This is a genomic window from Streptomyces sp. NPDC059897, from assembly GCF_042730865.1.
In the GTDB taxonomy this organism is placed as follows: domain Bacteria; phylum Actinomycetota; class Actinomycetes; order Streptomycetales; family Streptomycetaceae; genus Streptomyces.
Map to the genome: position 1 here is coordinate 1 of NZ_JBHWKQ010000027.1, position 55966 is coordinate 55966.

The window sequence follows — 55966 nt, forward strand, 5'->3', positions numbered from 1 at the left end:
TCATGGAGGTCTTGGGCGCCGCGGCTTTGGTGATCGCCTGGGGCTTCGCGATCTGATCGGGCCGCCGCTTAGGTGTGATGCGCGGCCGAGGTCAGGTGTGTACGGCGGGCCTTCACCCGTGTCACGCGTGTCGTGCGAGGAGGCTCAGTCCTCCGGCGGAGGCGGCGGGGTCGGGGCGCCCGCCGGCGGCTGGATCTTCGCGTACGTGCGGGAGACCGGCGTCTCGCCGCCCGCGGCCTCGTCGTGCTGCTCCGGGCGGTCCTCCGGCGGCAGCAGGGCCGCACGCTTGGCGCCCGGGTCCCAGCCGGTGTCCACGACCCGCTTCTGCCACGTGATGGCCGCGGCCAGGATCAGCAGGCCGACCACGAGCATGAGGATCACGCCCGCGACGTCACCGGCCTTGGCGACGTTGCCGAGGATCAGCCCGAGCCAGCCGAAGTCGGCGTCGCCGAACGTGGTGTTGGCCGAGCCGAACGAGCCGAGGACGCCCAGCAGGAACGCGGGGAGGAACGTGATCAGCACACCGTTGAGGAACGAGCCGAGGGCCGCGCCGCGGCGCCCGCCCGTCGCGTTGCCGAAGACACCCGCCGCGCCACCGGTGAAGAAGTGCGGGACGAGGCCCGGCAGCACGAGGGCCGTGCCGAACGCGGGCTTGAAGACACCGACGAGCAGCCCGAGGCTCACCAGGCCGCCCACGAAGGAGCAGATGAAGCCGACGAGCACGGCGTTCTGGGCGTAGGGGAAGACGATCGGGGCGTCCAGGGCGGGGATGGCGCCGGGCACCACCTTCTGCGCGATGCCCTGGAAGGCGGGCACCAGCTCGCCGAGGATCGTGCGGACACCGAAGAGGATGACGGCGACGGCGATGCCGAACTGGAGGCCCTGGTTGACCGATGACATCAGGTAGTTGCCGACACCGGTGGAGGGCGACCCGCCGCCCGTCGCAAACGCCTTGAAGGCCTCCGTCCTGCCGACCTTCGCGAGGAAGACGATGGCCATGATCATGTAGATGAGCAGCATCGACAGGGCGGTCGCCACCATCGAGTCGCGCAGGAAGCGCAGGCCCTCGGGCAGGTTCATCTCTTCCGTCGAGCGGCTCTTCTTGCCGACGGCCTGACCGGTGGCGCCGGAGACGATGTACCCGGCCGTTCCGAAGTGTCCGACGGCGACGGTGTTGTTGCCGGTGACGCGCTTGGTCCAGGGATGCGCGAAGGCGGGCATCGCGACGAGCATGATGCCGAGCAGTACCGCGCCGGCGACGACCACGACCCATGAGGTGACGCCCGCGGTCGCCATCACCATCGTCAACAGCGTTGCCATGAACAGCATGTGATGGCCGGTCAGAAAGACGTAGGAGAGTGGTGTGAAGCGGGCGAGCAGGAGGCTGACGAGGAAGCCGAGGATCATCAGCCACGCCACGCGCGAGCCGTACTCGGCCTGCGCGATGCCGACGATCGCCTCATTGGTGGGGATCACACCGTGCGAACCGGTGGCACCCGTGATCATGGTGCCCAGCGGGGCGAGCGAGTTGGTGACAAGGGTCGCGCCCGCGCCGATCAGCAGGAAGCCGAGGGTCGCCTTGATGGCGCCGCCGATGACCTGACCTGCGGACTTCTTCAGGGCGATGAGGCCGACGGCCGTGATGATGCCGATGAGATAGGCGGGGACGCTGAGGATCTCGTTGACGATGAATTTCGCGATGTCGACGAGGGTGTTCATGCGGACTCCTGGGGAGGGGAGCGGTGGGGGCGGGGGATCAGACGTCGTAGAGGTCGCGCATGGCCGCGTCGACCTCCTTGGTGCTGGTGAAGTCCTCGATCACCCGCACCGGCACACCCACGTCCCCGAGCGTCCGCGCGATCTCCCGCGAGGTCATGATGGCCACCGCCTCGGACGCCTTGCCCTTCGCGGAGATGGTGTCGGTCGCCTCGGTGGTGATGTACCGGCCCCACTTCCAGCGGTCGAGCACCTTGTCCAGCGTCGACTTGAGGAAGAGGCTCGTGCCGACACCGTTGCCGCACACCGTCAGGATCTTGTGCATGCCGTGCCCCGAGCCCTTGGGCGCGGGCTGTGCGGGAACACTGTCGGACGGTTCCGGCTCCGCGTCCCCCATGAGGATGCGCCGCAGCGCCTCAGGTGTCGGGGCACGGTCGAGGGCCGCGGAGGTGTCGGCGTCGGCGAGCAGCCGGGCGAGGGCGCCCATCGCCTGGGTGTGTGCCCCGGCGTCCTCGGCGGCGAGGGCGACGACGAGGTGGACCGGGTCGTTCGTCTCGTGCCCGAAGCTCACCGGCGTCGACAGCCTCACCCATGACATGCCGGTACGCCGGACGGCGGGGGAGGGCCGGGCGTGCGCGAAGGCGAAGCCGGGCGCGATGACGATGTAGGGGCCGTTCTCCCGGACGTTGCGGAGCATCTCCTCGGTGTACGTGTCCGTGCTGACGTCTGTGGAGACGAGCAGGTCACCGGCGGCACGCACGGCTGCCTGCCAGTCGGGGGCGGCCACGTCGAGGCGGATGGCCTCGACGGGAATCAGATCGCTGAGTTCACTCATACGAGCAGTGGCTACGAAGGACGGCCCCGTGTCAGTGCGACACGCCGGACGCGGACACCTTCGTTATGAGGATCCTCCGGGTGCCGCCCCGGGCACGCCGAGGCGGCCCCGCCGAAGCGGGGCCGCCTGCGTCATGCGTCACGCGAAGGGACCGAACCCAAGGGGCTCAGTGGTTGTTGAACCAGGCGCCGAAGTGGGCCTCGGCCTCCGCCTCGTTGGCGACGGTGACGCCGTTGTGCCCGCCCACGTTGACGAAGTCCTGGGTCTCGGCTTCGACGTGGGTTTCGGCCTGACCGGCGCTGTTCGCGCCACTGTCGGCGACGGCGGGACCGGCTGCGATGAAACCGGCCACCGCGGCAACGGCGGCAGCGGCTGCGATGCGACGCACCATGAACTGCTCCTTCAGGGAGGGGGTCAAGTGATCACTTAAAACATCACCAGACCGCACGGAGGCTCGCATCTTGAGCGCTCGCACGACACTCGCGTGCAGCAACGCGCTCCGCCATCTCAGCGTCGTGCCAGCAGTCCCCGCCCCCGCAGCACCCGCCGCTCCAGCGGGCTGAAGATCAGCAGGTCGATGGCGATGCCCACCACGAGGATGAGGAGGATGGCCAGGAACACCTGCGACATGCTGCTGTTGTTGCGGCCGTTCTCCAGCAACTGGCCGAGGCCCACACCGAGATCGGGCGACGAGGCGATGATCTCGGCGGCCATCAGCGAGCGCCACGAGAAGGCCCAGCCCTGCTTCAGCCCGGCGAGATAACCGGGGAGCGCGCCCGGCATCACGATGTGCCACGCCCCGCGCAGCCCGGTCGCGCCGAGGGTCCGCCCGGCGCGCAGGTACAGCGGCGGGATCTGGTCGACGCCGGCGACGAGGCCGTTGGCGACGGACGGGACCGCGCCGAGCAGGATCACGGCGTACATCATCGAGTCGTTGAGGCCGAGCCAGATCACGGCGGGCGGCACCCACGCCACCGACGGCAGTGACTGCAGACCCGACAGGATCGGCCCGATGGCCGAGCGCACGAACCGTACGCGGGCCACCAGCAGGCCGAGTGGTGTGCCGATGGCGAGGGCGAGCAGGAAGCCGAAGAGGCCGCGTGACACGGATGTCCAGATGGAGTCGAGGAGCGTGCCCTGGAGCCAGGCCGTGCGCACCTCGCCCCACACATCGGCGGGCGAGGGCAGCTTGTAGTCCGGGACGACCCCCGCCCACACCAGCGCCTGCCAGACCACCAGCACCACGGCGACCGCGGTGACCGGCGGCAGCACCTTGCGGCGCAGTGTCTCGCGCAGCGGCGTACGGGGGGACCGCACCGAGTCCAGTGCGTCGAGCCCCGCCTCCAGGCCCGCGAGATCGTTCGGACGTCCGGGCTCGCGGGGCGCCGCGGTGGCGTCCTTGGCGGCCTCCGCGTCGAGGGTGGCGGTGTGGTCAGTGGCGGCCATGGCGGCGGATCTCCCCACGCAGTTCTTCGGTGATCTCGGCGGACAGTTCGGCGACCGCGGTGTCCTCCAGGCGCCGCGGCCGGGGCAGGCCGACCGTCCACTCCCGGGCGATGCGGCCGGGGCGGGACGACAGCAGGACGACGCGCTCGGCCAGGCGCACCGCCTCGCGCACGTTGTGCGTCACGAACAGCACCGACACACCCGTCTCCTGCCAGATGCGGGTCAGCTCGTCGTGCAGCACGTCGCGGGTGATGGCGTCGAGCGCGGCGAACGGCTCGTCCATCAGGAGCAGCCGGCTGTCCTGGGCGAGCGCGCGGGCGAGCGCCACGCGCTGGCGCATCCCGCCCGACAGCTCGTGCACCCGTTTGCCGTGCGCGCCGGTCAGCCGGACGAGGTCGAGCAGCCGCTCCGCCTCGGCGCGCCGCTCCTGGGCGGCGACCCCGCGCAGCTTGAGGGCCAGCTCGATGTTCTTGCCCGCGGTCAGCCACGGGAACAGCGCGTGCTCCTGGAACATCAGGGCGGGCCTGCCGTCCGTGGCGATGGAGCCCGCGGACGGCAGATCGAGGCCCGCGGCCAGGTTGAGCAGAGTGGACTTGCCGCAGCCCGAGGCCCCCAGGAGGGTGACGAACTCGCCCGGCGCGACATCGAGGGTGATGTCGTCCAGGACGAGCTGTTGTCCGCCGGGCGTGCCCGGCGCGGGGAAGGACTTCGAGACGTGCTCGATACGCGCCGCGTGTGTCACCGTCTCGACGGCCTCGGCCGACCCGGGTGTCGTGGTGGCCATGGGTGTCACCTCCTGAGGGCTCGTCAATTCCTTGACGCGCCACGTCCGATGGGTTGCTACTTCGCGCCGAGACCGGCGTCGTCGACCTCGTCCGCGCCCTCGGCCTTGAGGACCTTGTTGAGCGGCTCGAGGTCGTAGATGCCGTTGAGGTCGGGCTGCTCGAGGAGACCGGACTTGACCGCGTGCTTCGCCTCGGTGTCGAGGGTCGAGGCCAGCGGGTCGTCGAGGAAGTCGATGGACTTCCAGGCCGGGTCGAGGACCTTGGCCGGCAGCGCCTTGCCCGACAGCTTCTTCAGTGCCTCGTTGGCGGAGGCCTTGGCCTTGTCCGGGTTGGCGTTGATCCACTTGTTGGTCTTCACCGAGCCGCGGAGCACGGCCTCGACGACGTCCGGGTGCTCCTTGAGGAACTTCTGCGACACGATGATGTTCGTGATCACGAACTTCTTGTCCGGCCACAGGTCGGCCTCGTCGAGGATCGCCTTGCCGCCCTCGGACACGAGCTTGGAGGCGGTCGGCTCGGGGACCCAGGCGCCGTCGATGGAGCCGGACTTGTAGGCGTCCGGCGTGATCTTGTTGTCGGTGCGGACGACGGAGACATCGCCCTTGCCGCTCTGGGCGTCGACCTTCCAGCCCTGCTCCGCGATCCAGTTGAGGAACGCGACGTCCTGCGTGTTGCCGAACTGGGGCGTGGCGATCTTCTTGCCCTTGAGGTCGTCCAGGGACTTGATCTTCTTCGGGTTCACGACCAGCTTGACGCCGCCGGAGGCCGAACCGCCGATGATCCGCAGGGACTTGCCCTGGGACTTGGTGTAGCCGTTGATGGCGGGGGAGGGGCCGATCCAGCCGATGTCGATGGAACCGGCGTTCAGCGCCTCGATCTCGGAGGGCCCCGCGTTGAAGGTCGACGGCTTGATCTGGGTGCCGCCGAGCTCCTTCTGCAGGAGTCCCTGCTGTACGCCCACCAGGGCGGTGCCGTGCGTCAGGTTGGGGAAGTAGCCGATCTTCACCGAGTCGGCGGAGAGCTTCTTGCCGCTCGACGCGGCCTTGGCCTGGTCGCCGCCGTCGGTCGACTGGGACCCGTAGCCGCACGCGGTCAGCAGGAGGGGGAGTGCTGCCGTGGCGGCGAGGATGCGCAGGGTGGAGCGGGAGCGTGCGGGAGACACGGAGGTGTCCTCTCGGGAAATGGGTGGTTCGGGGGAGGCGCGCGGGGCGCCGTGGGACCGGGGCCGGTGGCTCAGGCGGCGCGACAGATGGCGCTGGAGGTGCGGCCGAGGTCGATGTGGCGGCGCGAGGTCAGCAGAAGGCGCGACAGCTCGGCGCGGCTCAGCGTACGCATGGCCACCCCCTGCCTTCCCGAGTTTTCCTACCTGACAGATAGGGATCGTGGCAGAAGGTGGCTCTCACCCCAAGAGGGTGTTCATCATATGGACGTACGTGTCTCGTATTCCGAGAAGACCGTGAGAATCCTCAGGCGGGAAGGGCGAACGGGGGCTGCGCGCCGTTGAGGAAGTAGTCGCCGATGTCGCGCAGTTGGTGCCCGATCGGCTCGTGCAGTGTGTGGGTGCGGGCGTTGCGCCAGAAGCGGTCGAAGCCGAGCGTCGCGGAGGCGGCGCGCGGGCCGACGATGTCCAGGGCCCGGGTGGTGGACTCCTGTGCGGCCCTGGAGGCGGCGGTCTCCGCCATGGTCACGAGCGCGGCGACCTCCGCGTACGCGTCGTAGGCGAGCTCGTCGCCGAGTGCCAGAGCCGTCTGTACGGCCCCCAGCGCCTGGTCGGCGAGCGCCGACGCGGAGCGGACGAGGACGGTGAGCTCCCCAAAGGTGGTCAGCACCTGCGGGTCGTGCGGGCTGCCGACCGGCCAGGCCGGATGCAGGGGTGTCCGGCCCGTCCTGCTGTACTCGCGGGCCTCCGCGAGGGTTCCCTCGGCCGTTCCGAGCAGGACCTGGGTGGAGACGAGGTGGGCGACCGGCGAGGCGAGGGCCGTGCGGGGCGGCAGGAAGTCCTCGTCCGCGGAGAGCGGGCCGAGCACCTCGTCGGCGGCGACCGGCACGTCGTCGAACTCGACGGTGCCGCCGGCCGCGAGCCGCCGCCCGAAGGTGTCGGCCGCGGCGTCGACCACGACACCGGGCCGGTCGGCGTCCAGTACGACGGCGAGCGGTGCGCCCGTGTCCGCCCGCACGGCCCGCACGGCCAGCCGGTCGGCGGCCAGGACGCCGGTGGTGTAGTCCTGCCGCCCGTTGAGCACCAGCCCGTCGGAGCTTTTGGTCAGCGTCAGTGTGGGCTCCTGGCGGGCGAACCCGCCGCCCCAGCACCACTGCTCGGCCGCGGACCGCTCCTCGATCTGCGCGGCGAGCGCGGGCCCGGCGAAGAACCGGGCACTGCCCGCCAAGAAGTAGTGACAGCCGAGCAGTTGGCCGATCGCGCCGTCCGCCGCCGCGATCTCCCGGACGACGGCGAGGGCGGCGGCCCAGTCCCCGCCGCCTCCGTCGGTCCCGGTCGGGGCCGGAGGTGTCAGCAGCCCCGCCTCGCGCAGCCGTGACACCTCGTCGACCGGGGCCTTGCCCGCCTGCTCCCTGGCGACCGCGTCCGTGGCGAGGTCGTCCGCCACCTCGCGGGCCACCCGCAGCCAGTGCGGATGGTCGCCGCCGGCCCGTTCGTGGGCCGGGACGGGAAGGGGCGACGCGGTGGCGGGGGCCGTCACGGTGATCTCCTCAAGGTCGGTGGCAGGGGGCGGGCTCGGAGCCGTCCTGCCGGTCGGGGCGCCGCTCGGGGACGTACTTGTACCCCACGCGTCGTACGGTGACGATCCGCTGGCGGTGGGCCCGGCCCAGCTTGCGCCGCAGCCGGGCGATGTGGACGTCCACGGTGCGGCCGTCACCGACGTGGTCGTAGCCCCATACGGCCGTCACCAGCAGCTCGCGCGTCAGCACGTGGTGCGGGCGCTGCACGAGATGGGCGAGGAGCGCGAACTCCAGGTAGGTGAGGTCGAGTTCGCGGCCCTCCAGCTCGGCCACATGGCGCACGGGATCGATGCGGATGGCGTCGTCCGCGGGCGGTGCGGCGGGCGGCGGGGACGGGAGTGGGGTCGCGGGGTCGACCGGCCGGATCTCGGGCCGGGGGCCGCCCTCGGCGAAGAGCCCGGCGGGGTCGGTGCCCTCGGGGACGAGCAGCAGGTATCCGACCATCGGTACGGAGCCGCGCTGGCCGCCGTCTTGCGGGGTGTCGCGGACGAGGCTGAGATGGCGGGCGTCGGAGGGTGGCGCGGTGGCGTGGGCGGGGCGGGTCTGCGGTGCCGTGGTCATGGCGGGTGTCCCTCGGTGGTGTGTCGGGCCGCCGGACGCGCGGTGGATGAACGCGCCTAGGCGGCCGGGGAGTTGGCGTGCGGAGCGGCACGGTCCGGCCGGTGGGCCGGGTGCCTTACGCGCGACAGCACGCGGCGCTGACGACGTGACCAAAGTCGACATGCCGACGACGAACGAGTCGCTGCTGCGTACGGGACATGTGCACCATCCTGTGCGTCCGGGCGGGCCCGGTCAAGGATTTCCTAGTAATTCGGTAGGGAAAGTGGGGAAGGTGTGGCGCAGCTCACCGGTCACCGCCGGCCGCGGGGCGTGTGTCGGCCGCCGTCACCCGGCTCAACCAGGCGCGGGCGGCGGCGATCCGGCCGCGCAGGCGCTGGAGCGGAGTGGGCGGCAGCGTCCGCGAGTCACCCCGCGCGTAGTGCCGCTCCACGTAGAACTGCCCCACGCTGAGCACGCTGGTGACCGCGATGTACCAGAGGGTGGCGACCATGAGCAGCGGGATCACCTGGTACGTCTGGTTGTAGATGAGCTGCGCCGAGTACAGCAGGTCGTGCACGGCGAGCACGCTCACGATGCTCGTGCCCTTCAGCGTGCCGATCAGCATGTTCCCCGCGGTCGGCACGATCGAGCGCATCGCCTGCGGGACGACGATCCGGCGCAGCGTGCGGCGCCTGCTCAGACCGAGGGCCTGTGCGGCCAGCGTCTGCCCGGAGTCCACGGAGATGATGCCGCCGCGCACCACCTCGGCGGCGTACGCGGTCTCGTGCAGCGTCAGGCCGATCAGCGCGGTGAGGGTCGGCCCGAACAGGTTCACCGTCTTGACCGTGACGAACTCCGGGCCGAACGGGATGCCGAGCCCGAGCGTCGGATACAGGGTGCCGATGTTGAACCAGAACAGCAGCTGCACCAGGAGCGGCGTGGACCGGAAGATCCACACATAGCCCCAACTCAGTGTCCGCAGAACCGGGTTGGCGGACAGGCGCATCGTCGCGAGCACGGTGCCGAGCAGGAACCCGAGGACCATCACGGCGGCGGTCAGCCACACCGTCAGGAGCAGCCCGTCGAGCACGGCGGAGGTGGTGAAGTAGTGGCCCACCACCGCCCACTGGAAGGCGCCGTTGCGGACCACGGAGTTGAGCACCATCGCGAAGACGAGCAGCGCGACGGCGGCGGACGCCCAGCGGCCGAGGTGCCGGCGCGGCACGATCCGGGTGGCGGACGCCGCGGGCGCCGGATCCTCGGGCGATGCGGCGGGAGTGGGTGTGACGTAGGACGACGTCGTGGTCATCGAAGTGTCTCCGGAGAGGGAGGCGCGGGCGCGGAAGGCGCCCCGCGGCACAGGCGGGAAGGCGTGGACGGATTCGGCGTCGTCACATGTGCCGCGTCCCTCAACGCGGCCGGAGCAGGCCCTGGGGGCCTGTCCACCGCCGATCGTATGTGCCCGCGCCGCGGATGTGTCAACACGGCCTGGGAGCCGTGGAGTAGAGACCGCCCGGCATGCGGGCGCCGCTTGACGTGACCGCCGAAGTCCTGCTCAATTGTCCGCATGACTGCCCAGCGCCTGGTCTCGCGCGACCACATCGACTTCGGTCGGGTGTGGTCCGCGGCGTGTTGCGCCTGAACCGGCAGCGGGACCTTCGACCGGCCCTTCCCTCCCTCGGTGACCCCGTCGCGGGCCGAGTCCTCTCCTGACGCGCGCTGCCGCGACACCTCTCCTCCTTACGACACCTGCGCGTGACACGTCCCCGTACGTGACACCGCGCCCGGCGTCGTCACACCCACCTGTACCGAACCGCCGCCTCGCGGGCGCCGCGCGCTGCCCGCACACCCGAAAGGCCCCCGACCCGTGAACCTGCCCGGGACCAGAACCCGACCGCGCCTCGCCGCCCTCGCGCTGCTGCCGCTCCTCGCGCTGACCGCCTGCGGCTCGGGCGACACCGAAACCGGCGGCGCGGCGGGAGGGGGCGCGCAGGCCGCCGCCGCACCGACCGGCAACCCGGTCGCCGCCGTCCGCAAGGTGGACTCCGCCGCCGAGCTGCTGCCCGAAGACATCCGCAAGAAGGGCACCCTGCGCATCGGCAGCTCGACCGGAGGCCCGCCCGCCGCGTACTACCCGAACGGCACCGGCAAGAAGCCCGTGGGCCAGGACATCGACCTCGCCGACGCCGCGGCCAAGGTGCTCGGCATCCGACTGAAGCGCCAGGACGCCTCGTTCGAGACGATCCTCCCGGCCCTGGAGAGCGGCAAGTACGACCTCGGCACCGGAAACTTCGGTGTCACGGGCGAACGCCTGAAGACCATCGACTTCGTCACCTACATCAACGACGGCCAGGGCTTCGCGGTCAAGACGGGTGACACCTCGTTCGGCAAGAAGATCACCGACCTCGCCCAGCTCTGCGGCCGCAACATCGGCGTCGGCGCCGGCACCACGTTCGAAGCGACCCTCGACGCGGAGAAGTCGCGCTGCACCAAGGCGGGCAAGAAGCCGTACGACGTGCAGGTCTTCTCCGACAACGGCGCCACCCTCACCGCACTCCAGCAGGGCCGCATCGACGTGATCATGTCGACCATCAACGGCCTGCGCCACCAGGCGAACAACTCCGCGTCGCGCACCACCTTCCTCGGCGAGTTCCACCGCCTCGACGTCGGCTTCGCCTTCAAGAAGGGCTCGCGGCTCACCAAGGCGTTCCGGGCCGCGGTCAACGAGCTGATCGAGGACGGGACGTACGAGCGGATCCTCAAGAAGTGGGGCACGTCCGAGTCGGCGATCGAGACATCACGCGTCAATCCGCCGGAGCACACCTGACAGCGGGGGGATACCGAAACGGGTGCGGAGGCCGCCAAGGACTCTCCGCACCCGCCCCGTTCACAACACGGCGCCTACTTGGTGATCACCTCACTCACCACCGGAGCCGCCGACCCGTCACCCCACACGAGCCGCACCGCGTCCGCGCTCGCCCCGGCGGGCGCGGGCAGGGCGGTGACGGAGCCGTCGAGCGGGCCGAGGTCCTGCCACGTGCCGCCGACGCGCAACTGCACCACCGCCTTCGAGGACGTCGCGCCGTCCGGGCGCAGCACTGTCACCGAGGTCACCGAACGCGGCGCCGGGTACGTCACCGTGAGCGCATCGCCCGACGCGGGGGCGGAAGCGGCACGGTAGGCGTTCTCGGGCTTCCCGTCCGCCGCCGCGGCCAGACTGCTGCCGTCCCCGGGAGCCGGGCCGCCGCTCACCGTCGGGCGGTCCGTACGTGCCACCGCGAACTCCCGGACGACCAGCCAGTTCGTCTGGTCGGCCGTCGCGCGGGCACGCACGTACCGGGCGCTCGTGCCGCTCGGCGCGTCCGCCGTCCACGTCGCCTTCCCGCTGAACTCCGCGCCCAGCGCGTGCCACGTCGTGCCGTCCGACGAATACTCCAGGACACCCTTGTGCAGATAGTCCTCGGTGCTTCCGGACTTGCCCATCGCCACTGTCACCGAGCCGAGCGGCTGCGCACCGCCCAGGTCGACACCGACACCCTCGCCGGTCTTCGGCGCCCGGCTGCTCCAGAAGTACGTGGAGTCGTCGCCGTCGGTCATCCGGTCGGCAGTGTTGCCGTTGTAGACCGGCAGCTTGGTGGTTCCGGTCGGCTGCGGCGGCAGACCGAGGTCCTTGTCGGACGTGTCCCGCACCTTCGCGAAGAACGGTTCGAGCACACCTTCACCGACGACCACCGGCACCTTGCCGCCATTGAGGTCGGTGTACCGGAACGACTTCGCCTCGGCCACCAGGCCGGGGAGCTGCTGACGGAGCGTCCAGGCCGCCTCCGTGTGCCCGGCGCGCTGCTCCTCCAGCATCCGCACCGCCGCGACTCCGGCCCTGCCCCACGCCTCGGCCGAGTCGAGCCACGGCCCGGAATCCTCGACGAATCCCTTCTCCACGCCGCCGCGGATCGTCGCCGGCGCGTCCCGCAGCCCGGCGAACGCGGCCGTCAGCGCGGACGCCGGGACGGAACCGTCCCAGTACCCCTTCATCAGCCTCGACAGCTCCGGCGCCTCCACCGAGTCCATCCGCGAGCTGTGATTGAGGTCCGTGAACGCCCGCAGCGCCCGCGCCACCTTGGCCTTCCCGCCGGCCATCTCCTCAACGGCCGCGCGGTACGAGGCATCGGGTTCGTACGCCGCGTCGTTCCACGTGTAGTCGGCGACGGTGTGCAGCGCGAGCTTCGAGGCGTACGGCTGGATCATCGGGTTGGCGGTGATCCCGGCCAGTTCCTCGGCGAGCCCCTTCTCGCGTCCGCTGAACGGGCCGAGGAAGAGCCGCCCGGTCGCGAAGTCGTTGACGGGATAGTTGTCCCAGGTCAGGATCTCGTGCCCGAAGACCGTCTTGGCCCGCTTCGCCTGAGCCACCGTCATCGTCGGCGCCACGACACCCTCGCCCGTCCATTCGACGAGCACATCCTTGTCGAGCTGCCCGGAGATCGCCGTCTTGTACGGCGTGGAGGTGGTGTTGTAGTACTCCGTCGGCACCATCTGGAGTGGCAGGGCGCCGTCATGGGTCCTGATGAACTGCTGGTTGACCCGGTTGAGCAGATACGCCTGCGCCTGTCCGGCCGCGCCGCCTCCGGTGCCCCACTTCGCCTTGTCCGCGTCGCAGTTCCAGTCGGTGTAGCTGATGTCGTCCAGCGGCACCGCGAACTGCCGCACCCCGATGTCCCACAGCGTCTGGAACTTGTCGGTGAGCGCCTTGAGGTCGTCGTCCGAGCTGTAGCAGACGCTCAGGCCGGGGGAGAGGGCGTAGGTGAATTCGACGTGGTTCGCCCGCGCCCGCGCCACCAACTCCTCGATCTGGTCGAGCTGTTCGGCCGGGTAGGGGTCGCGCCACTTGGCGCGCAGATACGGGTCGTCCTTCGGCGAGTACACGTAGATGTTCATCTTGTGCTCGCCGTAGTAGTCGAGCTGGTCCAGGCGCGCCGCGTGCGACCACGGGGTGCCGTAGAAGCCCTCGATGACACCGCGCACCGGTGTGGCCGGCCAGTCGCGCACGGCCAGGCCGCGCACGGTGGCGCCGGGGGCCGTGCGGTGCGGCAGCACCTGACGCAGCGACTGCGCCGCGTAGTACGTGCCGGTCGGGTCGGCGCCGGACAGCACGATGCGGCCCGCGCCCTTGCCGCCTATGGCGAGGACGTACCCCTCGGCGGCGAGCCCGGCCGGCCCATCGGTGTCCAGACCGTCGAGCGCACCCGCCGACGCAGGGTTCTCGCTCGGCCCGCCGACGTAGACCGCCAGCGAACCGGAGCCCACGGGCGCCTTCCGGACGGTGGTGACATCCCGCGCACCGGCCGCCTTCAGCACGGCGGTGGTCAGCTTCACGGCGGCCGGATCGGACTTCGCGCCGGTGACGACGGTGACGGCGGGGGTGATGGTGACCCGGTCGGACCGCTGCCGCTCGCTGTGCGGGGCCGGGGTGATGACGGGCGAACTGTCGCCGGACCCGGCCTCCGAACCGGCGGCGGCCGGGCCCGTACCAAGGGTGAGCGGAGCTGCGGCCAGGGCCGCCACAGTGAGGACGGCGACGAGTGGCGTCCTGCGGGATCTGTGCTTCGGGCGGAACATGAGTGAACCTCCACGGTGGGCACATACGACATGCTGTAGCGGACTAGACCACTTCAGTGATGGGCTGTCAATGTTGCACGAAGGGGCGGGAGTTTGAGCAGTTTCACGCATTGCGGTGCCCTGAATCGCCGACCGCGGGGTGGCATGTCTCAGCCGAGCGTCACCCTCACCTGCACCGGCAGATGGTCGCTCGGGTACTGGCCGTCCTGCTCGTACGTGTTGATGGCCGCGGAGTGCACCGTCACGCCCGGTGTGGCGAGGATCCAGTCGATGCGGTCGCCGTCCGGGGTGAGTGGCTTGTAGCCGTGGAACGTGGCGTAGAGCTTGCTGCGTACGGCGGCCGCGTCCCAGGTGTCCTGGAGGCCCGTGGCGAGGAGCTGGTCGTAGACCGGGTTGCCGTGCGCGGCCACGTTGAAGTCGCCGGTCATCAGCAGGGGGAGGGAGGTGTCGAGGGCCGCGACGCGCGAGGCGATCAGCTCTGCCGACTTCACGCGGGAGAGCTGCACCTGGTGGTCGAAGTGGGTGTTGAGGACGTAGAACTCCTTGCCGCCGTCGGCGAGGTCCTCGAAGCGCACCCATGTGGCCATCCGGATGACCGAGTTGCCCCAGCTCTTCGAGCCGATCAGCTCCGGGGTGTCGGAGAGCCAGAAGTGGTCGAACTCGACGGGGCGCAGGCGTCGCGTGTCGTAGAAGACGGTGGCGAACTCGTCCCGGCTGCCGCCCGCTCTGCCCGTGCCGATCCAGGCGTAGTGCTCACCCAAGTCGGTGTGAATGTCCTGGAGTTGGTGGTACAGGCCCTCCTGGGTGCCGATGATGTGCGGTCGCTCGGCGCGGAGCAGTTCGCGCATCACGGGGCGGCGGTCGGCCCAGGAGTGCGGTGAGGTGTCGGAGGCGTAGCGGAGGTTGAACGTCATGACGTGCAGGCGGCCTCCGCGGCCCGCAGGCGCGGCGCCCGCGGGAGTGGCGGCGGTGGTGGTCACCGCCGCCGCGGCGGGAAGCGCGGCGGCGAGGGCGAGTGCGGCGCGCAGCCCGTGGCGGCGTGTGAGGCGGGGGTGCTCGGTCATGGGTCCTCCTGGTGCGTCGGTGGCAGGGCAGGGGGCCCACGATGGCGAGCTCGGGTGAGGCGGAGGTGAACGGTCGGCGGCGGTGGGTGTGACGTCTGTGGGCCCTTGACCCCCTTGTGCCCAAGGGGTGTTGGAGTGATGCCGGGGGCGGTGGGCCATGGCCTGATCCGAACCACAGGCCCTACGTGCGGGGTGGTGCGGCCGCCCGGGTGCGGGTGGCCGCGAGGCTGGCGAGGAGCTTGAGGCGCTCCTCGGAGGTGGTGCCGGGCTCCGCCGAGTAGAGCGTCAGGTCGTGCACGGCGCGGCTCGCCATCGGCAGGTCCAGGGAGAGGTACGAGAGTTCCAGCTCGCCGACGTCGGGATGGCTCAGCCGCTTGAGGCCCTCGTGGCGGATGCGGACGTCGTGGGCCGCCCACTGCGCGCGGAACTCGGAGCTGAGCGTGGACAGTTCACCGATCAGCTCGCGCAGCCCCCGGTCGTGGGGTTCGCGGCCGGCCTCGGCGCGCAGCAGGGCGGTGGTCGCGACGGCCGCGGCGCCCCAGTCGACGAAGAACTCCTGCGACCCGGGGTCGAGGAAGATGTAGCGGGCGACGTTGGGCCGGCCCTGCTTGTCGGTGGTGGCACTCTCGTACATCGGTGTGTGCAGGGCCTTCGCCAGCGCGTTGTGGGCGATGACATCCTGGCGGCCGTTGCGCACGAAGGCCGAGGACATCGTCATCGAGTCGAGCATCCACTGGACGCGCGGCGGCACCGCGACGTCCTTGCGGCGGGACGGAGCACGGCGGGCGGGCTTGGCGGCGCGGGCCAGGTCGAACAGATAGGTGCGCTCGTCCTCGTCCAGCTGCAGGGCCTGCGCGACCGCCGAGAGCACGTCCTCCGACACCCCGCCGATGTGTCCCTTCTCAAGGCGCGTGTACCACTCGGTGCTGACCCCCGCCAGGACGGCGACCTCCTCGCGCCGCAGCCCCGGGACGCGCCGCCGGGCGCTGGTGGGCAGCCCCGCCTGCGCCGGGGTGATCTTGGCGCGTCGGCTGGCGAGAAAGTCCCTGATCTCGCCGCGGTGGTCGCTTCGCTCGTCCATGCGTTCCACGGTAGCCACGGGACGCCGCGGAGGGAGGTCGAGCTTGTACCCCCTATAAACGCGACCTTCCCCACCTGCGCAAACGCCGGTTTCGTGCGGTCAGCACCGCAGAACCACAGCACCGCACTGAGACACCCCACGGAGTTGATGCATGAGTACGCGAGGAGGAACCCTCCACGCCCCCGCCGACGGGCGCCCCGACCGCTCCGAGCCGCCCGCCCGGCTCCCGCTCGTCGTGTACGTGCTGGCGATGGGCACGTTCCTGATGGGCACCACCGAGTTCGTGGTCGCCGGGCTGCTGCCCGAGATCGCGGGAGACCTGCAGGTCGGGGTCGCGCGGACGGGGCTCCTGATCACCGTCTTCGCCGTCGGGATGATCGTGGGCGCGCCGCTGATGGCGATGCTCACGCTGCGGCTGCCCAAGCGGCTCACCCTGATGCTGGCCCTGGGTGTCTTCGCCGTGGGCCACGTCGTCGTCGCCCTCGGCTCCAGCTTCCCGCTGCTGCTCGCCGCTCGGTTCCTGACCGCGCTGGCCACCGGCGCGTTCTGGGCCGTGGCCAATGTGGCCGCCGCGAACGCCGCGGGACCGGCCGTGAGCGCCCGCGCCCTGGGTCTCGTCGGGGCCGGAGCCATGCTGGCCAATGTCGTCGGCGTGCCGCTGGGCGCGTTCGCGGGACAGCTCATGGGCTGGCGCGGACCGTTCTGGGCCCTCGCGGCCCTCGCCGCCGCGGCCGTCCTGGTGATCGCCCGCACCGTCCCGCGGGACGGCCCCGACCAGCACGCCGGATCGATCCGCTCCGAGCTGTCGGCGCTGCGCTCCGGCCGCCTGTGGCTGGTGCTGGCCGCCTGCGCCACCACCACCGGCGGGGTCCTGGCCGCGTACTCATACATCGCGCCGCTGCTGACCGGCCGGTCAGGGCTCGCCGCCGGGTACGTACCGCTGGTCCTGGTCGGCTTCGGCCTCGGCGCCCTCGCGGGCTCGCTCGTCGGCGGCCGCCTTGGCGACCGCCGCCCGCACGCGGTGACCATCGTCGCCCCGGCCGGAGCGACACTCCTGCTGCTCGCGATCTGCCTGCTGGCGGGCTCGGCCCCGGCGACGGTCGTGCTGGTCGCCCTGCTCGGCTTCTTCGGTCTCGGCGCCAACCCGGTCCTGATCGCCCTCGCCGTCCGCTGCGCCGACCGGGCCCCGGCCCTGGCCTCCGGCCTCACCGTCGCGGCCTTCAACCTCGGCACGGCCGTCGGATCCTGGGCGGCCGGACTCTCGCTCGACGGCCCGCTCGGCACGACGGGACCCGCGGTCGTCGGCACATTCGTCGCCGCGCTGACTCTGATCCCCGCGATCATCATGGGCCTCACGAGGCATCGCGGCGTGGCGGCGGCGTCCTAGGGACCGTCGTCGTATCCCCCGACACACCAAACACACCGAACACGGAACGAGGAGATCCACCATGCGTGGAGTAGTGATGCACAACGCCGGCGACGTCCGAGTGGAGGACCGCGAGGACCCGAAGATCGTCGAGCCCACCGACGCGATCGTGAAGCTGACCGCGAGCTGCATCTGCGGCTCGGACCTGTGGCCGTACCGCGGGATCGAGCCGGTCGACCACACGCTCATGGGCCACGAGTACGTGGGCGTGGTCGAGGAGGTCGGTGACGCGGTGGAGACCGTGCAGCCGGGAGATTTCGTCGTCGGCTCGTTCGTCATCTCGGACAACACTTGCGAGATCTGCGAGTCCGGATTCCAGTCCAAGTGCGTGCACGCCGAATTCGTGCACGGCGGGATCGGTACGCAGGCCGAGAAGGCCCGCATCCCGCTGGCCGACGGTACGCTCGTCGCCACGCCAGGACAGCCCGACCCGGAGCTGATCCCCGCCCTGCTGGCCGCTTCCGACGTCCTGGGCACCGGCTGGTTCGCGGCCGTCGCCGCGGAGGCGGGCCCAGGCAAGACCGTCGCGGTCGTCGGCGACGGCGCGGTCGGGCTCATGGCCGTCCTCGCCGCCAAGCAGTTGGGCGCCGAGCGGATCATCGCGATGTCCCGCCACCCGGAGCGGCAGAAGCTGGCCCGCTACTACGGCGCGACCGACATCGTGGAGGAGCGCGGCGACGAGGGCGTAGCGAAGATCAAGGAACTCACCGGCGGCCTCGGCGCGCACTCCGTCATCGAGGCGGTCGGCACGCAGGAATCCTTCATGCAGGCCGTGGGCGCCACCCGCGGCGGCGGCCATCTGGGCTACGTCGGCGTCAACCACGGCGTCCAGATCCCCGGCATCCAGCTCTTCTTCGCCGGCATCCACACCCTGGGCGGCCCCGCCCCCGTACGCCGCTTCCTCCCGGAGCTGATCCGGCTGATCTGGGACCGCGAGATCGACCCCGGTAAGGTCTTCGACCTCACGCTGCCGCTGGAGCAGGCCCCCGAGGGCTACAAGGCGATGGCCGAGCGCAGGGCGACGAAGGTCCTGCTCACGCTGTGAACGCGACGAACGCGGTGACCACCGACGGACGGAGTACGTACCGATGTCCCTGATCCTGGTGACGGGAGCCTCCACCGGCCTCGGCCACGCGACGGCGGACGCGCTGGCCGGTGACGGCCACGACGTCGTCGTCCACGCCCGCACCCCGGACCGCGTCGCCGCGCCGTCCGGGGCGGGCCGGTGGGCGGGTGCGATCACCGGGGACCTGTCCGAGACCGACGAGATCCCCGAAGTCGCCCGGCAGGCAGCGGAGTTCGGCCGCTTCGACGCGGTCGTCCACAACGCGGGCACCATGCACGCCCCGGAGGCGGCCACGGTCAACACGGTCGCGCCGTACGTCCTGACGGCCCTGATGGAGAAGCCGTCCACGCTCGTCTACCTGAGCAGCTCCATGCACCGGGACGGTTCCACCGACCTCACGAGGCTGGCCGACGGTACGGCCACGTACAGCGACACCAAACTGTGGGTGACCGCGCTGACCCTGGCCCTCGCGTCCCGCTGGGAGGGGACGGCCGCGCACGCAGTCGACCCGGGCTGGGTGCCCACCCGCATGGGCGGCCCGGCGGCCAGTGACGACCTGACGGCCGGCCACGGCACCCAGACATGGCTGGCCACACACTCCACCGTCACCCCGCCCACCGGCGGCTACTGGTACCACCAGCACACCCAGGACCCGCACCCGGCGGCGCGGGACCCACGGTTCCAGGAGCGGCTCCTGGGGGTGCTGCGGGAGCTGACCGGGGTCGCCCTCGGCTGAGGGAACCGCTGCGGCACGCTATCCGTCACCCGCGGCACGCAACTCCTCGCGAAGCCCGGTCAAGCGGGTCCGACAACGCTCCACGGACGCGAGTTTGATGTGTTCGTATCCGCGTACGGCGTCGGGGAGTTCGGCGAGTTCGACGGCGGTCGGGAGCGTTCGCGGGGCGAGGAGCCGCAGCGCCTCCTCGACGGCCTCGCGGTACTCGCCGACGAGGGCCCGCTCCACCCTGCGTACGTGGGCCAGGCCGAACGGGTCGAAGGGGGTGTGCCGCAGCCGGCGCATGCCGTGCAGCACGCGGAAGGCGGGCCGGAACCACGGGCCCAACGTGATCTTGCGCCGCATCCCGAGGGCGCGCAGCAGTGGCGGGTGCAGCCGGTACGAGACCCGGGCGCCCGGACCCCACTGGTCGCGGACGGCCTCGTCGAGCGTGGCGTCGAGGGAGAGCCTGGCCACCTCGTACTCGTCCTTGTAGGCCATCAGCTTGTAGAGGTTGCGGGCGACGGCGCGGGCGAGCACGTCGCTGTCGGGGGCGATCCGTGCCGCTTCCGTGGCGCGCACGTGCTCGACGACCTCGGCGTAACCAGCAGCGTACGCGGCGTCTTGATAGGACGTCAGCTCGCGGACGCGGTGGTCGATAAGTTCGGACAGCGGTGATTCGGTCGGCTCCGGTGCGGAGTCCTCCGTCGGCGCGGGCAGCGTTCCGGTGCGCTGGGCAAGGACGCGGCGGCCGTGCCGGAACGCCTGGACGTTGGCGTCGACGCGGGCGCCGTTGAGGGTGATGGCCCGCTCGACGGCCGCGGCGCTCAGCGGGAGCGTACCGGCCTGGAAGGCGGCCCCGACGAGAAGCATGTTGGCGAACTGCTCGTCGCCGAAGAGCTCTTGGGCCAGGGCGTCGGCGGGCAGGTGGTGGGTGTCACGCGTACGGCCGTCGAGCGCGGAGCGGATGTCGTGCTGCGCGGGGAACGACGTGGCCGGGTCGGTGACCATGTGCCCTGTGGGTACCTCGGCCGTCGAGACCACCGCGGTGGTGCGCTGCGGATCGGCCGCCTTGAGCTGCGTGGGGTCGGCGGCGACGAGGGAGTCGCAGCCGAGGTACAGGTCGCACTCGCCGCCCGCGAGCTTGGCGCCCCGGTCCACCGGGGCACGCGTGATGGTGAGGTCGGAGACGACCGCTCCGCCCTTCTGGGCCAGACCCGTCTGGTCCAGGGCACGCACATGGCGGCCGTCGATCGCCGCCGCCGTGGCGAGGATCTGCGCGATGGTGACGACTCCGGTGCCACCGACGCCGGTGATGCGGACACGCGTACCGTCGGGGCGCTCGCGCACCTCGGGCTCGGGCAGCGGGCCCGGGTCCCGGGGGAGGGACGGCCCGGTGTCCCGTCGCGCGGCCGGTGTCACCGTCAGGAAGGAGGGGCAGTCGCCGTCGAGGCAGGAGTAGTCCAGGTTGCACGAGGACTGATGGATTCGCGTCTTGCGGCCGAACTCGGTCTCGACCGGCCGCACGGAAAGGCAGTTGGACTTCTGCCCGCAGTCCCCGCACCCCTCGCACACCCGCTCATTGATCATGACCTTGGCGGTCGGGGTGGGCGCCGTGCCGCGCTTGCGTTTGCGGCGCCGCTCGGCCGCGCACTCCTGCTCGTGCACCAGCACCGTGACACCGGCCACCTTCGCCAACTCTGCCTGTACGTCGACGAGTTCAGCGCGGTGACGTACCGCAACACGGCCCTTGCCCGCGGTCGCGCGGGTGCGCCGCAGGGCCCGGCGCGCCGCGCGCGGGGCGGGCGTGGTGACGACGACCCGCGTGACACCCTCGGCCAGCACCGTGGCGACGAGCTGCGCCAGGCCGCCCTGGCCGCCGACGGCGTCCTGGCCGCCGGTCATGGCCACGGTCGAGTTGAAGAGAATTTTGAAGGTGACGGGCACGTCCGCGGCGACCGCGGCGCGGACCGCGAGGCTCCCGGAGTGGGCGAAGGTGCCGTCCCCGAGGTTCTGCAGAAAGTGCTTCTGGCCGACGAACGGTGCCATGCCGATCCACTGCCCGCCCTCGCCGCCCATCTGCGACAGGCCGACGACGGTGCCGACACGCTCCTCGGGCATCATCAGCACCATGGCGTGACAGCCGATGCCGCCACCGACCAGCGCACCTTCGGGCGGCCTGGTCGAGGAGTTGTGCGGACACCCCGAGCAGAAGTACGGCGTGCGGGTGGCCAGCGGCAGCAGGACACGCTCGCGCGGCCTGCGCTCCTGCCAGGTCTCCAGGTCACCGAAACCGCCGAGCGCCCGCAGGCGCGCGGCGAGCCCGGTGGCCACCGCGTCCGGGTCGAGTTCCCCCACGTCGCTGAAGAGCCTGGCGCCGGAGGGGTCGCGCTTGCCGGTGACCCGGGGCGCGTCCGGCACCCCGTACAGGATCTCCTTGACGGCCGACTCCAGGAACGCCCGCTTGTCCTCGACGACGACGACCTCGTCGAGGCCCCGCGCGAATTCGCGCACGACGGTCGGCTCCACTGGAACGATCGCGCCCAGCTTGAGGAGCCGGATCCCGGACCGTTCAAGGGCGGCGTCGTCGAGGCCGAGCGAGGTCAGTGCCTGCCGTACGTCGAGGTAGGTCTTGCCCGCGGCGACGATGCCCACGCGGGCGGGCCCGGTGGCGCCGAGGATGCGGTTGAGCCCGCTGCGGCGGAGGTATTCGAGGGCGATGGGCAGCCGCGTTTGCTGAAAACTCCGTTCCAGGGCGGCCAGTTCACCGCCGAGCAGGCGCGCGCTGGGGGTGTGCGCGTAGGCCCGCAGGCCGTCGGGGAGCCCCGTCAGGTCCGGCGGCGACCACAGCGGATCCAGCCGCGCCGTAGACGCGCCGTCGGCCACGTTCGTCGCCACCTTCATCGCCGCCCACAGGCCGCTCGCCCGGGACAGCTCCACGGCGTGCAGCCCGAAGTCCAGGATCTCGCCGGAGTCCGCCGGGTACAGCGTGGGCAACTGCAGGTCCGCGAGGGCGGGTTCGGAGGAGCACGGCACCGTGGAGGACTTCGCGCTGGGGTCGTCGCCGACCAGTGCCACCACACCGCCCGTGGGTGAGGTGCCGGTCATGGCGGCGTGCCGGATGGCGTCCGTGGCCCGGTCCAGGCCCGGCGTCTTCCCGTACCAGACGCCGGTGACACCGTCGGTGGTCAGGTCGGCCACCGTGCCCGCCAGTTGGGTGCCGGCCAGCGCGGTGGCCGCCAACTCCTCGTTGAGCGCCGGGGCGTGCACGATGTCGTGCGCCCGCATCAGCGCGGAGCGCCGCTGGATCTCCAGGTCGTAGCCGGCCAGCGGCGAACCCTCGTAGCCGCTCACATACACCGATCCGCGCCGGCCGCCCCGCCGGTCGTGCCGCTGCCGGTCGAGCAGCATGCGCACCAGCGCCTGTACGCCGGTGAGGTACACGGTGCCGTCCTCGGCGAGGTAGCGGTCCTCGAGCGAGAAGGGGCGCGGTTGCCGGCCCGGCGGCACTTCGGCGAGGTCATGGGTGGGTGTCTCGTGGGTAGCGGTCACGGCAGGGGCTCCCTTGCGATGCGCTTCGATGGGCGGCGTGCCGGTCGGTGGCCGGGTGCACGACCGTAGGAGCCTGCTTCCGTGATGGTCAACGGGGCTCGGAAATGTCCAGGCAACTGGCCATGATGGAGCGCGGTTTGGTGACCGGACTGGTCCAACTGGGCACTCTCGTACGGCCAGTGGTTCACTTCTCGATGGCGCCCATGGTGTGTCGGTGCACCGAGCCCCTCCTGGGCCCCGCAAACCCGCCCGAAGCTTGACCAGTTGTGCCGCCCGGTCACGCGGAACCCGGATCTCCTTTACCACTGGCTCAACAATTCACACACCTCTTCTCACAACGGCAGCCCGCGACTAGCTTTCTGGCCTGCACCCGGCCGCCCCCGTCCAGTGGGCCGGCCGCGGCAGGGGGCCGCCGCACCCCCGAGACAACGACGTCGACCGCCCCGCCGCACCGGCTCGGGGGCACCTGGGATGCGCACATGACAGACATGCTGATCGTGGCGAACACCGCCGTCGCCGTACTGGCGGCGGTCCTGCTGATCATCCGGTGGCGGGTGCATCCCGTCATCGCGCTGCTGCTCGCGTCCTCGTACCTCGGCATCACGTCCGGACTGGGCGCCGAGGGGACGGTCCGAGCCATCACCAAGGGCTTCGGCGACCTGATGGCGGAGATCGGGCTGCTCGCCGTGTTCGGGGTGCTCACCGGGGCGCTGCTGCGGCGGTCCGGGGCGATCGACCGCCTGGTGGAAGCCCTGATGCGCGGGGTCGGCCCGCGCCGCATGCCGTACGCGCTGTCCACCGCGCTGGCCACCGCCCTGCAGTCCATCTTCCTGGACGTCCTGGTGGTCATGGTCGCCCCGCTCGCCCGCAAGCTGGGGCTGCGCCTGGGCAAGGCGGGCCTTCCGCGCATGATCTCGGCGATGACCATCGGCATGGAGGTCGGCGTGGTGATGGTGGTGCCGGGCATCGGCTGCCTGGCCATCGCGGCGCTGATGGACGTGCCGCTGGGCACGATGCTGCTGTACGGGCTGCTGATCGCCGTGCCGACGACGCTGATCAGCGTGGCCGTGATGCAGTTCGTCTTCCACCGCGGCTGGTGGAACCCGGCCAAGGACGAACGTCCCGTCGAGGACGACGAGGCGCCCGCGAACCCCCGTACGGAAGGCGGGACTTCGGCCGACCCGGCCGCATCCTCGACGCCGGGCGCAGGCGCAGGCGCAGGCGCAGGGGCAGGGGCAGGGGTAGCGACAACGACGACGGCGGTCGCGGTCCGCGGCCCCGTCGACACACGCCCGGACGTGCGTCTGGTGACCCTGTTCGGTCCTGCCCTGGTGGCTCTGCTGCTGATCGCCACGGGCGCGTTCCTGGAGATCGGGGGTGTGTCGATCGGACCGCTGAAGTTCGTGTGCGACCCCGTGACGGCGCTGCTCATCGGGCTGATCGGTACCACCCTCGTCACCCGGCGGGCCGTCGGCGCCAGGGCGACGGAGGAGGCGATCAGCCATGGATTCCGGGAGAGCGGGCTCATCCTCGTCCTCAACGGCGTCGGCGGCTCGCTCGCCCTCACCATCAAGAACGTCGGCCTGGGGGACATCCTCGGCCAGTACTTCTCGGCGAGCACCGTGGCACCGCTGCTGATGGTGTGGGCGGTGGCGGCCGTGCTGCACATCGCCGTCGGCTCGGTGACCCTGGCCGCCATGACCTCGGTGGGCATTCTGGCGCCGATCGCCCCCTCGTTGGGCATCGACCCCGTGTGGATCGCGCTCGCCGCGGGCGCCGGGTCCCTGGTCGCCATCCATGTCACCAGCAATACGTTCTGGCTGGTGCAGTCGCTGACCGGGCTGACGACGAGGGGCACGCTCAAGACGTTCTCCGTGGGCGTGACCGTGGCCGCGGTGGTGGCCATCGGGCTCATCGTCCCGCTGGCCTCGGTCATGGGCTGAACGGCCCCTGGGCGGAGCCGGGTTCAGCGCCAGAGCTCGTCGTGCATCTTCTTGATGAGCGGCGAGATGCGAGGCATCAGACGACGGCTGAGCACCACCTCGGAGGAGGTGCGCTCGACCCCCTCGACGGCGATGATCTGCTGAAGCACCTCCTCGAGGCCCGCGTTGTCCTTGGCGACGACGCGGCAGAGGAGGTCGGCCTCGCCCGCCACCGCGTTGGCCTCGATGACCTCGGGTATCGCGGCGAGACCGGCGAGCGTCTGGTCCAGCTTCCCCTGTGCCAGATGCAGGCGTACGTAGGCCAGCCCCGCGTACCCCATCGCCGCGGGGTCGAACTGCGGCCGCCAGCTCACCAGTACGCCGAGCCGCTGGAGCTTGTCCACCCGCGACTGCACCGTCGCCCGGGCGACACCGAGGCGGCGGGCGTACTCGCGCACACCGGCGCGGGGTTCCTCGGCGATCAGTCGCAGGACCGCGAGATCGAGTCGTTCGAAGGCAGTGGACATGAGCGCTCCTGTAGGTGCCTGGATGGGGCGAGGTCAACGTACACAGACGTCAGGAAAGTGGGCCAGTGGTGTGCTCCCGGCACATCAAGTCAGCTACTGCCCTGACCAGTTACTCAAGATTCCCGACCGATGTTGACCAGCCCGAACACACCCGTCAGCCTGAGGGCGCCCACAAGCCCACAGACCCACAAGCCCACAAGCCCACAGACCACAAGTCCAGAGGCCCACAAGCCCACACCCACCGCCGAACGCGAAGGAGCCCCGCGCCATGGGAGAGACCCTGGCGGAGAAGGTCTGGAAGTCCCACACGGTGCGCTCGGCGCCGGGGGAGCCGGACCTGCTCTACGTCGATCTGCACCTGCTGCACGAGGTGAACACCCCGATCGCCTTCGACGGCCTGCGTGAGTCCGGACGCACCGTGCGCCGCCCCGACCTGACCCTCGGGACCGAGGACCATCTGGTCCCCACCGCCGACCTGTTCAAGCGGATCGAGGAACCGGCGATGCGCCGCCAGGCCGAACTGCTGGCCCGCAACTGTGCCGAGTTCGGCATCGAGGTGTACCGGCGCGGCGACCCGCAGCGCGGCATCGCCCACGTCATCGGCCCCGAACTCGGCCTCGTCCAGCCGGGCATGACGGTGGTGTGCTGCGACTCGCACACCACGACCATGGGCGCCTTCGGGGCCCTCGCTCTCGGCATCGGCACCTCGCAGGTCGAACACGTCCTGGCCACCCAGACACTGCCGCTGACCCGGCCGAGGACGATGCGGGTCACCGTGACCGGGCGGCTCGCCGACGGGGTGTCGGCCAAGGACCTCATCCTGGCGCTGATCGCGCAGATCGGCACCGCCGGGGCGCAGGGCCACATCGTCGAGTACCAGGGCCCGGCCGTCGAGGCACTCTCCATGGAGGCCCGGATGACGGTGTGCAACATGACCGTCGAGGCGGGATCGCGTGCGGGCATGATCGCGCCGGACGAGACGACGTACGCGTATCTGCGCGGTCGCCCGCACAGCCCCGCCGGGCCCGACTGGGAGACGGAACTCGCCCACTGGCGCACGCTGCGCTCGGACGACGACGCGGTCTTCGACACGGAGGTGGTGCTCGACGGCGACAAGCTCGCCCCGCAGGTCACCTGGGGCACCAACCCCGCCCAGACCGCCCCGCTCGATGCCACGGTCCCCGACCCCGCGTCCTTCGCCGACCCGCAGCACCGCGCCGCCGCCGAACGCGCTCTGGCCTACATGGATCTGACGCCGGGCACGTTCCTGCGCGACATCGCGATCGACGCGGTCTTCATCGGCTCCTGCACCAACGGCCGCATCGAGGACCTGCGGGCCGCGGCGGACGTGCTGCGCGGCCGCCGGGTCGCCCCCGGCGTCGAGGTCTACCTCGTACCCGGCTCGGACACCGTCCGCGCCCAGGCGGTCGACGAGGGGCTGGAGGAGGCCTTCCGGGCCGCAGGGGTCCAACTGCGCACCTCCGGCTGCTCGTTGTGCGCCGCTGTCAACGAGGACCGGCTGCGCCCCGGCCAGCGCGCAGCCTCCACCAACAACCGCAACTTCGAGGGACGGCAGGGCAAGGGAGCCCGTACGCACGTCGTGTCCCCGGCGGTCGCCGCGGCCAGCGCGGTGGCCGGTCGCCTCGCGGCGCCCAAGGACCTGGACCAGAAGGGTCGGACCCAGTGATGGAGAAGTTCACCGTCCACACCGGACAGGGTGCCCCGCTGCGCGTCAGCGACGTGGACACCGACCAGATCATCCCCGTCCGCTTCCTCAGCCGCCTGACCAAACGGGGCTACGGCGAGGACCTGTTCGCCGACTGGCGCGAGGACCCGGACTTCGTGCTCAACCGCAGCCCGTACGACCGGGCCACCGTCCTCGTCGCCGGCACCGACTTCGGCACCGGTTCCTCGCGCGAGGGCGCCGTGTACGCGCTGGTCGACCACGGCTTCCGAGCCGTCATCGCCCCGCGCTTCGGAGACATCTTCACCGGCAACGCCTACCGCAACGGTCTGCTGCCCGTGGTCGTCCCCGTCCCGGCCGTGGAGGCCCTGTGGGAACTGCTGGACCGCGAGCCCGGCACCGCTGTCACCGTCGACCTCGAACAGTGCCGAGTCAGTGCGCCCGGCCTGGAGCCGGTGTCCTTCGAGGTACCGGAGGCCGACCGCCACCGGCTGCTGTCCGGGCTCGACGACATCGGCCTGACCATGCGGCACGACGAGGACATCGCCCGCTACGAGGCACGCCGCAGGCCGGCGCTGCCGACGACGGCGCGGCGCGCGGCCTCCTCGGCGTAGGGACAACGGGTGCGGGCCCGGCGCACCACCGCGCCGGGCCCACACCCGTCCCGCAAGGGCCGGTGGAACAGAAGGAACTAGCGGGGATCAGCAGGAAGTAGCTGGAATCAGAAGGGATCAGAAGGGATCAGAAGGGATCAGAAGGGATCAGAAGGGATCAGTAGATGTTCGCCGCCACGTCCGCGCCGTCCTCCCGGCCCGCGTTGATCTGCGCGCGCAGCGCGATCTCGTCGTACACGCGGACCTCCTTCACGATCCGGCCGTCCTGGATCGTGAACTGCGAGACACCGAGCACCGTGACCGGCTTGCCGGTCAGCGGGCCGAAGGCCGGGATGCCACGGTACGTGCCGTGCATCGTCCAGGTCACGGCGACCCGCAGACCCGCGTACCGCTCCGCGTGATGTGTCTGGACGTCCAGGACGGAGAAGCGGGCGTCGGGGAAGGGGCCGACCATGTCCAGCAGGTCGGCCTGGTAGCGCTCCGGGCGGATGACGGTGCGGTCGCCGATGGTGTGCAGGAAGAGGTCGCGCGCCATGTAGTCGTTGACCTTGTTGAGCTCGCGCTGCGACCAGACCCGCTCGATGAACTCGAGGACCATCTCGCACTCGGGACGGAAGTCGTCGGGGCGCGGACCGCTGACACCTTCCACGAGCACGTCCTTCGGCGGCTCCTCGGTCATCGACCCGGTGTAGCCCTGGAACTGGAGGCCGCGCGCGGCCTCGTCCGGGTCGATGCCGAGTTGCAGGCAGTCCGCCAGGTCGTCGCGCACCACCCACTCCTCGACCATGCGGCCGCGCCGGTAGAGGCAGTTGGCGACCGTGCGCTTGCGGACGCGGATGCTGCGGCCGTCCACGAGGTGCTCGTCGGCGGAGAAGACGAGGTGCGAGCTGAGGAACGCGTCGTTCCCGCGGGCCTCCCACACCACGTCCTCGGCCTGGCCGATGTGTCCCGGCACGGCGGCCATCCGCATCGTGCTGCCCTCGATCACGCCGTCGCGGCCGACGACCGTACCGAGGCTGGCGTGGACGATCGAGTCGGGCTCGTAGTTGTCGACGATGTGGGCGATGTCGCGCTCCACCCAGATGCGGTCGGTCACCTCGCGGATGAACTCGTCCGGGTCGTTGTAGGGCTCGTACGCGACGGGGTCAAGGGCCATGGTGCTTCTTCCGTTCCAGTGCGGTGTGAATGCGTATGTAGCGTTACTGATGTGTGGGGTCCCCGGCAAGGGGTGTCGGAGTGCGGGTTCAGGTCGTCTGCGGGGTGTCCTGGCGGGCGAACTTGTCCGCGCCCAGCTCGCTCCGGTACGTCTCCGTCATGAAGGCGGTGACGACGACGAGGGCCAGGACGGCGCCGGCGGCCAGGTAGGCCCACACGGCGTAGATCGTGTCGAAGGTGCTGACCAGCAGCGTCGCGACGAACGGGGTGATGCCCATGAAGATGGAGAACGAGCTGTTGTACGCGATGGCGCTGGCGCTGAACCGGGTGCGGGTGGAGAAGAGCTCGGCCGCGCAGACCGTGACGATGACGGTGAGGAAGAACTCCGGTACCAGGTAGATGAGTTGACTGACGATCGCGGCCGCGAAGGTGCCTCGTTCACCCACCCAGAACGCCAGCGGCACCAGCACGATGCAGGCCACGGCGCCGGAGATGAGCATCGGCTTGCGCCCGATCCGGTCGGAGAGCTTGCCGGCCAGCGGCAGGAACGGGATGAGGACCGCGATCGAGATGGCGTTGGAGGCGAGGCCCATCCAGCGCGGCAGGCCGAGGGTGTCCGTCAGGTACTGCGGATAGAACGTGACCCAGGTGTAGGACAGGATCGCGCACATGATGGAGATGCCGCAGTAGACCAGGATGGGCCGCCACTGCGACCGCAGGGCCTCGATCACCGGCGACTTGACGACATCGGCGCCGTCGTCGGTGGCCCGCACGAACTCCGGGCTCTCCGAGATGCGGCTGCGCATCCACAGGCCGACCAGGCTGAGCGGGATCGCCAGCAGGAACGGCATGCGCCAGCCCCACGAGTCCAGTGCGGGACCCTCGAAGACCCAGCTGGTCAGGGCCGCGACACCGGCACCCGCGAGCGTGCCCACGAAGCAGCTGTTGGAGGCGTACGAGGTGTAGTACGCGCGCCGGTTGGGTTCGGCCCACTCGACGATGAAGGCGACCGCGCCGACGTACTCGCCGCCGGAGACCACGCCCTGCACCACGCGCAGCATCAGCAGCAGGATCGGCGCCAGGATGCCGACCTGGTGGTACGTGGGGAGGACGGCGACGAGGGCGGTGGCGGCGCCCATCGCCACGAGGGTCCACAGCAGTGTCTTCCTGCGGCCCACCCGGTCGCCCCAGCGGCCCAGCAGTGTCCCGCCGAGCGGGCGGACCAGGCAGGCGATCGCGATGATCGCGTACGTGCCCAGCACCGCGACGGTCTTGTCGCTCTCGGGGAAGAACGCCGGGGCCATGATCGGGGCCATGTAGCCGTACAGGCCGTAGTCGAACTGCTCGACGAAGTTACCGATGCTGCCCGCGCCGATGGCTCGGCGAATCGCGCTCCGCTTCTCCGCCGTCTCGGGGGCGGACGCGGGGGCTGTGCGGGGTGGCGCTGCAGAGGACATGGCTGCTCCGATCGCGCGGCGGATGATGAGGGGTGCATGCAATGCATACGTATGAACTAGGCGTGAACATTAGAGTTCCGGGAGAGGGGCGTCAAGAGGTTGAGCGAGGCCGGAAGGAGGCGTTCCATGACTGGGGCGGAGGTCCTTCCGGTGTCACACATGTGAGGCCGCTTCAGTGGGCTTGTGCGGCCTCTGCGGGCCCCGTGGGCCGGGCGAGGGAGGCCATGGTGTCCATCAGCACCTGCGCCATGTTGAAGACGATCAGGCGGGCCCCGGACTCCTCCGCGGCCCGCGCCGCCGCGGCGTGCGGGACGATCGTCATCACGGCGCGGCCGTTCCCGGCGGTGGCCCGGTGTGCCGCCCGGACCAGGTCGTCGACGACCGTCTGCGCGGGGAAGCCGCAGTCCGCCGCCAGGTCGGCGGGGCCCACCAGGACCGCGTCCACACCCTCGGTGGCGGCGATCTCGCCGGCCGCGGCGCACGCGCGGCGTGTCTCGATCATCGGGACGACCAGCGTCTCGCGGGACGCCGCCACGTGCTGGGCCGCGGTGACCGTGCCGAACCGCCCCGACCTGCTGTACGTGGCGAAGCCCCGCTCGCCCCACGGCGGATAGTGGCTCGCGGCCACGGCCCGCCGGGCGTCCTCGGCGCCGTCCACGTGCGGGTGGATCAGCCCGGCCGCGCCCAGATCGAGGCAGCGCAGCGCCAGTGCGGGCTCGGCGGAGCCCACCCGTACCAGCACGTCGATGCCGTGGGCCTCGGCCGCCATGATGTGCTGCTGGAGCAGTGCCGTGTCCGCGGGTCCGTGCTCGCAGTCGATGACCACGAAGTCCAGACCGGCGACGCCCGCCATCTCCACCAGCGTCTCCGAGGGCAGCCGCAGCAGCGCGCCGCGCAGCGGATCGCCGTCCGCCAGACGCTGTTTGAGGCTGCGGCGCGGGGTGTGGGGAACGGTCATCGGGCCACCATCCCCGCCGACAGGTCGACATCGGCGCCGCACATGCCACGCATCCGCAGCATCGCGCTCACCGCCTCGCCGACCTCCTCCTCGGTCACCATCCGCCCGAGCGCGGCACGCGACACGAAGGCCTCCTCGGCCTCGGCGTAGCTGCTGCCCGTGCGCTCTGCCTCCAGGCGGAAATTGCGCTCCATTCGCGGCCCCGAAACCGGCCCGGGGGACAGGGAGTTGACCGTGATGCCCTGCGGTCCCACCTCGCCCGCCAACGTGGTCGTCAGGCCGATGACCGCCATCTTCGACGCGCAGTACGGGGTGCGCCGCAGCAGCGGTCGCTTGCCCGACACGGAGGCGAGGTTGATGACATCACCGGAGCCACGACGGGTCATCGCGGGGAGGAACGCCCGGCACATCAGGAACACGCCGCGCACATTGATGTCGAAGACCTCGTCCCAGTCGTCGGGCGAGATCTCGCTCAGCGGCGCCACGGGTCCTGCGATGCCCGCGTTGTTGACCAGGACAGATACCTCGTCGTCCGCGAGGGCCGAGGCGAGCGCCTCGACGTCCGCGGCCCGTGACACGTCGCAGACCTGGGGCTCGACCCCCGGTCCGAGTTCGTCGGCGGTGCGCTTGAGGGCGTCCCCGTCGCGGCCCGTGATCACCACGCGGGCGCCGTCGGCCAGCAGCGAGCGGGTGATGGCACGGCCCAGGCCGCTGCCGCCCCCGGTCACGAGCGCGGTCCGCCCGGCGAGGGGTGTCGTCGTGCGTTCGGTCGTCATGCGCCGGCCTCCTGTCGCGGGGCAGGGTGTTGGTGTTCTCGATGCATCAGGGCTCTCTCGACTCGCTTCTGGGTGGCACTTCTACGGGGCGGCGGTGGTGGCCTTACGTGGCGGTGGTGGCTCTACGGGGCGGTGGTGGCGGCCGCCGAGACGACGTCGCGCAGCGCCGCGTCCACGGCGTCCGGCCGCTGCCACGGCACGAGGTGTCCGGCGTCGGGCAGTTCGCGCAGGTCGGAGTGCGGCAGGGCGTCGGCGATGGCGCGGTGGAAGGCGGGCGGGCAGAGAGTGTCCCGGCCGCCCGAGAGGACGACGGAGGGGCAGCGCGCCGAGCGCAGCGCCGCGAACGCGTCCTCGCGGGTGGGCTGGGCGGCGAGCTGGGCGCGGGCGGCGTCGGGGCCCACGGCGCGGGCCATGCGCCGGTAGCGCTCGGCGTCCGCCGTCGACCAGCGGCGGTCGGGGAACATGTCCGGAAGCGTGCGCTCGACCACCTCCGCGAACCGGCCGTCGGCGACGAGAGTGTCCAACTTCCGCCAGGCGGCATGCTGTTCGGGCCGGGGTGCGGCGGCGTTCGTCGCCATCACACACAGCCCCGCCACCCGCTCGGGGGCCCGCCGCAGCGCCTCGAACCCGACGATGGCGCCCAGGCTCAGCCCGACGAGCACGAACGGCCCGTCCACCGCGGCCAGCACCTCGTCCGCGAGCGCGCCGACGTCCGGCCGCCGCAGCGCGACGTGGTGGACGGCATGGCCCTCGGGGAAGGTGACGTCCGACCACAGGCTCGCGTCGCAGAGCATGCCGGGGACCACGACCAGGGGCAGCGGCACGCCGGTCACCAGCGCCGCGCGGAACGGGGGAGCAGCGCGTACGGGGCGACGTACCCGTTGTGGTCCAGGCCGAGGCCCGCGTCGGCCGCCGCCTTGAGGACCTCCTCGTCCCATTCCAGACGGACCCGGCCGTCCCCGGAGTTGACCACCAGGAGGTCGCCCTCCTCCTCGCCGACGTTGCGCACCGTGCGCCAGGCGTCCTGCGGCACCGACAGCATGTCGCGCGGGCCCAGACGCACCGAGACCGGGTCGGTGCGGTTGAGGGTGACCTCCCACTCGCCGTTCTTGACGATCAGTGTCTGGGTCTCCCGCTGACGGTGCTGCGAGACACCCTGGCCGGGTTCGGCGCGCAGCCAGGCGACGTTGTGGCCGTGCGGGTTGAACACGCGCGGGTCCTGGTGCGGGTCCTCGGTCATGCCGTAGCCGATGACGCAGCTCAGGCGCGCGCCGCCGCCCGGCAGGGCGCTGTCGATGAAGGGGTGCTCGGACCACACGAGCTCGTCGGCGGCGGCGACCCGGCGCTTCATCTCCTCGGCGCTGTAGTGGCGCAGCCGGTCGATGTGCTCCTGCGCCATCGGTGTGACCCGCTCGGACTCCGGCGGGAGCTCGTCCCCTGCGACGGTGTCGACGAGCTGGTTGTCGGCGCTGAGGTACAGACCGTGCTCGGCCGCCTCGCGCAGGACCGAGGGGCCCCAGATGATGCCGCCGGTGCGGTCCATGCCGAGCACGGTGAACAGCCAGCCGTCGTCGGGGCCGGTGTTGGTGAAACCGCGGAAGATCCAGGTGGGCACGGACACGATGTCACCGGCCTTCAGCGGGAGCTCGCCCTCCGCGCCGTCGGCACCCCAGCGCAGCAGGTACTCGCCGGCGGTGCAGATGAACACCTCGGCCGTGTAGTGCAGGTGCAGGTTGTTGGTGATGCCGTGCGGCATGGCGGCGGCGCCGATGTTGTAGCCGTGCGGCAGCCGCAGGTTGACGTGCTGGCCGGAGGACTGCGAGACGCCCGGCCCGATCATGGCGTAGTTCTCCTTCCGGTCCGAGCCGGGGGTGCGGCAGTCGATGAAGGCCTGGTTGCAGGAGACGAAGTCGCTGCGGCGCACCGTGCGGCGCTCAAGGTCGGGTGTGGACACGACGACATCGGGCATGGGGGCTCCCTGGTGAACAAGTGGCAAGCATGATTGGAATACGTATGCATTCCTATGACAGGCTCCGGAGGTGTGGCCTGTCAAGAGGTGCGAAACGAATTTCCACACACCCGGCGGTGGAGTCGCGATCAAGGAATTGGCGATGGACATACGTATACGGAGCGGCGTACGTATACTGTCCGGACCGCGGAGCCGGGATCCGGGCGGTACGAGGCGTCGAGGAGGAGAGAGAGTCATGGCGATCACGAGTCACGACGTGGCGAAACTCGCGGGTGTCTCGCAGCCCACGGTGTCCCGCGCCCTGCGTGACGACCCCCGTGTCTCCCTGGCCACCCGCGAGAAGATCAAACGGGCCGCCCAGGCGCTCAACTACGTACCCAGCGAAGCGGGTCGCACGCTGTCCACCCGGTCCACCCACCGGGTCGGCGTCATCGTGACGGACATGACCAACCCGTTCTACCCGCATGTCGTCGCGCCGCTCCACGACGAACTGCAGCGGCTCGGCTACCGGATGATGCTGCTCACCGAGCGCTCCGACGAGGCCGTCGCCGAGGAGAAGCTGCTCGACCAGTCGCTCGACGGCGTCGTCCTCGCCACCGCCACCACCGACTCGCGGCTGCCCGCCCTGCTGGAGCGGCGCGGCATGCCCTACGTGTTCCTCAACCGGGACACCGGCCGGCCCGGCGACTTCGCCTCCGTCGTCGACAACGAAGGCGGCGGACGCCTCGTCGCACAGGAGCTGGTCGGGCTCGGTCACCGCCGCCTCGCAGGCATCTTCGGCGCGGCCAACACGACGACCGGCCGCGACCGCGAGCTGGGCTTCCGGCTGGCCCTGGCCGACGCCGGCATCGGACTGCCGGACGACCGCGTGGTGCGCGGCGCGTTCGAGTACGAGACCGGGTACGCGGCGCTGCCCTCCCTCCTCGACGCGGCGGAACCGCCCACCGCCGTCTTCTGTGGCAACGACGTGGTCGCGATCGGTGTGCTCAATGCCGCGATCGCGGCGGGCGTCAAGGTGCCCGACGACCTCACCGTCGTCGGCTTCGACGACCTGCCGATGGCGGCTTGGGAGGTGTTCCGGCTGACCACCGTCCGCCACGACCTGAGTGAACTCGCCTTTCAGGCCGCCCGGTTGCTGGCCCGCCGGATCGCCGGGGACATCGACGCCGACGGTGAACGCCTCGTCCTGCCGACCGAGTTCGTCCCGAGAGCCACCCACGCCAAGGCCCGCTGAACCCTCACGACCCGGAGGCCGCGCGGACGGGTTCGGCGGCGTCCGCGGGCGCTGCCCGGAGGCGCCGCTGCCGCACCACGCCCACGGTGGCGAGCACCGCGGCGAGGCCGAGCGAGAGCCACAACTCGAGCCGGTGGCCCGGCAGTACGGCCATCAGGACCAGCACCCCGGCGATGAACGCGATGGTGGCCAGCGTCAGATACGGGAAGCACCACATGCGTACGTCGGTCGGCCGCTCGCCCTTGCGGCGTACGGCGTACTGGGTCAGCGCGATGACCAGGTACATCATCAGCGCGATCGCCCCGCTGGAGGCGATGAGGTACGAGAACACGTCCGGCAGCAGATAGTTGGCGATCACCGCGGCGATGCCGACGACCGTGGAGGCGAGGACCGCGTTGCGGGGCACACCCTGCGGCGAGGTCCGGGCGAAGGCGGTCGGCGCGTCGCCGCGCCCGGCCAGCGAGAACAGCATCCGTGACGCCGTGTAGACGGCGGAGTTGAGGCAGCTGCACACGGCGACCACAAGGACCACGTCCATGATCCGGGCGGCGCCCGGGATGTTCATCCGGTCCAGGACCGCCTGATAGGACCCGGCCCCCAGATCGTCGGCGTTCCACGGCACGAGACACACCACGACGAGGATCGAGCCGAGGTAGAAGAGACCGAGGCGCCACACCACCGCGCGGATCGCCTTCTTGATGTTCTTGCGCGGCTCCTCCGACTCGGCGGCCGCGATGGTGACGATCTCGCTGCCCTGGAAGCTGAACATCGCGGTCAGCAGACCGGCCAGGATCGCGGTGACACCTTGAGGGGCGAAGCCGCCGTGGCTCCACAGGTTCGAGACACCATGGGTGTCGGAGCCGGGCAGTACACCGAGGATCGCGAGCGCCCCGAGGACCAGGAACGCCACGATCGCGACGACCTTGATCAGCGAGAACCAGTACTCGAACTCCCCGTAATTGCGCACCGCCAGCAGATTGCTCCCGGTCAGCACAAGGATCACCGCGAGGGCCGGAATCCAGCTCGGGATCGAGGTGAGCCCCGCGATGACCTCCCCTGCGGCGATGGCCTCGATGGGGATGACCAGGATGTAGAACCACCAGTACAGATACCCGATGGAGAACCCGGCCCAGCGGCCGAGCGCCCGGTCCGCGTACGTGGAGAAGGAGCCCGTGTCGGGGTTGGCGACGGCCATCTCGCCGAGCATCTGCATGACGAGCACCACCAGGGCGGCCGCCAGCAGGAACGAGACGATGACGGCCGGGCCCGCGGTGGCCACGGCGGCCGACGAGCCGACGAACAGGCCGGCGCCGATCACCCCGCCGATGGAGATCATCGTGATCTGGCGGCCCTTCAGGCCCTGGGTGAGCGTCGCGCCCGCAGCGGGGGCCTGCTCAGGACGTGGGTGGTGCATATGAGGATCCTTGGCTCGCGGACGAGGTGGGAGCCGCGCCGCGCCTGACTGGCACGCAGGGTCCCGACGGGGCGGGGGATGGGCCGGGGGCGAACCGCCGATGACGGCTCCGCCCCCGGACCGGCGATGGCAGGAGCGGTCAGAGCTGCTCGCGCAGCGCGGCAGGCACGTCGTCGAACGCGCCCGAGGTGCGGCCGATCTCGTCGATGCGCAGCGTCGCCGTCGCGCCGTGGGCCGCCAGGCCCTCGAAGGCGGAGATCCGCTCGACGGCCGGAGCGAGCGCCGCCGTGCCCTCCTTCGCGGCCCGCTGGTACGTCAGCGGCTTCAGGAAGCGGGACACCGACAGGCCGGCGTTGTACCGCGCGGTCTTGCCCGTCGGCAGCACGTGGTTGGTGCCGGCGATGCCCTTGTCGGAGTACGCGACGGTGGACCAGGGCCCGATGAACAGCGAGCCGTAGTTGGTGAGGTTTTCCAGGTAGAAGTCGTCGTCCTCGGTGTGCACCTCGAGGTGCTCGGGCGCGATGACGTCCGCGACGGCGACGGCGGCGTCCCGGTCCTCCGCCACGATGACCGAGCCGAAGTCGCGCCAGGCCGGTCCGGCGATGTCACGGGTGGCGAGGGTGGCGAGCTGCCGCTCCATCTCCGCGACGACGGCCTGCCCGATCCGCTCGGACGTGGTGATCAGCGCGGCGGGGGAGTTGGGGCCGTGCTCGGCCTGGCCCAGCAGGTCGGCCGCCACCCACACCGGGTCGGCGCTCTCGTCGGCGATCACCGCGACCTCGGAGGGGCCGGCGAGCAGGTCGATGCCGACCTGGCCGAACAACTGCCGCTTGGCCTCGGTGACGAACGCGTTGCCCGCGCCGACCAGCATGTCCACCGGCGCCTCGCCCAGCAGACCGAAGGCCATCGCGCCGAGCGCCTGCACACCACCGAGGGCGAACACCCGGTCCGCGCGGGACAGGTAGGCGCCGTACAGCACCGCGGGGTGGGCGCCGTGCTCGCCCGACGGCGGGGTGCAGGCCACGACCGTGGGCACACCGGCCGTCTTGGCGACGTTGACCGTCATGAACGCGCTGGCGAGCAGCGGGAACCGGCCGGCCGGGAGGTAGGCGCCGACACGGGAGACCGGCACGTACCGCTGGCCGCCGCGCACACCGGGGGCGAGTTCGATCTCGAAGTCCGTCAGGTGCTCGCGCTGCGCGGCGGCGAACCGGTGGGTGCGCTCGTAGCCCATCTCCAGGGCGGTGCGGACGTCCGGCGGAAGGGCGTCGCCGGACTTCTTCAACTCGGTGGCGGAGACCTCCAGTTCACCGGACCAGCCGTCCAGCTCCTGGGCGTAGGAGCGCACCGCGTCCATGCCCTTGTGCTCGATCTCCGTGAGCATCTCGGAGACGCGCTCGACCACCTTCGGGTCGCGCTGGGCGGGCGGTCCGTCGACGGACGGCTTCTTGAGCCACTCGAGGGGAGGGAGGGCCTGGGTTTCGTCGTGCGTGATCTGCATGGCGAGGACGCTAGACGGACCGCTGTCACAGGACTAGAGGGGCGAGTCCTGTCGTATCCACAGGGTTTCCCTGTGGTGTGTCGGGGCGGCCCCGCTCACAGGCCGCGTGCGACGCGAATTTCGCGCAGGGTGTCCTCGGCGATGCGGGCCAGTTCGCGGGTGGCGCGGGACAGGGGGTGTCCCCGGCGACGTACCAGCGCGATGGTGTCGTAGAGGGGGTCGGCGAAGGAGGCCGTGTGCAGCCCCGCCGGGAACGCCGGGCTGTCGACCACGGCGCGGCTGGCGATCGTGTCGCCGACCCCGGTGGTCGCCAACTTCAGGGCCGCTTCCACGTGTTCGAGCTCGATGAGCGGGTCGACGCGGACGCCCGCGTACTGGGCGCGCTCGGCGAGCTGCCGCCGCGTCGGGTCCTGCCAGCCGTAGTGGGCGTCGTACAGAACGAGGGGGGCCCGCGCGAAGTCCTCGATGGTGAGGGGTGTGCGCGTGCGTTCCTCGCTGGCGCTGACGTAGTACACCTCGTCGCGCAGCAGCGGTGTCACCTGGAGCTCTTCGTCGTCGATGGGAAGCACGACGAGTCCCGCCTCGATGCGTCCAGCGGCCACGGCGGCGGCGGTCTCGGCGGAGTTCTGCCCCACGAGCCGCACCCGCACCGACGGATAGCGGGCGTGGAACAGCTGCACCAGGTTGGACAGCAGGTAGTAGTCCGCGTTGCGCAGGACTCCGAAGGTGGCGGTGCCACCGCCGAGCGAACCGAGGGAGTGCACGGCCCGGGTGCCGCTGTCGGCGGCCGCCACGGACTGCTGGGCGTAGGGCAGCAGCTCCTGTCCCGCCGAGGTCAGCGCGAGGGTGCGGCTGCCGCGCACGAACAGCTCGGCGTCGAGTTCCGCCTCCAGTCGGCGGACCAGTTCGGAGGCGGATGCCTGGGCGATGTCCATGGCCCGCGCCGCCGCGGTGAACGACCCGAGCCGCTCCGCTTCGACGAAGGCCCTCAGCTGGTTGAGGGTCATGCGGCCACAGGCTAGCCCTGTGCCTGCCGCAGGAAACAGGGGGGTTGTCCCATGGTGTGTCGGCTGATTGGCTCGTGCTCGTGCGGACCCCACACACCACCCCAGCCTCCCCGGAAGGTGCCACCCGCCGATGACCAGCCGCCCCCTGCCGATCTGCCTCGTCCAGTCGGCCGCGCATCAGCACGACGCGGACGGTGTCCTGGACGCGTTCGTGGCGGACGTACGCCGTGTCACCCGCGCCCACCCCGGCGCCCGGCTGCTGGCCTACCCGGAGCTGCACCTGTGCGGCCACCGGCCGGACGAGGACCCCGAGACGGTCATGACGACGGCCGCCGAGCCACTGGACGGCCCGCGCGGCGCCCGCCTGGCGGACCTCGCGCGCGAGACGGGTGTGTGGCTGGCCCCCGGCAGTGTCTACGAACGCGGTGACGACGGCCTGATCTACAACACGGCACCCGTGTACTCGCCCGAGGGCGAACGTGTCGCCGCGTACCGGAAGATCTTCCCCTGGCGCCCCTACGAGACGACGGCGTCCGGCACGGAGTTCGTCGTCTTCGACATGCCCGGGTACGGGCGCGTGGGCCTGTCCATCTGCTACGACGCCTGGTTCCCGGAGGTCACCCGACACCTCGCCTGGCAGGGCGCGGACCTGGTCCTCAACCTCGTGCGCACACCGACCGTCGACCGCGCCCAGGAGCTCGTCCTGGCCCGCGCCAACGCGATCGTGAACCAGGTCGCCATGGCCAGTGTCAACGCCGCGCAGCCCGACGGAATCGGCCGCAGCGTGGTCGTCGACCCCGAGGGCCGGGTGCGCGCGGAGGCCGAGTCCGCGACGGACCAGCTCGTCACGGACGTCCTCGACCTGGGCGAGGCCCGCCGGGTGCGTACGCACGGCACGGCGGGGCTGACGCGGGTGTGGGACCCGTTCACCGCCGGGCAGCCGCCGCTCGAACTCCCGTTGTACGCGGGCCGGATGGACCCGAAGCGGTGGGGCGAGGCGCTTGCGCCCCGGCAACTTTGACCGCAGGTGGGACGCGAGTCCCGTCGACGTGACGCTGTCCGTCCTGGCCGCGTGGAAGGTGCTGGACGGCGAGATCCAGCGGCTCACGAAGCAGCCGGCGGCGACCGCCGGCTCCTACGGCGCGAGTTACGAGCAGTTGGGAACCGTCTGGGGCATCACCCGGCAGGGTGCCCGCAAGAAGTGGCCCGATGCCGTGAGTCGCCCCTCGTCCACGGCGTCCGGCACCAGCACGCTCGCGCTGTTCGGAGGGACTGCCGAGCTGGCCCAGTCGCCCTCCGGTGGTTGGGGCTGGACCGGCCGCGGCGCGGACGGGGCGTCCGGCACGGCTCCCGATGGGGCGCCGTACGCGACCGTGGAGGAGGCCGCGGCCCACGCGGGCGCGTTCCTCAAGGAACACGCCCGCGGTATCAGCGGTCAGTAGCGGTCTCGCCGCGGTCGGCGGGGGCCGGGTCGGTCGGTTGGCCTAGTTGCGCCGCACCACGGCATCAATCCGCCCCGCTCTCACCCCTGTTGACCCTCGTCCCCCACCGACTCCCGCAGCCGCGCACTCGCCATCCGCATGTGTTCCGCCATGGCCCGGTCCGCCCCCTCGGGGTCGCGGTCGCGGATGGCCTTGAGGACCGCGTCGTGTTCGCACAGGGTGCCGCTGACGGTGCCCTCGATGTCGCTGACCCGTTCCATCCAGACCTGGAGCAGCGCGCGGATGCTGTGCAGGATGTCGCTCAGGACGGTGTTCTGGGCGATGCTCGCGCACTCCAGGTGGAAGGCGATGTCGGCGTCGATGAACGCCTTCACGTCGCTGCCCGCCTCCTGCATGTGCCGCAGGTGCTCCTCCAGGCGTGCCACGTCCTCGTCGCTCGCGCGTTCCGCCGCGAGGCGTGCCGAGACGCCCTCCATGTAGGTGCGCACCTCGACCAGGTCCCGGGTGCGGCGCTGGCCCAGCATCAGGCCCCAGTTGATGGCACGCGGCAGGAACTCCGAGGTGCCCTCGCGCACGTACGAGCCGGAGCCAGGGCGGATCTCGATGATGCCGAGGACGTCGAGCGCGGACAGGGCGCCGCGCACGCTGGAGCGCGCGACCCCGAGGGCCTCCGCGAGCTGACGCTCGGCGGGCAGCCGGGTGCCGGGCTTGATGTTCCCCGCGGAGAGGTGGTCGAGCAGGCGCTTGGCGACCTCGCTGACCGAGGACTCGCGTACGACGGGGCGCAGCAGTTGGGCGAGGTCGGTCTCGGGCGCGGCGGCGTCGGAGGGCTGGTTGGTCACGGTCACCAGTAGACCAGACGGGTCGTCCGGGGCCTCTCACGGCCGCGCGCGACGCCCTTCCGTGCCCCGTTTTGTCAAGGGTTCAGCCATGAGCAACAAGTGCGACGCTCGCCACATTGGTAAATTGGTGACCAATTTGAGGATCGGGTCTAGCGTGAACCGCAGATCGGCCCGACCTGAGCGGCCAGCCAGCTGCTGCAGCGCCCTCGCCCCTCGTGCCGAGCGTGACCCAAGTCCGGACAGAGCTGTCCGGCGAGCCGAGGAGTCGCCATGCCTGCCACCGCCGCGCCGCCCGTGAAGGCGACGAGGTCGGCCGTCGAGAAGTCGGCCATCAAGAAGATCTCGATCCGCCTGGTCCCCTTCGTGGCCCTGATGTTCTTCGTGAACTATCTGGACCGCACCGCGGTGTCCTTCGCCGAGCCGAACGGGATGGGGGACGACCTGGCGCTCACCGCGGCCCAGTTCGGCTTCGCCTCCGGGATCTTCTTCGTCGGTTACATCGTGCTCGAGGTCCCCAGCAACATGGCGCTGCACCGCTTCGGCGCCCGTCGCTGGCTGGCCCGGATCATGGTGACCTGGGGCATCGTCTCGCTCCTCTTCACCTGGGTGGACAGCAGCGGGGGCCTCTACACACTGCGCTTCCTGCTGGGTGTCGCGGAGGCCGGGTTCTTCCCCGGCGCGATCCTCTTCCTCAGCCAGTGGGTGCCCAGCCGCCACCGCACCAAGGTGCTCGGCCTCTTCTACCTCGCACAGCCGCTGACCACGGTCTTCGGCGCCCCGCTCGCGGGCTGGCTGATCGGCCACCACGGTCTGTTCGGCCTCGAGGGCTGGCGCGTGATGTTCCTGTTCGTGTCGATCCCGGCGATCGTGCTGGGCGTCGTCGCCTGGTTCTACCTGATCGACCGCCCCGCCGACGCCAAGTGGCTCACCACCGAGGAGCGTGACTGGCTCACGAAGGAGCTGGCGGCCGAGAACGAGCAGAAGACCGGCCACGAGGGCAAGCACGCCAAGGGCGACCTGAAGGCGGCGTTCACCAACGGCCGCGTCTGGGTCCTGGCCGTCGTCTACTTCGGCTTCGTCTACGGCCTGTACGCGCTCGCCTTCTTCCTGCCGACCATCATCGACGGCTTCCAGGAGCAGTACGACACCACGTTCAGCGTCATGGACAAGGCGTGGATCACGGCGATCCCGTACCTGCCCGCCGCGATCGTCCTCTTCTTCTGGAGCCGGCACGCCACCAAGCACGGCACGCGTACCTGGCACGTCGCCGGACCCGCGATCGTCGGAGGCATCTCCATCCCGCTGGCCCTCTACATGGGCTCGCCGACCGCCACCGTCGCCGTCATCACCGTGACCGCCTGCGCCATCTTCGCCGCGCTTCCCGTGTTCTGGGCCGTGCCCTCCCGCTTCCTGACCGGGGCGGCCGCCGCGGCCGGCATCGCGCTCATCAACACCGCGGGCAACATCGCCGGCTTCGCCTCCAGCTACATCACCGGCTGGCTCAAGGGCTTGACGGGCGACTACTACGTGCCGCTCTACCTCGTCGGACTCTTCATGCTGTTGTCCGCCGTGCTGATGGTCCTGCTCGCCCGCCGCGCGCCCACCAGCACCTCGTCCCTCCCGGAGAACCAGCGATGACCCGCCTCCACAACGACCCCGCCGCCTTCGCCGACGAGGCGCTCGAAGGCTTCGCCGCCGCCCACCGCCGCTGGGTGCGCCCCGTCACCGGCGGCGTGGTCCGTGCCACCGCCAAGACCCCCGGCCAGGTCGCCGTCGTCATCGGCGGCGGGTCCGGCCACTACCCGGCCTTCTCCGGCCTGGTCGGCCAGGGCCTGGCGCACGGGGCGGCCGTCGGCAACGTCTTCGCCTCGCCCTCCGCCCAGCAGATCCGCAGTGTCGCCAAGGCGGCGCACGCGGGCGGCGGTGTGCTGCTCATGTACGGCAACTACGCGGGAGACGTCCTGCACTTCGGGCAGGCCGCCGAGCGGCTGACCGGCGAGGGCATACCCACGCACACCTTCGCTGTCACCGACGACATATCCAGCGCGGGCCCCGACGAGGCCCACAAGCGGCGCGGCATCGCCGGTGACCTGCCCGTCTTCAAGGCGGCCTCGGCCGCCGCCGAACAGGGCCGCTCCCTCGACGAGGTCACGCGGATCGCCGCCCACGCGAACGACCGCACCCGCTCCTTCGGCATCGCCTTCTCCGGCTGTACGCTCCCGGGCGCCGACCGCCCGCTGTTCACGGTCCCCGACGGCCGGATGGCCGTCGGCCTCGGCATCCACGGCGAACCCGGCATCGGCGAGGAGGCCGTCCCCACCGCCGACGAGGCCGCCGAACTGCTCGTCGCCACCCTCCTCAAGGAACTCCCGGACGGCATCGGGACGCCGGACGGACAGCGCGCCGCGGTGATCCTCAACGGCCTGGGCTCCGTGAAGTACGAGGAGCTGTTCGTCGTCTACCGCAGGGTCGCCCAGCTCCTCGACGAGGCCGGTGTGACGGCCGTCGACCCCGAGGTCGGCGAGCTCGTCACCAGCTTCGACATGGCCGGCGTCTCCCTCACCCTGACGTGGCTCGACGACACCCTCGAAGCCCTGTGGACCGCCCCGGCCGACACCCCCGCGTACCGCAAGGGATCCGTCCCCGAGGCGGCCGCCGCGGACGAGGAGTCGTACGAGACCGAGGGCGCCCCCGAGGCCTACACGGCGAGCGAGGCCTCCCGGCAGGCCGCGGCGACCGCGCTCGACGCGCTGGGCCGCCTCAAGGACACCGTCGACGCGCACGCCGACGAACTCGGCCGCATCGACGCCGTCGCCGGCGACGGCGACCACGGAATCGGCATGCGGCGCGGCTCCACCGGCGCCTACGAAGCCGCCCTGGAAGCACGTGCGTTGGGCGCCGGAGCCGGTTCGCTGCTGACCGCCGCGGGCGACGCCTGGGCCGACAAGGCGGGCGGCACCTCCGGCGCCCTGTGGGGCATCGTCCTGCGCGCCCTCGGCGACGCGCTCGGCGACACCGAACGGCCGACCCCGGCGTCCGTCGCCCACGGAGTCCTGGAGGCGTCCGCCGGCGTCCGCAGGACCGGCGGCGCCGAGGTCGGCGACAAGACCATGGTCGACGTCCTCGTGCCCTTCGCCGAGACGCTCGGCCAACAGATCGACACCGGCGCCGAGTTGGCCGCCGCGTGGGACACCGCCGCCACAGCCGCCGAACGCGCCGCGCGCGACACCGCACACCTGCTGCCGAGGATGGGCCGCGCCCGCCCGCACGCCGAGAAGTCCCTGGGCACACCCGACGCGGGTGCCCACTCCCTCGCCCTGATCGTCCGCGCCGTCCACGGCGCGCTCGCCACCTGCCAGTAACTCCCTTCTAAGGAAAAGCGACATGAGTGAGAAGCTGCGGATCGTCGTCGGCTGCGACGACGCCGGATTCCAGTACAAGGAGGCGCTGAAGCGGGACCTCCGGGCGAGCGACCTGGTCGAGTCCGTGACCGACGTGGGCGTGGACGCCGAAGGCCACACCGCCTACCCGACCATCGCCATCGAGGCCGCCGAGCGCGTCGCCCGCGGTGAGGCCGACCGGGCACTGCTGATCTGCGGCACGGGACTCGGCGTGGCCATCGCCGCCAACAAGGTCAAGGGCATCCGCGCCGTCACCGCCCACGACTCCTTCTCCGTCGAGCGCGCGATCCTCTCCAACAACGCCCAGGTCCTCACCTTCGGCCAGCGCGTCGTCGGTCTCGAACTGGCCCGCCGCCTCGCCGCCGAGTGGCTCACCTACCGCTTCGACGAACAGTCCGCGTCCGCCGCGAAGGTCCAGCTGATGTGTGACTACGAGGCCGCCTGATGAACGCCCCCGTCCTGCTCGGGGTGAGCCTGAAGATGTACTTCGGCCACCACGAGACCCTCAACTGGTCCCGCCGCGTCGTGCGGTTGGCGGACCGGCACCCCGCCGTCACCAGCGGCAAGGCGCGCCTGTTCGTGCTGCCCGCGTTCCCGGCGATCGTGCCGGTGGCAGGCATCCTCGCGCGCGGCGCCGTCGACGTCGGCGCGCAGGACATCGCCACCGAGGACGTGGGCGCGTACACCGGCGAGGTGTCCGGTGCCTTCCTCAAGGAGATCGGCTGCCGCTACGCCGAGGTCGGACACGCCGAGCGCCGCCGCCTGTACGGGGAGGGTGACACGGTCGTCGCCGCGAAGACCGCGGCCGCGCTGCGCAACGGGCTCACCCCGGTCCTGTGCGTGGGCGAACTCGACCCCGTGGAGCCGGCGGAGGCCGCGCGCCGCACCGTCGCCGAAGCCGCCCGCCTGCTGTACGGCCTCGAAGGCCCGGTCGTCCTCGCCTACGAGCCGCAGTGGGCCATCGGCGCGCCCGAGCCGGCCTCGCCCGAGCACATCACCACGGTGTGCGCGGCCCTGGGGGAGTGGCTGAACTCCCGCCCCGAGCAAGCCGGTTCCACCGTGATCTACGGCGGCAGCGCGGGCCCCGGCCTGCTCACCCGCCTCGGCGGCTCCGTCGGCGGCCTCTTCCTCGGCCGCTTCGCACACGACCCGGAGGCCGTCGCCCGCATCCTCGACGAGATCGAGCCCGCAGACACCCCCGACGCCCGCGCGGAGGTGGCCTGACATGGCGTACGGCATCAGCACCTACGCGTACTTCTGGCGCATCTCCTCGCGTGCGCCGCGGCCGATGACGGCCCTGGACATGCTCCGGGACATCCACCGGCTCGGCGGCCAGGTCTTCCAGATCTGCGACTACGCGCCCATCGAGACGTACGACGACGCGCAGCTCGCCGAGCTGAAGGCGGCCGCCGCCGACCTCGGTGTCACCCTCGAACTCGGCACCCGCGGCATCGGCCCGGACCACCTGGACCGCTACCTCCGCATCGCGGAGCGGCTCGGTGTCACCTTCGTGCGCTCCATGCTGCACACCGCCGACCACAAGCCCGGTGTCGAAGAGTCGGTCGCTCTGTTGAAGCAGGTCATCGGCCGGTACGAGGAGCAGGGCGTCACCCTCGGCCTGGAGACCTACGAGCAGGTCGCCACCGCCGACCTCGTCGACGTCGTCCGTGCCGTCGACAGCCCACGCCTGGGTATCGTCGTCGACCCCGGCAACTGCGTCGCCCGCCTGGAACACCCGTCCCGGGTCGTCGAGTTGACCGCACCGTACGTGGTGAACATCCACGTCAAGGACTTCGCGTTTAGTCGCAGGGACGGCTGGGTGGGCTTCACCTACGCGGGCGCCCCGCTCGGCACCGGTCTCCTCGACTACGCGTCGATGATCGCCGCCGTACGGGAGCACGCCCCGGACCCCGCGTCCGTCAACCAGATCGTGGAGCACTGGCTCCCGTGGCAGGACGGTGGCTTCGATGTCACCGCCGAGCTCGAACACCAGTGGACCGAGCACAGCATCAGCACACTCCTGAAGGGCGAATGAACATGGCCGCCGAGAACAAGACCGTTGCCGTCATCGGGGCCGCCGGCAAGATGGGCCAGCGTGTCTCCAACAACCTGGTCGAGAGCGACTTCACCGTCCTCTTCTCCGAGAATTCCCCCAAGGGCCAGGAGCTGATCCGCTCGCTCGGCCGCGAGCTGACCGACTCCGAGACCGCCGCCCAGCAGGCCGACGTGCTGATCCTGGCCGTCCCGGACATCGTCCTCGGCAAGGTCTCCGAGCAGCTCGTCCCGCTCCTGAAGCCGGGCGCCGTCGTCCTCACCCTCGACCCGGCCGCCGCGTACGCGGGCCTGCTCCACCCCCGCGCCGACGTGCACTACGTGTGCGCGCACCCCTGCCACCCGTCCGTCTTCCTCCAGCGCAAGACGCAGGCCGAGCTCGACGACACCTTCGGTGGCATCGCCGCCCCGCAGGAGGTCGTCGCCGCGTACGAGGGCGGCGACGAGGACAAGCAGCAGCTCGCCGAGTCCGTCATCCGCGTCATGTACGCGCCGGTCGTCGACGTCCACTGGGTCACCGTCAAGCAGCTCGCCGTCCTGGAGCCGACCCTCGTCGAGACCATCGCCTGCATGGTCGGCGCCCTGCTCAACGAGGCGCTGCACGAGACCGTGCACACCGTCGGCGTCCCGGAGAAGGCGGCGCGCGCAATGCTCCTCGGACACACCCAGGTCGCCCTCGCCAACACCCTCAAGGGCGACAACCCGTTCTCCGACGCCTGCCTGATCGCCATGGACTACGGCCGTGACTCCATCGTCAAGGACGACTGGAAGAAGGTCTTCGACGACGGCGAGCTCGACAAGGTCATCACGAAGATGCTGAAGATCAAGGAGATCCGCCGCTGACGTCCGGCGGACACAACCCCTCGGTCAGGCCCCCGCCCGGAACGCCCCCGGTGTCACCCCGGTCCGCAGCCGGAAGAACTTCGTGAAGTCACTGGGGTCGTCGAACCCGAGCCGCCCCGCCACCTCCTTCGCCGACAGGCCGCTGTGCCAGAGCAGCCGCTTCGCCTCCAGGAGGACCCGGTCGTCGACGTATTGCTTCGCGGTGCGTCCGGTCGCGGCGAGGGCGGCCCGGGTCAGCGTGCGGGGGCTGTAGCCGAGGGCCGCCGCGTAGTCCTCGACGCGGCGGGTCACCGCGTGGTCGCGCTCCACGGCCGCGTGGAACCGGTGGAAGGTGTCACGGGACGCGGCCGGCGCCTGGTCGTCGCGCACCGCCGCGAGGCGCATCACCAGCACCGAGAGCAGCGCCCGCAGCACCTCGGCATGGCTGCCCAGCGGGAGCGAGGACATCGCCCCGTACTCGTACGTGAGGTGCTCCACCGCCCGCCGCACCGACTCCGCGTCCGGGCCGCGCGGGGTCAGCGGGACCTGTTCGTACGGCGGATCCATGTGTGCCGCCGAGACGATCGCCGGGGGCAGGAAACCGGCCTTGAACAGCACGATCACGCCGTCCGCCGACGCCAGGTCCGGGCCGAAGCGCTGCACCTGCCCCGGCCGGATCCACAGCCAGGACCCCGGGCGCAGCTCGTACTCGACGAAGTCCACGGCCACCCGCAGCGGGCGCGCGCGGGCTCCGATCAACTGGTGGAAGACGGGCCGCAGCGGCGCGTACGGGTCGTTGCCGTGCCGCAGCGAGCGGTCGTGCAGGTCGGCCAGCTCCGCCACCTCGACACCCGTCGGCGCCCCCACGGTCGGCGTGTACGCGAGATCCCGGACTTCCAGGCGTTCCTGTCTGATTTTCCCCATCGTGAGTCCCGAGCGTACCGCTGCCGCCCTCTCCGCGCCGCCTAGCGTGAAAGCACAGGTCAGCGACGTGTGAGGAGTGTCCTGTGCGATTGGTCGTGGGAATGACGGGAGCGACGGGTGCTCCGTTCGGTGTCCGGCTCCTTGAGTGTCTGCGCGAGCTGCCGGACGTGGAGACACATCTGGTGCTCTCCCGCTGGGCGCGCACCACGATCGAGCTGGAGACCGGCCTGTCGGCGGCCGAGGTGTCGGCGCTCGCCGACGTGACACACCATCCCGACGACCAGGGCGCCACCATCTCCTCCGGGTCCTTCCGCACCGACGGCATGGTCATCGTGCCGTGCTCGATGAAGACGCTCGCGGGCATCAGCGCCGGTTACGCCGACGGGCTCGTGGCGCGCGCCGCGGACGTCGTCCTCAAGGAGCGGCGCAAGCTCGTCCTCGTCCCGCGCGAGACACCTCTGAGCGAGATCCATCTGCGCAACATGCTCGAACTCGCCCGCATGGGCGTGCAGTTGGTGCCGCCCATGCCCGCCTTCTACAACAACCCGCGCACCGTCGACGACATCGTCGACCACATCGTGGCCCGGGTCCTCGACCAGTTCGACCTGCCCGCCCCGGCCGCCGAGCGCTGGGCGGGCATGCGCGCCGCCCGCGCGGCCCGCGCCGCCGAGGCCACAACTTCCGTACCGCACGAAGGAGTTCACCACCATGCCCTATGACGATCTGCGGAGCTTCCTCGGCACCCTGGAGAAGGAGGGGCAGCTGCTGCGCATCTCCGACGAGGTGCTGCCCGAGCCCGACCTCGCTGCGGCCGCCAACGCGACGGGCCGCATCGGCGAGAACGCCCCCGCCCTGCACTTCGACAACGTCAAGGGTTTCACCGACGCCCGGATCGCCCTGAACGTGCACGGCTCCTGGGCCAACCACGCCCTCGCGCTCGGACTGCCGAAGAACACGCCGGTCAAGGACCAGGTCGAGGAGTTCGCACGGCGCTGGGACGCCTTCCCCGTCGCCCCCGAACGCCGCGAGGACGCGCCCTGGCGCGAGAACACCCAGGAGGGTGCGGACGTCGACCTCTTCTCCGTCCTGCCCCTCTTCCGCCTCAACGACGGCGACGGCGGCTTCTACCTCGACAAGGCCGCCGTGGTCTCCCGCGACCCCGAGGACCCGGAGAACTTCGGCAAGCAGAACGTCGGCACGTACCGCATCGAGGTCATCGGCGCCAACCGCCTCGCCTTCCAGCCCGTCCCGATGCACGACGTCGCCCAGCACCTGCGCAAGGCCGAGGAGGTCGGCGAGGACCTGCCCATCGCCATCACCCTCGGCAACGACCCCGTGATGGCGATCGTCGCCGGCATGCCGATGGCGTACGACCAGAGCGAGTACGAGATGGCGGGCGCGCTGCGCGGTGCCCCCGCCCCGATCGCCACCGCGCCGCTCACCGGCTTCGACGTGCCGTGGGGCAGCGAGGTCGTCATCGAGGGTGTCATCGAGTCGCGCAAGCGGCAGATCGAGGGCCCGTTCGGCGAGTTCACCGGCCACTACTCCGGCGGCCGCCGCATGCCCGTCATCCGCGTCGACCGCGTCTCGTACCGCACGAACCCGGTCTTCGAGTCCCTCTACCTCGGCATGCCGTGGACCGAGTGCGACTACCTCGTCGGGCCCAACACCTGTGTGCCGCTCCTCAAGCAGCTGCGCGCGGAGTTCCCCGAGGTGCAGGCCGTCAACGCGATGTACACGCACGGCCTGATGGTGATCATCTCGACGAAGAAGCGGTACGGGGGCTTCGCCAAGGCCGTCGGCATGCGCGCCATGACGACACCGCACGGGCTCGGCTACGTGGCCCAGGTGATCGTCGTCGACGAGGACGTGGACCCGTTCAACCTGCCGCAGGTCATGTGGGCGATGTCGGCGAAGGTCAACCCGAAGGACGACGTCGTCGTCATCCCGAACCTGTCCGTCCTCGAACTCGCGCCCGCCGCCCAGCCCGCCGGCATCACCAGCAAGATGATCATCGACGCGACGACCCCGGTGGCCCCGGACGTCCGCGGCAACTTCTCCACGCCCGCCAAGGACCTGCCCGAGACGGCCGAGTGGGCGAAGCGGCTCCAGGACATGATCGCCGCCCGCTGACACCCGTCGCATCCCTCCTGAAAGGTCAACACCCATGAACGACAAGCTGGTTGACGGGGCCGAGTGCCCCCGCTGCCCCGCCGACACCGTCACCCGACTCGCCACGTCCCCCGTCCCCGGGGTGTGGGACGTGCTCCAGTGCACCCGCTGCCTCTACACGTGGCGCACGAGCGAACCCGACCGCCGCACCCGGCGCGACGCCTACCCCGAGGCCTTCAAGCTGACGGACGCCGACATCGAGAACGCGATCGAGGTCCCGGCGGTGCCGCCGCTGCGCGTTTGACCTTGACACGGTGACAAGGTCTTCACTGCTCGCCGAGGAGGTGGTCTCGATGACGATCACTGGGCAGGACACGGAGACCTCGCGCGCGCTGCGGGGGCTTGAGGACGGGGACGTATCGGTGCGGCTGCGGGCCGCGCTGGCGATCGGCTCGGCGCCCGACCCGCGCTGCGTCGGCAGGCTGGTCGAGCGGTGCGCGGTCGAGCCGGAGTTCTACGTCCGCGACATGCTGACCTGGGCACTCACCCGGCACCCGGTGGACCTGACACTGCCCGCGGTGCTCCGCGAGGTGCGGTCCGAGCGGGCGCAGGCGCGGAGCCAGGCGCTGCACACCCTCTCCAAGCTCGGGGACCGGAGCGCATGGCCCGTGATCACGCGGGAGCTGCTGGCCGACCCCGACGACGAGGTCGCGCGGAGCGCCTGGCGGGCCGCCGTCGTGCTGGTGCCGGACGACGAGCAGGGCACCCTGGCCGGTGTGCTGGCCGCGCAGCTCGGCCGGGGCGGGCGCGAGACCCAGCTCAGCCTGAGCCGCGCCCTCGTCGACCTCGGCGACGCGTCCGTGCCCGCCGTGGACGCGGTCGCGCGTGCCGCCGACGACCCGGACGTACGCGCGCACGCGCTCGCCACGCGGCGTGTCCTGGACGACCCGGACACCGGAATCGGCTTCGCGATCGAGGACGCCAAGCGCGTCGTGGCACTCGACGGGGCTCCCGTGGTGGACGATTAAGTGTGTTGATCGGTGAGGTGGCGCGGAGGTCCGGGGTCAGTGCCCGCATGCTCCGGCATTACGAGTCGCTGGGCCTGGTGCGGCCCTCGGAACGCACGGGCTCCGGGTACCGCGAGTACTCGGGCGACGACATCCGGCGGATCTTCCACATCGAGAGCCTGCGCTCACTGGGGCTCTCGCTGCGGGAGATCGGGCGCGCGCTCGACGAACCGGGCTTCACGCCCTCGGCGCTCGTCGGTGATCTGATCCGGCAGACGCGCGAACGCATCGCGGCCGAGACCGAGTTGCTCACGCGCCTGAACCGGATCGACGCCGCCGACCCCGGCGACTGGGAGGAGGTTCTCCAAGTCGTCGCGCTGCTCCAGGCGTTGGGCTCGAAGAGCGCCGACGCCCGGCAACGCGCGGCTCTTTCGTCGGGCGGCCAGGACGCGATGCCCGTGGAGGCCCTGGTGGAGGCGGTGCTGAGCGAGACCGACACCAATGTCGCCGGGGCGCTGCGCTGGGCGCTGGCGCGCTCGGGCGGCGCCGACGGCGTGCCACTGCTCGTGGAGGCACTCGACTCGCCGAAGGCCGCCGTACGGGAGCGGGCCGCCCAGTGCCTCGCCGAGCTGCCCGGCACCGAGGCCGCCGCGGCGCTGCGGGAGGCCCTCGGCAGCGCCGACGCCGTGGTCCGGGGGCGTGCCGCCGTCGCGCTCGGCAACGCCGGAGCGGCCGACGCGGTGCCGGAGCTCGTCGACATGATCGTGGCGGGCCGGAACGACACCGACGCGGCGGACGCGCTGAGCGTGCTGGCGGGCGACACCGCGGCCACGGAGGACATCGCCGCCGCGCTCGTCGACCGCCTCGCCGCCCCCGCCACCGAAGCGCCCGCCCGCGGCCGGCTCACCCAGGCGCTGGCGGGCATCCCCGGGGCGACGGCGACCCGCGCCCTCGTCGACCTGTCCGCCGACGAGGACCGCGCCGTGGCACTGACCGCGACGTACCTGCTCCGGCTGCGCGACGGCGAACGCTGACGCGGGGCCGGAGCGGCGGATCAGGTGGGCAGGGCCGTCTTTCGGCGCTACTTCAGTCAGCCGTCTCCCGGCGCTACTTCAGCCAGCTGTCCACCAGCTTCTTGTTGCCGTCGATCCACTCCTTCGCCGCCGCTTGCTCGTTGCCTGTGCCCCTCTTCTGGAGGAGGAGTTCCAGGCTGCCGAGCTGGCTGCTGTTCATACGGAAGTTCTTGAGCCAGCCGGCGACCTCGGGGTTGGCCTTGGAGTAGCCCTTGGAGGCGACCATCTGGACCTTGTCGGGCTTGCCGTAGGACTTCTTGGTGTCCTTGAGGACCTTGAGCGGCATCTTCGTGTACGCCCAGTGCGGCCGCCAGAGCGTGACCACGATCGGCTTCTGGTTGTTGATCGACTTCTGGAGGGCGGAGAGCATCGCGGACGTGCTGGACTCGGTGAGCTCGTACTCGCTCTTGAGGCCGTAGTCCGGCAGGACGGGGGAGCGGGTCAGACGCATCAGTCCGGAGCCCGCCTCGATACCGACGATCTTGCCGCCGAACTCGTCGGCCTTGCCCTTGAGGTCCTCGATGGTGTTGACGTCCTTGACGTACTTGGGGACGGTCAGGTTGAGGTCGGCCGGCTCGTACCAGGTGCCGAGCTTCTCCATCTTGGGGCCGAGCTTCTTCCAGTACGTCTCGTGGGTCACCGGCAGCCAGGCGTCGAGGTAGATGTCGGCCTGCTTGTTGGCGATGCCGGTGTAGGTGCTGGCGATGTCCAGGTCACGGACGTCGACCTTGTACCCCTCGTCCTCCAGGATCTGCTTCCACAGGAAGGTCGCGGACACCCCCTCGTCCCAGCCGGCGACGTAGGCCAGCTTGACCGTCTTCGAGCCGCCGCCGCTGTCGTCGTCGGAGCCCCCCTCGACCTTCGAGGTGTTCCCGCTGCAGGCGGTGGCGAGCAGGGTGAGCGCGGCGGCGGTGCAGCCGAAGAGGTAGGCGGTGCGGCGGCGGCGATTGCGGATCATGGCTGGAGCTCCTGTCTTCACGCGGAAACCGGAGTGGTGGGCGAGGTGGGAGAGGGCGACTTCTCCGTGTCGGCCACCGGGGTCGTGCCGGCGCGCCCGCGGCCCGGACGACGGCGTATGCGGGGGGTGGCGAGGGCACTGGTGACGCGGTCGAGGAAGATGGCGAGGAACACGACGGCGAGGCCGCCCTGGAAGCCGATCCCCACGTCGAGCTGGCTGATGCCGCGCACCACGATGGTCCCCAGACCGTCGGCGCCGACCATGCCGGCGATGACGACCATGGAGAGCGCCAGCATGATGACCTGGTTGATGCCGGCCATGATCGAGGGCAGCGCCAGCGGGAGTTGGACACCGCGCAGGATCTGCCCGTGCTTGGCCCCGAAGGCGTGCGCGGCCTCCACGACCTCCGGATCGACCTGCCGGATGCCCAGTTCGGTCAGGCGCACGGCGGGCGAGACGGCGAAGGCGATGGTGGCGACGACGCCGGGGACGAGCCCGATGCCGAAGAAGAAGACGGCCGGGATCAGGTAGACGAAGACCGGCAGCGTCTGCAGGAAGTCGAGGACGGGCCGCACCAGCGTGCTGGCCAGCGGGCTGCGCGCGGCCCAGATGCCGATCGGCACACCGATGACCACGGCGAACACCGACGCGACCACCACGACGGCGAGCGTCTGCATCGCCGGGGTCCACAGACCCATGCCCTGGATCAGGAGGAACGCGCCCAGGGTGTAGACGGCGAAGAACCAGCCACGGGCGAGGAACGCGAGCACGGTGAACACCGCGATGATGACCAGCATATGAGGGGCCGTCAGCACGAAGAGGACCGCGTTGACCAGTTCCGTCATCACGGAGGTGACGGCGTCGAAGAGGCCGCTGAGGTTCTCGGTCAGCCAGTCGACGGCCTTGTTGACCGGGGTGCCGAGATCAACGCTGAACAGCATCGGCCACCTCCTCCTGTGAGCTGCCTACTGCTTCGGAAGTATCGTCCCGTTCACGGGAGTTGGCGGCCCGCGGTGCGGAGAGAGCGGTGAGCAGCGCCGCGCGGGGCACGACTCCGAGCAGTCGCCCGTCGTCGTCGGTCACGGCCAGCGGCACCGCGTACCGCCCGGCCGCAGGGAACAGATCCACCAGCAGCGTGTCGGGGCCCGCCCGCCCGTAGGCGCCGGTCAGGCACTCCGGGCTGTCGCGCAGGGCGGTGTGCCCCGCGTCGGCGGCCCGGGCGACGGCGTCGGCGTGGGCGACTCCGGCCACGCCCCCGTCGGCGTCGAGGACATGGACGGCGTCCGCACCGAGGTCCGTGAGGGAGCGCAGGACGTCGCGCGGGTCGTCGTCGAGGGCGGCCGTCGCCGGCGGTTCGCGCATGACGGCGCGGGCGGTCAGCACGCGGGAGCGGTCGACGTCGGAGACGAAGTCGCGTACGTAGGCGTCGGCGGGGGAGTCGAGGATGTCGGTCGCGGTGCCCAGTTGCACCACGCCCCCGTCGCGCATGACCATGATCCGGTCGCCGAGCCGCATCGCCTCGTTGAGGTCGTGGGTGACGAAGACGATGGTGCGGCGCAGATCGCGCTGCAGGCCGAGCAGCAGGTCCTGCATGTCCCGGCGGATCAGCGGGTCGAGGGCGCTGAACGGCTCGTCCATGAGCATGACCTCGGCGTCGGTGGCCAACGCCCTTGCCAGACCGACGCGTTGACGCATGCCGCCGGAGAGCGCGCTGGGGTAGGAGTCGGCCCAGTCGGCGAGGCCGACGGTGCGCAGCGCCCAGTCCGAGCGCTCCTGGCGCTCGGCGGCGGTGCCGCCGCGCAGCCGGATGCCGTACGCGGCGTTCTCGCGGACCGTGCGGTGGGGGAAGAGCGCGAAGTGCTGGAAGATCATGTTGACCTTGCGGTTGCGCAGTTCGCGCAGCTCCGCATCGTCCATCGCGAGCAAGTCCCGCCCGTCGACGCGGAGTTCGCCCGAACTGGGCTCGACGAGGCGGTTGAGCATCCGGAGCAGGGTCGACTTCCCGGACCCGGACAGGCCCATGACGACGAAGAGTTCGCCGGGCTCCACGGTGAAGGACACGTCGCGTACCGCGTGGACCGGGTTGTCTGCGGTCTCGAAGACCTTGTTGAGCCGTGCTGCTTCTATCACCGTGCCCCACCTCCGGGGAACCGCGCGAGGCGGTTTGGAACGCATGTCCGAGCTGGTGTTTCGCAATGCGCAACAAATGTGCAGTACGGTGTGACGATGCCGTTGATCGTGACGGCGCGTCAAGGCTCTTGCGTGCGGGCAACCGCGAATTAACGTCGACGAGTGGCAAGTTGGGCCGTCGGAGCGGGGCGGGAGGGTGCTGTGGTGACGACCGGCAGCCGTGGGCGAGCGCGCGACCGTGCGGTCCAGTCCGTCGACCGGGCGGTATCGGTCCTGCAGATCCTGGCGATCCGCGGCTCGTGCGGCGTCACCGAGATCGCCGGACAGCTCGGCGTCCACAAGACGACCGTGTTCCGGCTGCTCGCCACCCTGGAGGCGCGCGGCCTCGTCGAGCAGGGGGCGGAGCG

The 55966-nt window shown here is 71.0% G+C and carries 51 protein-coding genes (1 of these 51 cut by a window edge); 22 read left to right on the forward strand and 29 right to left on the reverse strand.

Features of this window, described 5'->3' with window-relative positions:
* Nucleotides 1-144 precede the first annotated feature (144 nt).
* From ACFV9W_RS26355 to ACFV9W_RS26400, 10 genes are all read right to left on the reverse strand, one after another.
* Nucleotides 145-1719: a PTS ascorbate transporter subunit IIC gene (locus tag ACFV9W_RS26355; protein ID WP_385765123.1), complete on the reverse strand. Its 1575-nt coding sequence runs from the start codon at nt 1717-1719 to the stop codon at nt 145-147.
* A gap of 37 nt (nt 1720-1756) precedes the next feature.
* On the reverse strand, nt 1757-2551 hold the full coding sequence (locus tag ACFV9W_RS26360) for a PTS sugar transporter subunit IIA (RefSeq protein ID WP_385765125.1): 795 nt from the start codon (nt 2549-2551) through the stop codon (nt 1757-1759).
* 166 nt (nt 2552-2717) lie between these two features.
* A complete protein-coding gene (locus ACFV9W_RS26365) occupies nt 2718-2942 on the reverse strand; it encodes a hypothetical protein (RefSeq protein WP_385765127.1) in 225 nt (74 codons plus the stop codon).
* Nucleotides 2943-3058: 116 nt separating this feature from the next.
* Complete coding sequence (locus ACFV9W_RS26370) at nt 3059-3997, reverse strand: ABC transporter permease (RefSeq protein ID WP_385765129.1); 939 nt, start codon at nt 3995-3997, stop codon at nt 3059-3061.
* Nucleotides 3984-4781, reverse strand: a complete 798-nt coding sequence (locus ACFV9W_RS26375; RefSeq protein ID WP_385765131.1) for an ABC transporter ATP-binding protein — start codon at nt 4779-4781, stop codon at nt 3984-3986. Before ACFV9W_RS26375 ends, ACFV9W_RS26370 begins: the two co-directional genes overlap by 14 nt.
* Nucleotides 4782-4837: 56 nt before the next feature.
* Entirely contained in the window at nt 4838-5944 is a 1107-nt protein-coding gene (locus tag ACFV9W_RS26380) for an ABC transporter substrate-binding protein (protein WP_385765133.1), read from the reverse strand.
* A 71-nt stretch (nt 5945-6015) separates the two neighbouring features.
* Entirely contained in the window at nt 6016-6117 is a 102-nt protein-coding gene (locus ACFV9W_RS26385; protein WP_385765135.1) for a putative leader peptide, read from the reverse strand.
* Between the two features lie 131 nt (nt 6118-6248).
* Nucleotides 6249-7481 (reverse strand): acyl-CoA dehydrogenase family protein, encoded by a 1233-nt coding sequence (locus ACFV9W_RS26390; protein WP_385765137.1) that lies wholly within the window; start codon nt 7479-7481, stop codon nt 6249-6251.
* A 10-nt stretch (nt 7482-7491) separates the two neighbouring features.
* Entirely contained in the window at nt 7492-8082 is a 591-nt protein-coding gene (locus ACFV9W_RS26395) for a winged helix-turn-helix domain-containing protein (RefSeq protein ID WP_385765139.1), read from the reverse strand.
* Nucleotides 8083-8365: 283 nt separating this feature from the next.
* Nucleotides 8366-9370, reverse strand: coding sequence for an amino acid ABC transporter permease (locus ACFV9W_RS26400; RefSeq protein WP_385765141.1), 1005 nt, complete (start codon nt 9368-9370; stop codon nt 8366-8368).
* 558 nt (nt 9371-9928) lie between these two features.
* Between ACFV9W_RS26400 and ACFV9W_RS26405 the strand changes: the two genes are divergently transcribed.
* On the forward strand, nt 9929-10888 hold the full coding sequence (locus ACFV9W_RS26405; protein ID WP_385765143.1) for an ABC transporter substrate-binding protein: 960 nt from the start codon (nt 9929-9931) through the stop codon (nt 10886-10888).
* 74 nt (nt 10889-10962) lie between these two features.
* On the opposite strand, the gene ACFV9W_RS26410 is transcribed toward ACFV9W_RS26405, so the two are convergent.
* The 3 genes from ACFV9W_RS26410 to ACFV9W_RS26420 all read right to left on the reverse strand — a co-directional run bounded on the left by ACFV9W_RS26410 (nt 10963) and on the right by ACFV9W_RS26420 (nt 15819).
* On the reverse strand, nt 10963-13674 hold the full coding sequence (locus ACFV9W_RS26410) for a beta-N-acetylglucosaminidase domain-containing protein (RefSeq protein WP_385765145.1): 2712 nt from the start codon (nt 13672-13674) through the stop codon (nt 10963-10965).
* 149 nt (nt 13675-13823) lie between these two features.
* Nucleotides 13824-14738 (reverse strand): endonuclease/exonuclease/phosphatase family protein, encoded by a 915-nt coding sequence (locus ACFV9W_RS26415; RefSeq protein WP_385765147.1) that lies wholly within the window; start codon nt 14736-14738, stop codon nt 13824-13826.
* Between the two features lie 181 nt (nt 14739-14919).
* Entirely contained in the window at nt 14920-15819 is a 900-nt protein-coding gene (locus ACFV9W_RS26420; RefSeq protein WP_385765149.1) for a helix-turn-helix transcriptional regulator, read from the reverse strand.
* A gap of 151 nt (nt 15820-15970) precedes the next feature.
* On the opposite strand from ACFV9W_RS26420, the gene ACFV9W_RS26425 reads away from it, so the two are divergent.
* The 3 genes from ACFV9W_RS26425 (at nt 15971) to ACFV9W_RS26435 (ending at nt 19047) form a co-directional block, all read left to right on the forward strand.
* Nucleotides 15971-17206 carry an MFS transporter gene (locus ACFV9W_RS26425; protein ID WP_385765151.1) on the forward strand — a complete coding sequence of 412 codons (1236 nt, stop codon included), beginning with the start codon at nt 15971-15973 and terminating at the stop codon, nt 17204-17206.
* A 61-nt stretch (nt 17207-17267) separates the two neighbouring features.
* Nucleotides 17268-18290, forward strand: a complete 1023-nt coding sequence (locus ACFV9W_RS26430) for a zinc-dependent alcohol dehydrogenase family protein (protein WP_385765153.1) — start codon at nt 17268-17270, stop codon at nt 18288-18290.
* 43 nt (nt 18291-18333) lie between these two features.
* Complete coding sequence (locus ACFV9W_RS26435; RefSeq protein WP_385765155.1) at nt 18334-19047, forward strand: SDR family NAD(P)-dependent oxidoreductase; 714 nt, start codon at nt 18334-18336, stop codon at nt 19045-19047.
* 18 nt (nt 19048-19065) lie between these two features.
* On the opposite strand, the gene ACFV9W_RS26440 is transcribed toward ACFV9W_RS26435, so the two are convergent.
* Complete coding sequence (locus ACFV9W_RS26440) at nt 19066-22578, reverse strand: indolepyruvate ferredoxin oxidoreductase family protein (protein ID WP_385765157.1); 3513 nt, start codon at nt 22576-22578, stop codon at nt 19066-19068.
* 479 nt (nt 22579-23057) lie between these two features.
* Between ACFV9W_RS26440 and ACFV9W_RS26445 the strand changes: the two genes are divergently transcribed.
* The gene (locus ACFV9W_RS26445; RefSeq protein ID WP_385765159.1) at nt 23058-24521 is read left to right on the forward strand and encodes a GntP family permease; all 1464 of its coding nucleotides are present in this window, start codon (nt 23058-23060) and stop codon (nt 24519-24521) included.
* A gap of 23 nt (nt 24522-24544) precedes the next feature.
* On the opposite strand, the gene ACFV9W_RS26450 is transcribed toward ACFV9W_RS26445, so the two are convergent.
* Nucleotides 24545-25027 carry an Lrp/AsnC family transcriptional regulator gene (locus tag ACFV9W_RS26450; RefSeq protein ID WP_356372998.1) on the reverse strand — a complete coding sequence of 161 codons (483 nt, stop codon included), beginning with the start codon at nt 25025-25027 and terminating at the stop codon, nt 24545-24547.
* A 268-nt stretch (nt 25028-25295) separates the two neighbouring features.
* On the opposite strand from ACFV9W_RS26450, the gene leuC reads away from it, so the two are divergent.
* A complete protein-coding gene (gene leuC / locus ACFV9W_RS26455) occupies nt 25296-26714 on the forward strand; it encodes a 3-isopropylmalate dehydratase large subunit (protein WP_385765162.1) in 1419 nt (472 codons plus the stop codon).
* Nucleotides 26714-27325, forward strand: a complete 612-nt coding sequence (leuD, locus tag ACFV9W_RS26460; protein WP_385765164.1) for a 3-isopropylmalate dehydratase small subunit — start codon at nt 26714-26716, stop codon at nt 27323-27325. The genes leuC and leuD overlap by 1 nt, the downstream gene beginning before the upstream one ends.
* A gap of 157 nt (nt 27326-27482) precedes the next feature.
* Here leuD and ACFV9W_RS26465 read toward each other — a convergent pair whose 3' ends face one another.
* From ACFV9W_RS26465 to ACFV9W_RS26490, 6 genes are all read right to left on the reverse strand, one after another.
* Complete coding sequence (locus tag ACFV9W_RS26465; RefSeq protein WP_385765166.1) at nt 27483-28481, reverse strand: ester cyclase; 999 nt, start codon at nt 28479-28481, stop codon at nt 27483-27485.
* Between the two features lie 88 nt (nt 28482-28569).
* A complete protein-coding gene (locus tag ACFV9W_RS26470) occupies nt 28570-29937 on the reverse strand; it encodes an MFS transporter (RefSeq protein ID WP_385765168.1) in 1368 nt (455 codons plus the stop codon).
* Nucleotides 29938-30109: 172 nt separating this feature from the next.
* Nucleotides 30110-30895: an HpcH/HpaI aldolase/citrate lyase family protein gene (locus ACFV9W_RS26475; RefSeq protein WP_385765170.1), complete on the reverse strand. Its 786-nt coding sequence runs from the start codon at nt 30893-30895 to the stop codon at nt 30110-30112.
* Nucleotides 30892-31671, reverse strand: a complete 780-nt coding sequence (locus tag ACFV9W_RS26480) for an SDR family NAD(P)-dependent oxidoreductase (RefSeq protein WP_385765172.1) — start codon at nt 31669-31671, stop codon at nt 30892-30894. Before ACFV9W_RS26480 ends, ACFV9W_RS26475 begins: the two co-directional genes overlap by 4 nt.
* 122 nt (nt 31672-31793) lie before the next feature.
* Entirely contained in the window at nt 31794-32495 is a 702-nt protein-coding gene (locus ACFV9W_RS26485) for an alpha/beta fold hydrolase (protein ID WP_385765174.1), read from the reverse strand.
* Between the two features lie 5 nt (nt 32496-32500).
* The gene (locus tag ACFV9W_RS26490; protein ID WP_385765176.1) at nt 32501-33640 is read right to left on the reverse strand and encodes a cupin domain-containing protein; all 1140 of its coding nucleotides are present in this window, start codon (nt 33638-33640) and stop codon (nt 32501-32503) included.
* Between the two features lie 235 nt (nt 33641-33875).
* Here ACFV9W_RS26490 and ACFV9W_RS26495 point away from each other — a divergent pair, with 235 nt between their 5' ends.
* Nucleotides 33876-34874, forward strand: a complete 999-nt coding sequence (locus ACFV9W_RS26495) for a LacI family DNA-binding transcriptional regulator (protein WP_385765178.1) — start codon at nt 33876-33878, stop codon at nt 34872-34874.
* Between the two features lie 4 nt (nt 34875-34878).
* On the opposite strand, the gene ACFV9W_RS26500 is transcribed toward ACFV9W_RS26495, so the two are convergent.
* From ACFV9W_RS26500 to ACFV9W_RS26510, 3 genes are all read right to left on the reverse strand, one after another.
* Complete coding sequence (locus ACFV9W_RS26500; protein WP_385765180.1) at nt 34879-36288, reverse strand: amino acid permease; 1410 nt, start codon at nt 36286-36288, stop codon at nt 34879-34881.
* Between the two features lie 139 nt (nt 36289-36427).
* Nucleotides 36428-37789: a histidinol dehydrogenase gene (gene hisD, locus ACFV9W_RS26505; protein ID WP_385765181.1), complete on the reverse strand. Its 1362-nt coding sequence runs from the start codon at nt 37787-37789 to the stop codon at nt 36428-36430.
* 95 nt (nt 37790-37884) lie between these two features.
* Nucleotides 37885-38796 carry a LysR family transcriptional regulator gene (locus ACFV9W_RS26510; protein ID WP_385765182.1) on the reverse strand — a complete coding sequence of 304 codons (912 nt, stop codon included), beginning with the start codon at nt 38794-38796 and terminating at the stop codon, nt 37885-37887.
* A gap of 130 nt (nt 38797-38926) precedes the next feature.
* On the opposite strand from ACFV9W_RS26510, the gene ACFV9W_RS26515 reads away from it, so the two are divergent.
* Together ACFV9W_RS26515 and ACFV9W_RS26520 are read left to right on the forward strand one after the other, a co-directional pair.
* Nucleotides 38927-39817: a carbon-nitrogen hydrolase family protein gene (locus tag ACFV9W_RS26515; protein ID WP_385765184.1), complete on the forward strand. Its 891-nt coding sequence runs from the start codon at nt 38927-38929 to the stop codon at nt 39815-39817.
* A gap of 28 nt (nt 39818-39845) precedes the next feature.
* A complete protein-coding gene (locus ACFV9W_RS26520) occupies nt 39846-40238 on the forward strand; it encodes a hypothetical protein (protein ID WP_385765186.1) in 393 nt (130 codons plus the stop codon).
* Between the two features lie 80 nt (nt 40239-40318).
* Here the strand turns inward: ACFV9W_RS26520 and ACFV9W_RS26525 are convergent, their stop codons facing one another.
* Nucleotides 40319-41086: a FadR/GntR family transcriptional regulator gene (locus ACFV9W_RS26525; protein WP_385765188.1), complete on the reverse strand. Its 768-nt coding sequence runs from the start codon at nt 41084-41086 to the stop codon at nt 40319-40321.
* 264 nt (nt 41087-41350) lie between these two features.
* On the opposite strand from ACFV9W_RS26525, the gene ACFV9W_RS26530 reads away from it, so the two are divergent.
* Genes ACFV9W_RS26530 through ACFV9W_RS26555 form a run of 6 tightly spaced genes read left to right on the forward strand, consistent with a single transcriptional unit; the run spans nt 41351 to nt 47376 of the window.
* Complete coding sequence (locus ACFV9W_RS26530) at nt 41351-42718, forward strand: MFS transporter (protein ID WP_385765190.1); 1368 nt, start codon at nt 41351-41353, stop codon at nt 42716-42718.
* Nucleotides 42715-44442, forward strand: a complete 1728-nt coding sequence (locus tag ACFV9W_RS26535) for a dihydroxyacetone kinase family protein (protein WP_385765192.1) — start codon at nt 42715-42717, stop codon at nt 44440-44442. Before ACFV9W_RS26530 ends, ACFV9W_RS26535 begins: the two co-directional genes overlap by 4 nt.
* 22 nt (nt 44443-44464) lie before the next feature.
* Nucleotides 44465-44926: a ribose-5-phosphate isomerase gene (locus tag ACFV9W_RS26540; protein ID WP_385765194.1), complete on the forward strand. Its 462-nt coding sequence runs from the start codon at nt 44465-44467 to the stop codon at nt 44924-44926.
* The gene (locus ACFV9W_RS26545) at nt 44926-45705 is read left to right on the forward strand and encodes a triose-phosphate isomerase (RefSeq protein WP_385765196.1); all 780 of its coding nucleotides are present in this window, start codon (nt 44926-44928) and stop codon (nt 45703-45705) included. Before ACFV9W_RS26540 ends, ACFV9W_RS26545 begins: the two co-directional genes overlap by 1 nt.
* A 1-nt stretch (nt 45706) precedes the next feature.
* Nucleotides 45707-46516, forward strand: coding sequence for a sugar phosphate isomerase/epimerase family protein (locus ACFV9W_RS26550; protein ID WP_385765198.1), 810 nt, complete (start codon nt 45707-45709; stop codon nt 46514-46516).
* 2 nt (nt 46517-46518) lie between these two features.
* Entirely contained in the window at nt 46519-47376 is an 858-nt protein-coding gene (locus tag ACFV9W_RS26555) for a phosphogluconate dehydrogenase C-terminal domain-containing protein (protein ID WP_385765200.1), read from the forward strand.
* Nucleotides 47377-47400: 24 nt separating this feature from the next.
* On the opposite strand, the gene ACFV9W_RS26560 is transcribed toward ACFV9W_RS26555, so the two are convergent.
* Nucleotides 47401-48279, reverse strand: coding sequence for a helix-turn-helix transcriptional regulator (locus tag ACFV9W_RS26560; RefSeq protein ID WP_385765202.1), 879 nt, complete (start codon nt 48277-48279; stop codon nt 47401-47403).
* A gap of 83 nt (nt 48280-48362) precedes the next feature.
* Here ACFV9W_RS26560 and ACFV9W_RS26565 point away from each other — a divergent pair, with 83 nt between their 5' ends.
* Genes ACFV9W_RS26565 through ACFV9W_RS26585 form a run of 5 tightly spaced genes read left to right on the forward strand, consistent with a single transcriptional unit; the run spans nt 48363 to nt 52432 of the window.
* Complete coding sequence (locus ACFV9W_RS26565) at nt 48363-48998, forward strand: non-oxidative hydroxyarylic acid decarboxylases subunit B (protein WP_385765204.1); 636 nt, start codon at nt 48363-48365, stop codon at nt 48996-48998.
* Nucleotides 48988-50412 carry a non-oxidative vanillic acid decarboxylases subunit C gene (vdcC, locus tag ACFV9W_RS26570; RefSeq protein ID WP_385765206.1) on the forward strand — a complete coding sequence of 475 codons (1425 nt, stop codon included), beginning with the start codon at nt 48988-48990 and terminating at the stop codon, nt 50410-50412. Before ACFV9W_RS26565 ends, vdcC begins: the two co-directional genes overlap by 11 nt.
* A 34-nt stretch (nt 50413-50446) precedes the next feature.
* The gene (locus ACFV9W_RS26575; protein WP_385765208.1) at nt 50447-50695 is read left to right on the forward strand and encodes a non-oxidative hydroxyarylic acid decarboxylases subunit D; all 249 of its coding nucleotides are present in this window, start codon (nt 50447-50449) and stop codon (nt 50693-50695) included.
* 49 nt (nt 50696-50744) lie between these two features.
* On the forward strand, nt 50745-51419 hold the full coding sequence (locus ACFV9W_RS26580) for a HEAT repeat domain-containing protein (protein WP_385765305.1): 675 nt from the start codon (nt 50745-50747) through the stop codon (nt 51417-51419).
* A 2-nt stretch (nt 51420-51421) separates the two neighbouring features.
* Entirely contained in the window at nt 51422-52432 is a 1011-nt protein-coding gene (locus ACFV9W_RS26585) for a MerR family transcriptional regulator (protein ID WP_385765210.1), read from the forward strand.
* Between the two features lie 73 nt (nt 52433-52505).
* On the opposite strand, the gene ACFV9W_RS26590 is transcribed toward ACFV9W_RS26585, so the two are convergent.
* From ACFV9W_RS26590 to ACFV9W_RS26600, 3 genes are read right to left on the reverse strand one after another with little or no spacing between them, the layout of a single operon-like run.
* Entirely contained in the window at nt 52506-53429 is a 924-nt protein-coding gene (locus tag ACFV9W_RS26590; RefSeq protein ID WP_385765212.1) for a glycine betaine ABC transporter substrate-binding protein, read from the reverse strand.
* A 17-nt stretch (nt 53430-53446) separates the two neighbouring features.
* Nucleotides 53447-54370 (reverse strand): ABC transporter permease, encoded by a 924-nt coding sequence (locus ACFV9W_RS26595; RefSeq protein WP_385765214.1) that lies wholly within the window; start codon nt 54368-54370, stop codon nt 53447-53449.
* Entirely contained in the window at nt 54354-55559 is a 1206-nt protein-coding gene (locus ACFV9W_RS26600; protein WP_385765216.1) for a glycine betaine/L-proline ABC transporter ATP-binding protein, read from the reverse strand. The genes ACFV9W_RS26595 and ACFV9W_RS26600 overlap by 17 nt, the downstream gene beginning before the upstream one ends.
* 204 nt (nt 55560-55763) lie before the next feature.
* Here ACFV9W_RS26600 and ACFV9W_RS26605 point away from each other — a divergent pair, with 204 nt between their 5' ends.
* Nucleotides 55764-55966, forward strand: partial view of an IclR family transcriptional regulator gene (locus ACFV9W_RS26605; protein ID WP_385765218.1) — the 5' portion only. The gene runs 604 nt beyond the window's last position; 203 of the gene's 807 nt are visible here — the first part of the coding sequence; its start codon is at nt 55764-55766; its stop codon lies beyond the right edge, outside the window.

Bases quoted from the DNA above. Each gene is read 5' to 3' on its own strand.
- ACFV9W_RS26450 (WP_356372998.1), bottom strand. From the start codon at position 25,027: ATGTCCACTGCCTTCGAACGACTCGATCTCGCGGTCCTGCGACTGATC.
- ACFV9W_RS26365 (WP_385765127.1), bottom strand. From the start codon at position 2,942: ATGGTGCGTCGCATCGCAGCCGCTGCCGCCGTTGCCGCGGTGGCCGGT.
- ACFV9W_RS26430 (WP_385765153.1), top strand. From the start codon at position 17,268: ATGCGTGGAGTAGTGATGCACAACGCCGGCGACGTCCGAGTGGAGGAC.
- ACFV9W_RS26590 (WP_385765212.1), bottom strand. From the start codon at position 53,429: ATGATCCGCAATCGCCGCCGCCGCACCGCCTACCTCTTCGGCTGCACC.
- ACFV9W_RS26495 (WP_385765178.1), top strand. From the start codon at position 33,876: ATGGCGATCACGAGTCACGACGTGGCGAAACTCGCGGGTGTCTCGCAG.
- ACFV9W_RS26535 (WP_385765192.1), top strand. From the start codon at position 42,715: ATGACCCGCCTCCACAACGACCCCGCCGCCTTCGCCGACGAGGCGCTC.
- hisD (WP_385765181.1), bottom strand. From the start codon at position 37,789: ATGCAGATCACGCACGACGAAACCCAGGCCCTCCCTCCCCTCGAGTGG.
- leuC (WP_385765162.1), top strand. From the start codon at position 25,296: ATGGGAGAGACCCTGGCGGAGAAGGTCTGGAAGTCCCACACGGTGCGC.
- ACFV9W_RS26445 (WP_385765159.1), top strand. From the start codon at position 23,058: ATGACAGACATGCTGATCGTGGCGAACACCGCCGTCGCCGTACTGGCG.
- ACFV9W_RS26415 (WP_385765147.1), bottom strand. From the start codon at position 14,738: ATGACCGAGCACCCCCGCCTCACACGCCGCCACGGGCTGCGCGCCGCA.
- ACFV9W_RS26510 (WP_385765182.1), bottom strand. From the start codon at position 38,796: ATGACCCTCAACCAGCTGAGGGCCTTCGTCGAAGCGGAGCGGCTCGGG.
- ACFV9W_RS26575 (WP_385765208.1), top strand. From the start codon at position 50,447: ATGAACGACAAGCTGGTTGACGGGGCCGAGTGCCCCCGCTGCCCCGCC.
- ACFV9W_RS26425 (WP_385765151.1), top strand. From the start codon at position 15,971: ATGAGTACGCGAGGAGGAACCCTCCACGCCCCCGCCGACGGGCGCCCC.
- ACFV9W_RS26400 (WP_385765141.1), bottom strand. From the start codon at position 9,370: ATGACCACGACGTCGTCCTACGTCACACCCACTCCCGCCGCATCGCCC.
- ACFV9W_RS26480 (WP_385765172.1), bottom strand. From the start codon at position 31,671: ATGACGACCGAACGCACGACGACACCCCTCGCCGGGCGGACCGCGCTC.
- ACFV9W_RS26530 (WP_385765190.1), top strand. From the start codon at position 41,351: ATGCCTGCCACCGCCGCGCCGCCCGTGAAGGCGACGAGGTCGGCCGTC.
- ACFV9W_RS26355 (WP_385765123.1), bottom strand. From the start codon at position 1,719: ATGAACACCCTCGTCGACATCGCGAAATTCATCGTCAACGAGATCCTC.
- ACFV9W_RS26580 (WP_385765305.1), top strand. From the start codon at position 50,745: ATGACGATCACTGGGCAGGACACGGAGACCTCGCGCGCGCTGCGGGGG.
- ACFV9W_RS26385 (WP_385765135.1), bottom strand. From the start codon at position 6,117: ATGCGTACGCTGAGCCGCGCCGAGCTGTCGCGCCTTCTGCTGACCTCG.
- ACFV9W_RS26540 (WP_385765194.1), top strand. From the start codon at position 44,465: ATGAGTGAGAAGCTGCGGATCGTCGTCGGCTGCGACGACGCCGGATTC.
- ACFV9W_RS26465 (WP_385765166.1), bottom strand. From the start codon at position 28,481: ATGGCCCTTGACCCCGTCGCGTACGAGCCCTACAACGACCCGGACGAG.
- ACFV9W_RS26555 (WP_385765200.1), top strand. From the start codon at position 46,519: ATGGCCGCCGAGAACAAGACCGTTGCCGTCATCGGGGCCGCCGGCAAG.
- ACFV9W_RS26595 (WP_385765214.1), bottom strand. From the start codon at position 54,370: ATGCTGTTCAGCGTTGATCTCGGCACCCCGGTCAACAAGGCCGTCGAC.
- leuD (WP_385765164.1), top strand. From the start codon at position 26,714: ATGGAGAAGTTCACCGTCCACACCGGACAGGGTGCCCCGCTGCGCGTC.
- ACFV9W_RS26470 (WP_385765168.1), bottom strand. From the start codon at position 29,937: ATGTCCTCTGCAGCGCCACCCCGCACAGCCCCCGCGTCCGCCCCCGAG.
- ACFV9W_RS26560 (WP_385765202.1), bottom strand. From the start codon at position 48,279: ATGGGGAAAATCAGACAGGAACGCCTGGAAGTCCGGGATCTCGCGTAC.
- ACFV9W_RS26370 (WP_385765129.1), bottom strand. From the start codon at position 3,997: ATGGCCGCCACTGACCACACCGCCACCCTCGACGCGGAGGCCGCCAAG.
- ACFV9W_RS26360 (WP_385765125.1), bottom strand. From the start codon at position 2,551: ATGAGTGAACTCAGCGATCTGATTCCCGTCGAGGCCATCCGCCTCGAC.
- ACFV9W_RS26435 (WP_385765155.1), top strand. From the start codon at position 18,334: ATGTCCCTGATCCTGGTGACGGGAGCCTCCACCGGCCTCGGCCACGCG.
- ACFV9W_RS26550 (WP_385765198.1), top strand. From the start codon at position 45,707: ATGGCGTACGGCATCAGCACCTACGCGTACTTCTGGCGCATCTCCTCG.
- ACFV9W_RS26375 (WP_385765131.1), bottom strand. From the start codon at position 4,781: ATGGCCACCACGACACCCGGGTCGGCCGAGGCCGTCGAGACGGTGACA.
- ACFV9W_RS26500 (WP_385765180.1), bottom strand. From the start codon at position 36,288: ATGCACCACCCACGTCCTGAGCAGGCCCCCGCTGCGGGCGCGACGCTC.
- ACFV9W_RS26490 (WP_385765176.1), bottom strand. From the start codon at position 33,640: ATGCCCGATGTCGTCGTGTCCACACCCGACCTTGAGCGCCGCACGGTG.
- ACFV9W_RS26475 (WP_385765170.1), bottom strand. From the start codon at position 30,895: ATGACCGTTCCCCACACCCCGCGCCGCAGCCTCAAACAGCGTCTGGCG.
- ACFV9W_RS26410 (WP_385765145.1), bottom strand. From the start codon at position 13,674: ATGTTCCGCCCGAAGCACAGATCCCGCAGGACGCCACTCGTCGCCGTC.
- ACFV9W_RS26515 (WP_385765184.1), top strand. From the start codon at position 38,927: ATGACCAGCCGCCCCCTGCCGATCTGCCTCGTCCAGTCGGCCGCGCAT.
- ACFV9W_RS26395 (WP_385765139.1), bottom strand. From the start codon at position 8,082: ATGACCACGGCACCGCAGACCCGCCCCGCCCACGCCACCGCGCCACCC.
- ACFV9W_RS26545 (WP_385765196.1), top strand. From the start codon at position 44,926: ATGAACGCCCCCGTCCTGCTCGGGGTGAGCCTGAAGATGTACTTCGGC.
- vdcC (WP_385765206.1), top strand. From the start codon at position 48,988: ATGCCCTATGACGATCTGCGGAGCTTCCTCGGCACCCTGGAGAAGGAG.
- ACFV9W_RS26420 (WP_385765149.1), bottom strand. From the start codon at position 15,819: ATGGACGAGCGAAGCGACCACCGCGGCGAGATCAGGGACTTTCTCGCC.